50 protein-coding genes, 2 tRNA genes and 2 rRNA genes are annotated in these 57,187 nt (G+C 62.0%); 26 read left to right on the forward strand and 28 right to left on the reverse strand.

The genetic code is table 11. The annotated features are described in order from the left end of the window. Positions 1-19 precede the first annotated feature (19 nt). The 4 genes from rrf (BN1130_RS13120) (at position 20) to BN1130_RS13135 (ending at position 1,621) form a co-directional block, all read left to right on the forward strand. Positions 20-134, forward strand: a 5S ribosomal RNA gene (gene rrf, locus BN1130_RS13120). A gap of 105 nt (positions 135-239) precedes the next feature. Beyond that, a tRNA-Thr gene (locus BN1130_RS13125) sits at positions 240-315 on the forward strand. Positions 316-341: 26 nt separating this feature from the next. Continuing rightward, positions 342-456, forward strand: a 5S ribosomal RNA gene (gene rrf / locus BN1130_RS13130). A gap of 184 nt (positions 457-640) precedes the next feature. Continuing rightward, positions 641-1,621: a bile acid:sodium symporter family protein gene (locus tag BN1130_RS13135; RefSeq protein WP_042042516.1), complete on the forward strand. Its 981-nt coding sequence runs from the start codon at positions 641-643 to the stop codon at positions 1,619-1,621. Between the two features lie 61 nt (positions 1,622-1,682). Here the strand turns inward: BN1130_RS13135 and ovoA are convergent, their stop codons facing one another. Then, positions 1,683-3,830, reverse strand: a complete 2,148-nt coding sequence (ovoA, locus tag BN1130_RS13140; protein ID WP_042042517.1) for a 5-histidylcysteine sulfoxide synthase — start codon at positions 3,828-3,830, stop codon at positions 1,683-1,685. Between the two features lie 208 nt (positions 3,831-4,038). Then, positions 4,039-6,246 carry a primosomal protein N' gene (gene priA / locus BN1130_RS13145; RefSeq protein ID WP_042042664.1) on the reverse strand — a complete coding sequence of 736 codons (2,208 nt, stop codon included), beginning with the start codon at positions 6,244-6,246 and terminating at the stop codon, positions 4,039-4,041. A gap of 147 nt (positions 6,247-6,393) precedes the next feature. Between priA and rpmE the strand changes: the two genes are divergently transcribed. The 3 genes from rpmE (at position 6,394) to BN1130_RS13160 (ending at position 9,618) form a co-directional block, all read left to right on the forward strand. Next, positions 6,394-6,609: a 50S ribosomal protein L31 gene (gene rpmE / locus BN1130_RS13150; protein WP_042042518.1), complete on the forward strand. Its 216-nt coding sequence runs from the start codon at positions 6,394-6,396 to the stop codon at positions 6,607-6,609. 148 nt (positions 6,610-6,757) lie between these two features. After that, the gene (locus BN1130_RS13155; RefSeq protein ID WP_042042520.1) at positions 6,758-8,191 is read left to right on the forward strand and encodes a DUF2867 domain-containing protein; all 1,434 of its coding nucleotides are present in this window, start codon (positions 6,758-6,760) and stop codon (positions 8,189-8,191) included. 182 nt (positions 8,192-8,373) lie between these two features. Next, on the forward strand, positions 8,374-9,618 hold the full coding sequence (locus BN1130_RS13160) for a malic enzyme-like NAD(P)-binding protein (protein WP_042042521.1): 1,245 nt from the start codon (positions 8,374-8,376) through the stop codon (positions 9,616-9,618). An 83-nt stretch (positions 9,619-9,701) separates the two neighbouring features. On the opposite strand, the gene BN1130_RS13165 is transcribed toward BN1130_RS13160, so the two are convergent. The 4 genes from BN1130_RS13165 to trmA form a co-directional block, all read right to left on the reverse strand. Continuing rightward, positions 9,702-9,896: a hypothetical protein gene (locus BN1130_RS13165; protein ID WP_042042522.1), complete on the reverse strand. Its 195-nt coding sequence runs from the start codon at positions 9,894-9,896 to the stop codon at positions 9,702-9,704. A 55-nt stretch (positions 9,897-9,951) separates the two neighbouring features. Then, positions 9,952-11,277: a two-component system sensor histidine kinase RstB gene (gene rstB, locus BN1130_RS13170; RefSeq protein WP_042042523.1), complete on the reverse strand. Its 1,326-nt coding sequence runs from the start codon at positions 11,275-11,277 to the stop codon at positions 9,952-9,954. A gap of 63 nt (positions 11,278-11,340) precedes the next feature. Next, positions 11,341-12,048 (reverse strand): two-component system response regulator RstA, encoded by a 708-nt coding sequence (gene rstA, locus BN1130_RS13175; RefSeq protein WP_042042665.1) that lies wholly within the window; start codon positions 12,046-12,048, stop codon positions 11,341-11,343. Between the two features lie 152 nt (positions 12,049-12,200). Continuing rightward, the gene (gene trmA, locus BN1130_RS13180) at positions 12,201-13,307 is read right to left on the reverse strand and encodes a tRNA (uridine(54)-C5)-methyltransferase TrmA (protein ID WP_042042524.1); all 1,107 of its coding nucleotides are present in this window, start codon (positions 13,305-13,307) and stop codon (positions 12,201-12,203) included. A 314-nt stretch (positions 13,308-13,621) separates the two neighbouring features. Between trmA and BN1130_RS13185 the strand changes: the two genes are divergently transcribed. Then, positions 13,622-14,782, forward strand: coding sequence for a DUF5610 domain-containing protein (locus tag BN1130_RS13185; RefSeq protein ID WP_042042666.1), 1,161 nt, complete (start codon positions 13,622-13,624; stop codon positions 14,780-14,782). A gap of 258 nt (positions 14,783-15,040) precedes the next feature. Then, positions 15,041-15,670 carry a cobalamin adenosyltransferase family protein gene (locus tag BN1130_RS13190; RefSeq protein ID WP_232301984.1) on the forward strand — a complete coding sequence of 210 codons (630 nt, stop codon included), beginning with the start codon at positions 15,041-15,043 and terminating at the stop codon, positions 15,668-15,670. Between the two features lie 85 nt (positions 15,671-15,755). On the opposite strand, the gene malZ is transcribed toward BN1130_RS13190, so the two are convergent. The 9 genes from malZ to BN1130_RS13235 form a co-directional block, all read right to left on the reverse strand. Beyond that, positions 15,756-17,591 (reverse strand): maltodextrin glucosidase, encoded by a 1,836-nt coding sequence (gene malZ, locus BN1130_RS13195; protein ID WP_042042525.1) that lies wholly within the window; start codon positions 17,589-17,591, stop codon positions 15,756-15,758. Between the two features lie 4 nt (positions 17,592-17,595). Then, entirely contained in the window at positions 17,596-18,426 is an 831-nt protein-coding gene (locus tag BN1130_RS13200; RefSeq protein ID WP_042042526.1) for an HDOD domain-containing protein, read from the reverse strand. Positions 18,427-18,665: 239 nt separating this feature from the next. Beyond that, positions 18,666-19,085 (reverse strand): META domain-containing protein, encoded by a 420-nt coding sequence (locus tag BN1130_RS13205; RefSeq protein ID WP_042042527.1) that lies wholly within the window; start codon positions 19,083-19,085, stop codon positions 18,666-18,668. A 227-nt stretch (positions 19,086-19,312) separates the two neighbouring features. Continuing rightward, positions 19,313-20,674 carry a molecular chaperone gene (gene yegD, locus BN1130_RS13210; protein WP_042042528.1) on the reverse strand — a complete coding sequence of 454 codons (1,362 nt, stop codon included), beginning with the start codon at positions 20,672-20,674 and terminating at the stop codon, positions 19,313-19,315. 325 nt (positions 20,675-20,999) lie between these two features. Next, complete coding sequence (locus BN1130_RS13215; protein WP_042042529.1) at positions 21,000-21,992, reverse strand: 2-hydroxyacid dehydrogenase; 993 nt, start codon at positions 21,990-21,992, stop codon at positions 21,000-21,002. 165 nt (positions 21,993-22,157) lie between these two features. Continuing rightward, entirely contained in the window at positions 22,158-22,838 is a 681-nt protein-coding gene (locus tag BN1130_RS13220; RefSeq protein ID WP_042042530.1) for an SDR family oxidoreductase, read from the reverse strand. A gap of 65 nt (positions 22,839-22,903) precedes the next feature. Next, a complete protein-coding gene (locus BN1130_RS13225; RefSeq protein WP_198135284.1) occupies positions 22,904-23,365 on the reverse strand; it encodes a CreA family protein in 462 nt (153 codons plus the stop codon). 43 nt (positions 23,366-23,408) lie between these two features. Continuing rightward, positions 23,409-24,272, reverse strand: coding sequence for a hypothetical protein (locus BN1130_RS13230; RefSeq protein ID WP_042042532.1), 864 nt, complete (start codon positions 24,270-24,272; stop codon positions 23,409-23,411). Between the two features lie 162 nt (positions 24,273-24,434). After that, complete coding sequence (locus BN1130_RS13235; protein WP_005890616.1) at positions 24,435-24,821, reverse strand: TraR/DksA family transcriptional regulator; 387 nt, start codon at positions 24,819-24,821, stop codon at positions 24,435-24,437. 464 nt (positions 24,822-25,285) lie between these two features. On the opposite strand from BN1130_RS13235, the gene BN1130_RS13240 reads away from it, so the two are divergent. The 9 genes from BN1130_RS13240 to BN1130_RS13280 all read left to right on the forward strand — a co-directional run bounded on the left by BN1130_RS13240 (position 25,286) and on the right by BN1130_RS13280 (position 34,367). Further along, a complete protein-coding gene (locus BN1130_RS13240; protein WP_042042533.1) occupies positions 25,286-26,617 on the forward strand; it encodes a glutamine synthetase family protein in 1,332 nt (443 codons plus the stop codon). 64 nt (positions 26,618-26,681) lie between these two features. Further along, the gene (locus tag BN1130_RS13245; RefSeq protein WP_042042534.1) at positions 26,682-28,040 is read left to right on the forward strand and encodes an aspartate aminotransferase family protein; all 1,359 of its coding nucleotides are present in this window, start codon (positions 26,682-26,684) and stop codon (positions 28,038-28,040) included. 53 nt (positions 28,041-28,093) lie between these two features. Then, entirely contained in the window at positions 28,094-29,191 is a 1,098-nt protein-coding gene (locus tag BN1130_RS13250; RefSeq protein WP_084218214.1) for an extracellular solute-binding protein, read from the forward strand. 135 nt (positions 29,192-29,326) lie between these two features. Next, positions 29,327-30,388 carry a polyamine ABC transporter substrate-binding protein gene (locus BN1130_RS13255; RefSeq protein WP_232301987.1) on the forward strand — a complete coding sequence of 354 codons (1,062 nt, stop codon included), beginning with the start codon at positions 29,327-29,329 and terminating at the stop codon, positions 30,386-30,388. A gap of 78 nt (positions 30,389-30,466) precedes the next feature. Then, positions 30,467-31,621: a polyamine ABC transporter ATP-binding protein gene (gene potA / locus BN1130_RS13260; RefSeq protein WP_042042539.1), complete on the forward strand. Its 1,155-nt coding sequence runs from the start codon at positions 30,467-30,469 to the stop codon at positions 31,619-31,621. Further along, entirely contained in the window at positions 31,618-32,523 is a 906-nt protein-coding gene (locus tag BN1130_RS13265; RefSeq protein WP_042042541.1) for an ABC transporter permease subunit, read from the forward strand. The genes potA and BN1130_RS13265 overlap by 4 nt, the downstream gene beginning before the upstream one ends. Further along, a complete protein-coding gene (locus BN1130_RS13270) occupies positions 32,520-33,362 on the forward strand; it encodes an ABC transporter permease subunit (RefSeq protein WP_042042543.1) in 843 nt (280 codons plus the stop codon). The genes BN1130_RS13265 and BN1130_RS13270 overlap by 4 nt, the downstream gene beginning before the upstream one ends. A gap of 43 nt (positions 33,363-33,405) precedes the next feature. After that, complete coding sequence (locus BN1130_RS13275; protein ID WP_042042545.1) at positions 33,406-34,119, forward strand: MOSC domain-containing protein; 714 nt, start codon at positions 33,406-33,408, stop codon at positions 34,117-34,119. Between the two features lie 171 nt (positions 34,120-34,290). Then, positions 34,291-34,367, forward strand: a tRNA-Pro gene (locus BN1130_RS13280). A gap of 257 nt (positions 34,368-34,624) precedes the next feature. Here the strand turns inward: BN1130_RS13280 and BN1130_RS13285 are convergent. Beyond that, positions 34,625-35,152 (reverse strand): AbiTii domain-containing protein, encoded by a 528-nt coding sequence (locus BN1130_RS13285; RefSeq protein WP_042042546.1) that lies wholly within the window; start codon positions 35,150-35,152, stop codon positions 34,625-34,627. Between the two features lie 120 nt (positions 35,153-35,272). Further along, a complete protein-coding gene (locus tag BN1130_RS13290; RefSeq protein WP_042042547.1) occupies positions 35,273-35,737 on the reverse strand; it encodes a thioesterase family protein in 465 nt (154 codons plus the stop codon). Between the two features lie 124 nt (positions 35,738-35,861). Between BN1130_RS13290 and recQ the strand changes: the two genes are divergently transcribed. Beyond that, a complete protein-coding gene (gene recQ / locus BN1130_RS13295) occupies positions 35,862-37,697 on the forward strand; it encodes an ATP-dependent DNA helicase RecQ (RefSeq protein WP_042042548.1) in 1,836 nt (611 codons plus the stop codon). Positions 37,698-37,789: 92 nt separating this feature from the next. Here the strand turns inward: recQ and BN1130_RS13300 are convergent, their stop codons facing one another. Beyond that, positions 37,790-38,092, reverse strand: coding sequence for a c-type cytochrome (locus BN1130_RS13300; RefSeq protein WP_042042549.1), 303 nt, complete (start codon positions 38,090-38,092; stop codon positions 37,790-37,792). A gap of 105 nt (positions 38,093-38,197) precedes the next feature. Between BN1130_RS13300 and BN1130_RS13305 the strand changes: the two genes are divergently transcribed. The 3 genes from BN1130_RS13305 to BN1130_RS13315 all read left to right on the forward strand — a co-directional run bounded on the left by BN1130_RS13305 (position 38,198) and on the right by BN1130_RS13315 (position 40,753). Further along, entirely contained in the window at positions 38,198-39,625 is a 1,428-nt protein-coding gene (locus tag BN1130_RS13305) for a protein adenylyltransferase SelO (protein ID WP_042042551.1), read from the forward strand. A gap of 55 nt (positions 39,626-39,680) precedes the next feature. Next, positions 39,681-39,974, forward strand: coding sequence for a DUF3630 family protein (locus BN1130_RS13310; protein ID WP_232301985.1), 294 nt, complete (start codon positions 39,681-39,683; stop codon positions 39,972-39,974). A 104-nt stretch (positions 39,975-40,078) separates the two neighbouring features. Next, on the forward strand, positions 40,079-40,753 hold the full coding sequence (locus BN1130_RS13315) for a 7-cyano-7-deazaguanine/7-aminomethyl-7-deazaguanine transporter (RefSeq protein ID WP_042042552.1): 675 nt from the start codon (positions 40,079-40,081) through the stop codon (positions 40,751-40,753). A 335-nt stretch (positions 40,754-41,088) separates the two neighbouring features. Here the strand turns inward: BN1130_RS13315 and rraA are convergent, their stop codons facing one another. The 6 genes from rraA to BN1130_RS13345 all read right to left on the reverse strand — a co-directional run bounded on the left by rraA (position 41,089) and on the right by BN1130_RS13345 (position 48,317). Next, positions 41,089-41,574, reverse strand: a complete 486-nt coding sequence (gene rraA, locus BN1130_RS13320) for a ribonuclease E activity regulator RraA (RefSeq protein WP_042042553.1) — start codon at positions 41,572-41,574, stop codon at positions 41,089-41,091. 184 nt (positions 41,575-41,758) lie between these two features. Continuing rightward, on the reverse strand, positions 41,759-43,159 hold the full coding sequence (cysG, locus tag BN1130_RS13325; protein ID WP_042042554.1) for a siroheme synthase CysG: 1,401 nt from the start codon (positions 43,157-43,159) through the stop codon (positions 41,759-41,761). 12 nt (positions 43,160-43,171) lie between these two features. After that, positions 43,172-43,987, reverse strand: coding sequence for a nitrite transporter NirC (gene nirC, locus BN1130_RS13330; RefSeq protein ID WP_042042555.1), 816 nt, complete (start codon positions 43,985-43,987; stop codon positions 43,172-43,174). 136 nt (positions 43,988-44,123) lie between these two features. Continuing rightward, on the reverse strand, positions 44,124-44,441 hold the full coding sequence (gene nirD / locus BN1130_RS13335) for a nitrite reductase small subunit NirD (RefSeq protein WP_042042557.1): 318 nt from the start codon (positions 44,439-44,441) through the stop codon (positions 44,124-44,126). Positions 44,442-44,547: 106 nt separating this feature from the next. Next, positions 44,548-47,094, reverse strand: coding sequence for a nitrite reductase large subunit NirB (nirB, locus tag BN1130_RS13340; protein ID WP_042042558.1), 2,547 nt, complete (start codon positions 47,092-47,094; stop codon positions 44,548-44,550). A 302-nt stretch (positions 47,095-47,396) separates the two neighbouring features. Next, positions 47,397-48,317: a LysR family transcriptional regulator gene (locus BN1130_RS13345; protein ID WP_042042561.1), complete on the reverse strand. Its 921-nt coding sequence runs from the start codon at positions 48,315-48,317 to the stop codon at positions 47,397-47,399. Between the two features lie 183 nt (positions 48,318-48,500). Between BN1130_RS13345 and BN1130_RS13355 the strand changes: the two genes are divergently transcribed. Next, complete coding sequence (locus tag BN1130_RS13355; protein ID WP_370736613.1) at positions 48,501-49,913, forward strand: MFS transporter; 1,413 nt, start codon at positions 48,501-48,503, stop codon at positions 49,911-49,913. A 73-nt stretch (positions 49,914-49,986) separates the two neighbouring features. On the opposite strand, the gene hslU is transcribed toward BN1130_RS13355, so the two are convergent. The 4 genes from hslU to argS form a co-directional block, all read right to left on the reverse strand. Further along, entirely contained in the window at positions 49,987-51,315 is a 1,329-nt protein-coding gene (gene hslU, locus BN1130_RS13360; RefSeq protein WP_042042563.1) for an ATP-dependent protease ATPase subunit HslU, read from the reverse strand. Positions 51,316-51,396: 81 nt separating this feature from the next. Then, positions 51,397-51,930: an ATP-dependent protease subunit HslV gene (hslV, locus tag BN1130_RS13365; RefSeq protein WP_042042565.1), complete on the reverse strand. Its 534-nt coding sequence runs from the start codon at positions 51,928-51,930 to the stop codon at positions 51,397-51,399. A 224-nt stretch (positions 51,931-52,154) separates the two neighbouring features. Continuing rightward, positions 52,155-52,967, reverse strand: coding sequence for an SPOR domain-containing protein (locus BN1130_RS13370; RefSeq protein ID WP_042042566.1), 813 nt, complete (start codon positions 52,965-52,967; stop codon positions 52,155-52,157). A gap of 3 nt (positions 52,968-52,970) precedes the next feature. After that, positions 52,971-54,716 (reverse strand): arginine--tRNA ligase, encoded by a 1,746-nt coding sequence (gene argS, locus BN1130_RS13375; RefSeq protein WP_042042567.1) that lies wholly within the window; start codon positions 54,714-54,716, stop codon positions 52,971-52,973. Between the two features lie 312 nt (positions 54,717-55,028). Here argS and BN1130_RS13380 point away from each other — a divergent pair, with 312 nt between their 5' ends. The 3 genes from BN1130_RS13380 to BN1130_RS13390 all read left to right on the forward strand — a co-directional run bounded on the left by BN1130_RS13380 (position 55,029) and on the right by BN1130_RS13390 (position 57,112). Beyond that, a complete protein-coding gene (locus BN1130_RS13380; protein WP_042042569.1) occupies positions 55,029-55,595 on the forward strand; it encodes an LON peptidase substrate-binding domain-containing protein in 567 nt (188 codons plus the stop codon). Positions 55,596-55,796: 201 nt separating this feature from the next. Continuing rightward, positions 55,797-56,372 (forward strand): sigma-70 family RNA polymerase sigma factor, encoded by a 576-nt coding sequence (locus BN1130_RS13385; protein ID WP_042042570.1) that lies wholly within the window; start codon positions 55,797-55,799, stop codon positions 56,370-56,372. 86 nt (positions 56,373-56,458) lie between these two features. Next, the gene (locus BN1130_RS13390) at positions 56,459-57,112 is read left to right on the forward strand and encodes a ChrR family anti-sigma-E factor (RefSeq protein WP_042042572.1); all 654 of its coding nucleotides are present in this window, start codon (positions 56,459-56,461) and stop codon (positions 57,110-57,112) included. Positions 57,113-57,187 lie beyond the last annotated feature (75 nt).

Here is a 57,187-nt window from a genome sequence, read left to right on the forward strand (position 1 = left end):
TTTCCGGATGAAGTTTTTGCCTGGCGGCCATAGCGCCGTGGACCCACCTGATCCCATGCCGAACTCAGAAGTGAAACGCGGTAGCGCCGATGGTAGTGTGGCATTCGCCATGCGAGAGTAGGACACTGCCAGGCTCCTAATTACGGTCACAGCGATGTGACTGGTCGTGTAACAACGTCAGGTTGTTGCGGACAACAGATTGAGATAACGCACACAGTGTGTTCTTTACCGGTTAGTGTGCTGATATGGCTCAGTTGGTAGAGCGCATCCTTGGTAAGGATGAGGTCCCCAGTTCGACTCTGGGTATCAGCACCAGTTTTAAGTTAGTGATACAGCTTTTGCCTGACGGCAATAGCGCCGTGGACCCACCTGATCCCATGCCGAACTCAGAAGTGAAACGCGGTAGCGCCGATGGTAGTGTGGCATTCGCCATGCGAGAGTAGGACACTGTCAGGCACCTATTTAGAAGAGGCCTCCCATGCGGGAGGCCTTTTTGCTTTCTGCACATGAATCGCCTCACCTTGTTTCGTCTCTTTCTCATCCCCCTCCATCCGGTTAAGCTGATCCCCCTGTCACCGAGGCTCTGAGCCCCGGTTCTCTGACCTCATTTCGGATGAGGTGACTCTGATGGAGGTTGTCTGTGCGTCTGGATCCCTTTACCTGTCTGCTCATCCTGGTGGTGAGTCTGGCCTCTTTCTTCCCCTGTGAAGGTCAGCTGGCCCTCTGGTTTGCCACCCTCACCAAGCTGGCGGTGGCGTTGTTGTTCTTCATGCATGGCGCCAAGTTGTCACGGCAGAACCTCATCGCCGGGCTGGGTCACTGGCGGTTGCATCTGGTGGTGATGGCCAGTACCTTCCTGCTGTTTCCGCTACTGGGGCTGTTGCTTACCCCCCTGGTCCCCCAGTGGCTGAGCCCGGCCATCTACCTCGGTTTTCTTTATCTCTGTGCGCTGCCAGCAACGGTGCAATCGGCGATTGCCTTCACCTCAATGGCGGGGGGCAATGTCTCGGCCGCTGTGTGCAGTGCCTCGGCGTCCAGCATACTTGGCATCTTCCTCTCCCCAATTTTGGTGGGCCTGATGATCGATGTGCAAGGCGCGGAGGTGGACACCTGGCACTCCATCCAGTCCATCATGGTGCAGTTGATGTTACCGTTCGTGGTAGGTCATCTCTCTCGACCACTGATCGCTTCTTGGATCGACTCCCACCGACCACTGATCGGCAAGCTGGATCAAAGTTCCATCCTCCTGGTGGTCTATACGGCCTTCAGCGAGGCTGTGGTGCAGGGTATCTGGCATCAGGTAGGTTGGTATGACCTGGGCAGCATAGTGCTGCTGAGCTGCCTCTTGCTGGCCCTGATACTGGCCTGGAACGTCTGGATCAGTCGTCGGCTTGGTTTTTGCCGAGCAGATGAGATCACCATTGTGTTTTGCGGTTCCAAAAAGAGTCTGGCAAACGGCGTGCCCATGGCCAATGTGCTGTTCCCAGCCGCCAGTGTTGGAGTCATGGTGTTGCCACTGATGATCTTCCACCAGATCCAGCTGATGGTGTGCGCCGTGCTGGCGCGTCGCTACCGAGAGGGTAGTGGTGCTCATGCCGCACTGGCCGATGGCCGCGAGTGACTAGAAAGCAAGCCCCGCTCGAGCGGGGCTTTTTGTTATCCGGATGTGAGCGAAGGGGGGATCAGCGCTTGCGCCAGATGGTGAGCTGGGCAAGGGTGTGCTGATGTTTGCGGGCCGTCTCGCGAATGACGAAGGGAATATCGCGTGGTTCGCATAGCTCTTCAAACTCCGCGGCCAGCAAGCGTTGCAGTGCTTGATGGGTGCTGAGTGCTTCACCATTCTCACGCACACCACCTAGCCAGTTGGCCTTGGGGGTGTACTCCTCGAGCCAGGTGTAAGGGCTGGTGAGCATCAGCAGACCGCCGGAACGCAATCTGGGTGAGATGTCGCGCAGGAAGCGGGCAGGCTCACGCAGCCGATCGATAAGGTTGGAGGCGAGCACCAGATCGTAGTGATCGTATTTTGGTTTGAGGTTGCAGGCATCCCCCTGGCTGAAGTGGATGCGCGCGGCCTGTGCGGGGCCGAGATCATGTTCGGTGAGACGCGCCTCGCAATATTGCACCAGGTCTCCCTCCTGGGGCAGGGCGTAACGAAAGCTGTCCTGCTTGGCAAGGGAGAGGGCGACATCGATGAAGCGGGCCGAGTAATCCACTCCATCCACATGTTGGAAGTGGCGGGCCAGCTCGAAGCTGGCGCGGCCGGTGGCGCAGCCTATGTCGAGCGCCCTCTGGCGGTTGCTGCACAGTTCGCTGGCGATATCGGCCAGGGTCTTGGCGTAGTTGGCCACGCCAAAATGGCTGGGACCGTACTGGAAATCCAGATATTGGGCCACTAGGGCATCGGTTTCGTAAGGGTTCACTATGACGGGTTCCTGATAGCGGGAGACCAGATAGCGGAAACCCGCATGCTGGAAGAAGTGGCGGCGAAAGGCATAGCGAGCCGATTTGAGCGCCTCGTTGCCGGTGGAGATCCAGCTTCCCCCCTTGATCAGCGTGTGCTTGCCGTCGAAGGTGGGGGTGGAGAAATCATCGTAGAGAGGGTGAACCTGGAATCCCTCGAAGCCGTCGATGGCGGTGCCTGTCCACTGCCAGACGTTGCCGACCAGATCGCAGAACTCACCCTGGGGGAACATATCGACCGGACAGGGGGAGGCGAAACCGGCCAGATTGATATTGCCAGGGGCCCGATGCCAATCGGGTTGATCCCCAGCCAGTTGCTCCCGTAGCCGTGCCCACTGCGCCTCGCTCGGCAGCTGGATGGGCAGCCCGGTCTTGGCCGATTTCCAGCGACAGAAGGCGGCAGCCTCCAGCTGGTTGACCTCTACCGGCCAGTCCCAGGGCATGGCAACCACTTCGGTCATCAGCCGCAGTTGCAGCTGATCGGGGCTTGCCAGTTCGCCGAGCCAGAAGCTGGGCATCTGGGCCCCGGCGTATTGGCGCCAGCCCCAACCCTCCTGATCCCACCAGGTTTGCGTCTGATAACCGCCATCCTGCACGAAGGCAAGGTATTCGCCATTGCTCACCAGCAGGCGGCTGGCCTGGAAGGCCTCGATGTCAAGGCTGCGAGTGCCATATTCGTTGTCCCAGCCATAGGTATCATCGCGCTTGCCTAGCGTTATCTGGCCCCCGGTTATCGGTAACAAGCTGTTGCCTGGCACTTCGCTCAGGTGGTGGCGCGCCCGTTGGCAAGCGGGCCAATAGGGCTGGCTGCGCACCCAGTCCAGTGGCAGCTGGCGGATCAATACGCTCGAGGTTTCGAGGTGGATGCGCTCATGCTCTATGCCCATGAGGATCACCCAGGCCGGGCTCTGCCAGTCGATGGGCAGAGTGATGGGCATCTGATTGATGAAGTCGATGACCCGGGCGCGCACCTTGCCGCGATAGCTGCGCAGCGCCTCCACCCTGGGCCAGTCATAGTGAGTCTCGTCAAGATCGTCCCAGCTCATTTCGTCGACGCCGATGGCGACCATGGCCTCTATGTCGGCGTCGATACGCCTCTCGATGAGGCGGGCGGCCAGCAGCTTGTTGATGAAGAAGGCGGCCGTGTGGCCGTAATAGAAGATCAGCGGATGGCGCAGGGAGATGGCCTTGCTGAACCAGGCTCGGGGGTCGGCCAGGCAATCGAACAGGCTGTCATAGAGATCGAAGGTCTGACAAAAATAAGTGAGAATTTCACGGCGTTTGACCTCCGGATCCTGACCGGTCAGCAACAGGGTACGGGTCGGCTCGGGCAGCTCCGTGGTGGTCACGCTAAGAGTGGCTGGGATCACGCTCTGACTCCTTGTCTGAATTCTGGTTATCGAAAGAGAGCTATATACGCATCAGATGTCAGTTATGGGTCAATAGACCCGACTCACGGCGAAAAACGTGCATTTGGCCCTTGAGCATAGCCAATGACGAGGCGGGCTTGCTGCTTGGCAATATGGGATTGGGGCTGGTCCCAGCGACCCTTAACCCCTTGGGCCCGCTTAACTTAGCTCAATTGAGTTCGGTGGGATCTATGTCCAGGCTCCAGCGCACCTTCTTGGTTTCGGTCCAGCCATCCAGCTCCTTCACCGCCCAATCCAGCAGCTGGGCCAGGGGGGCCCGGTTCGGCCCCTGCACCAGCAGCTGCATCCGGAACTTGCCCGCCTTGCGCTCCATGAAGCCGCTGATGGGGCCCAGCACCTGCACATGGGGATAGCGGGCGCTGCGCAGGGTATCGGCGAGGCGGGTGAGGAACAGCTGCACCTCGTCCCGGCCGGTGGCCTCGGCCCGGAACAGTCCCTGATAGCTGAACGGCGGCAACCCCAGCAGGCGGCGCTCCTTGAGCGCCGTGTCGGCGAAGTGGCCGTAACCGTTCTGGGTCAAGTCCTGCAGCAGGGCGTGCTCGGGGTGGTGGCTCTGCAACACCACCAGCCCGGGCTTGCTGGCGCGACCGGCCCGGCCCGCCACCTGGGTGTAGAGCTGGGCCAGCTTCTCGGCGGCGCGAAAATCGGCGGAAAACAGGGCGCCATCCACATCCAGCAGACCCACCAGGGTTACGTCCGGGAAGTGGTGGCCCTTGGCCAGCATCTGGGTGCCGATCAGGATCTTGTACTTGCCCGCCTTGATGTCGCCGAGATGGGTCTCCAGCTCGCCTTTGCGGCGGGTGTTGTCCCTGTCGATGCGCACCACAGGGTAGTGGGGGAAAACGGTAGTGAGCAGCTGTTCAAGCTGTTCTGTGCCGACCCCTGAACCGATCAGCTCGTTGCTGCCACACTCCGGGCAGCTATGAGGCAGCGGGCGCACGCTGTCGCAGTGGTGGCAGTGCAGCCGCCGTCCGGCCTGATGCCAGGTGTACCAGGCATCGCAACGCTCGCAGGCGGCGCTCCAGCCGCACTGGTGGCAGATCAGCGACGGTGCATAGCCACGGCGGTTGAGAAACAGCATCACCTGGTTGCCGGCCGCCAGGTGCGACCCCATCAGCTGCTCCAGCTGGGGGGAGAGCCCGGCCTGCAGCCGCACGCTCTTGATGTCCAGGATCACCTGGCGGGCGGTCTGGGCGTTGCCGGCGCGCCGGGTCAGGCTGAGGTGGTGGTACTTGCCGGTGCGGGCATTGTGCAGCGTCTCCAGCGAGGGGGTGGCAGAGCCGAGCAGGATTGGGATACCGGCGCGATGGGCCCGCATCACCGCCAGATCCCGGGCGTGATAGCGAAAACCATCCTGCTGCTTGAAGGAACCGTCGTGTTCCTCGTCGATGATGATGATGCCGAGGTTCTTGAACGGGGTGAACACCGCGGAGCGGGTGCCGATCAGGATGGCGGCGCCGCCGTCGCGGCAGGCGAGCCAGGCGTCGAGCCGCTCCCTGTCGTTCATGGCTGAGTTCATCGCCACCACGGGCACCTGGAAGCGGCGCCGGAAGCGGTTGATGGTCTGGGGGGTGAGACCAATTTCGGGCACCATCACCAGCGCCTGTTTGCCCGCCTTGAGCAGGGGCTCGAGGATGCTCAGGTAAACCTCGGTCTTGCCCGAGCCAGTGATGCCATCGAGCAGGAAGGCGCCGAACTGATCGCTCTGACTGGTGATGGCGGAGACCGCCAGCGCCTGCTCGCCGTTGAGGCGCAGCCCCTCCCCCGCCTCGAAGCGACTCGCCCAGTCCCCCTCATGGCTCGGCTCCAGGCTGCGTCTCTCCAGCAACCCCTTCTTCTCCAGGGCGGTGAGCGCCGCACTCTGGATCTCTTCGAGCTTGAGGGCGGAGGGGGTCTGGGGTCCCTTGCGCAACAGGGCCAGGGCTTGCTGCTGCTTAGGCGCGCGCTTGAGCTCGTTGAGATCGACTGCCATCCCGGCTTCGGTGGCAAACCAGAACTCCAGCTCGCGGTAGGCGGTGGGTTCCCCCTTGCGCACCAGCGCCGGCAAGGCGTGGGGCAGCACCTCTCCCAGGGGATGCTGGTAGTAGTTGGCACTCCAGGCCATCAGCGCCAGTATGTCCGGGCCCAGCACCGGCTCGCTGTCCAGCACCCGTTTTATCGGTTTGAGCTTGGCGCGGGGCACCTGACTCTCGGCCGGGTGATCCACCACCAGGCCGACCAGGGTCTGGGGGCCAAAGGGGATCTCGACCCGGCAACCGGGCGCAGGCAGGGGCAGGGGGGAGAGATAGTCGAAATGACGGCGAAGAGGAACCGGCACTGCGACACGAACCAGATCAAGCGTTTGCGATGAATCCACCAAGGGTTGCCTATTTTTTCTGCGAAGCCACTTGCCTGCTATCAGGCATTTCCTATATTATTCGCAGCCTTTGAAACTGTGTTCAACAATCGTGTGGTGTCCGACAAGAGATCGGATGGCGACACGGCCTGATAATTGAGGTTGTCCATGAAAGCTAATATCCATCCTGAGTACGTCGCCATCACCTGCAAATGTTCTTGCGGTAACGTCATCAACACCTTCTCTACTCTGGGCAAAGATCTGAGCCTGGACGTATGCTCCGCCTGCCACCCGTTCTATACCGGCAAGCAGAAAGAAGTTTCTAGCGGCGGCCGCGTAGACAAGTTCAACAAGCGTTTCGGTGGTCTGACTGCCAAGAAGTAATCTTACTTCTGAAGAATCCTGAAAAGGGCGCCCATCGGGCGCCTTTTTTGTTGCCCGGCGTTCTGTATTGGTCCGGATTACCCTATGGTGAGGGGCGGATCATGGCAAGGGCCATGACGGGGTGGGTTGAGATCTAAGGAGCGTCGGGATGAGAAGTTGTCTGGTGATGGGGGCGGCCGGTTATATCGGATCTCATTTAGTGCCCTATTTGCAGGAGGCGGGGCACAGGGTGATCGCCGGGGCCCGTCGCCCCTGTCGCCTGCCTGCCGGGGTTGAGTTCCGCCTGGCCGATGTGCTCAAGCCCGATAGCCTGCCTGAAGCCCTGGCCGGGGTGGATACCGTCTTCTATCTGGTGCATGCCATGGGGGCCGGTGCCAACTTCCATCGCCTCGAGCAGCAGGGGGTGAAGAATTTTGCCGCCGCCGCCCATGCCGCCGGGGTGCGCCGCATCATCTATCTGGGCGCCATCCAGCCTGAACAGTGCAACAGTCGCCACCTCAACTCCCGCCGCCACTGCGGCGAGCTGTTTCGTGCCTCCGGGGTGCCGACGGTGGAGTTGCGTTCCGGCATCATCATAGGGCCCGGTTCGGCGGCGTTCGAGGTGATGCGGGATCTGGTGTTCAACCTGCCGCTCATGGTCACGCCGAAGTGGGTGCGCTCCCGCACGCCGCCCATCGCCCTCTCCAACCTGCTCCACTACCTCGGCGGTCTGGTGGAGGCCGAAGGGGTTGATGGCGAGGTGCTCAACGCCGTGGGCCCGGAGCTGCTCAGCTACCAGCAGCAGTTGCAGCGCTTCGCCGCCCATATCGGCAAACGCTGCCCCATCATTCCCATTCCCTTGCTGACCCCGCGGCTCTCCGCCTGGTGGCTGCAGTTTGCCACCTCGGTGCCCCAACCAGTGGCCAAGGCCCTGGTCGGTGGCCTAAAGCACGACATCCCGGCCGATGATGGCCCCCTGCGAGCCCTGCTGCCCCAGACCCTGCTCAGCTTCGACGAGGCGCTGACCGAGAGTCTGGCGCTGGAGCAGAGGCTGGGTGCCGAGCAACAAGGGGAAGAGACGCCCCTGGGACTGCGCTGGCGCCATCCCGAGTACGGCTTCTATGACAGGGTGGCCAGCGGCACCGCTCTCTCTCTGGCACCTCCTGAGGCGCTCTGGCAGGTGCTGCAAGGGCTGGGAGGAGAGCAGCGTTACTTCTACATGAATAGCCTCTGGGCCATTCGGGAGTGGATGGATGCGGCCATCGGCGGCCCGGCCCTGACCCGTGGGCGCACCAACCCGGACCGTTTCGTGAAGGGAGACATGCTCGACTCCTGGCAGATCATCGGCGTGGAAGAGGGGCGCAGGCTGGCGTTGCTGTTCAACATGAAAGCGCCCGGGGTGGGGCGGCTCGAATTTTCTATCACCCCCGAACCCTCCGGCTTGACCCGGCTGACGGTTGCGGCTCACTGGCACCCGCAGGGGGCATGGGGGCTGGCTTACTGGCTCGCCATGCTGCCCTTCCATCTGTTTATTTTCCAGGGGATGACGGAGGCGCTGGCGCGCCAGGCAGAAGAGTTGGTCGGCATTCCCGTGATGGACTGAAACCACATCTACGACTAAATGGGTAGTTATGGCCAGCATGGATTGCTGTTGAGTATGGGCTTAACAGCAATTTGGCGATATTTTCTGCTGGGAAAGCCCCGCTCTTTTCTTTATGATCCCAGCCCCTCGCCCAGGGCGAGTCACGCTTTCTCCCTTAATTCATCCATTGCCTCGGGGTTCCCATGTCCGATCTGCGTCAGCAAGCGCTCGATTATCACGCTCAACCAGTTCCCGGCAAGATTGCCATCGCCCTCACCAAACCGGCCGAGACGGCGCGGGATCTGGCGCTGGCCTACAGCCCTGGCGTGGCCGAGCCGGTGCGCGAGATAGCCGCGAATCCGGATGATGCCTATCGTTACACCGGCAAGGGCAACCTGGTTGCCGTCATCTCCAACGGCACCGCCATCCTGGGGTTGGGCAATCTGGGGCCGCTGGCTTCCAAGCCGGTGATGGAGGGCAAGGCCTTGCTGTTCAAGCGCTTCGCCGGCATCGACGCCATCGACATCGAGGTCAAGCACGAGACCAGCGCGCAGTTCATCGACACTGTGGCGGCCATCGCCGACACCTTCGGTGGCATCAATCTGGAAGACATCAAGGCGCCGGAGTGTTTCGAGATCGAGCAAGCGCTGATCGCCCGTTGCGACATTCCTGTGTTTCACGATGACCAGCATGGCACCGCCATCGTCACCGCTGCCGGCCTGCTCAACGCCCTGGACATTCAGGGCAAGAGCCTGCCTGAGAGCCGCATCGTCTGCATGGGTGCGGGCGCGGCAGCCACCGCCTGCATGGACTTGCTGATCACCTGCGGCGCCCAGCCACAGAACATCTTCATGCTCGACCGCCAGGGGGTGATCCACGCAGGTCGCACCGATCTCAACCAGTACAAGCAGCGCTTCGCCAACGACACGCCGCTGCGCACCCTGATGGAGGTGATCGAGGGGGCAGATGTGTTCGTCGGCGTCTCCGGCCCGGATGTGCTGCCGGCCGAGGCGGTTGCCCTGATGGCACCGCGCCCGGTGATCTTCGCCTGCTCCAACCCGGATCCCGAGATCAAGCCCGCCCTGGCCCACGGGGTGCGCGATGACCTCATCATGGGCACGGGCCGTTCCGACTATCCGAACCAGATCAACAATGTGCTCTGTTTCCCCTTCATCTTCCGCGGTGCCCTGGACGTGCGTGCCAGCCGCATCAACGATGCCATGAAGGTGGCTGCGGTAGAGGCGCTCCGCGCCCTGGCCAAGGAGCCTGTACCGGCCGAGGTGCTGACCGCCGCCGGGGTGAATGCGCTCAGCTTTGGCAAGGATTACGTCATTCCCAAGCCGATGGATGCCCGCCTGCTGCCCAAGGTGGCCCGTGCCGTGGCCCTGGCCGCGGTAGCCTCCGGGGTAGCCCGCATTGCGCTGCCGGTTGACTACATGCTGGATTGAGCCCAGGTTGTCAGGTTGGAAATAACAGAAGGGGCCCCGTGATGGGGCCCCTTCTCGCTTAAGGTGACGCCGAACCGTGGCGATCAGGCCTTGGGTGCCGCCGCAGCGGATTTGACCTTGGCAGGGGCGACGGCGGTGTGAGCCGCCTTGTGATGCTTTTTCACCACCTTGGTCTGGGTCGCGTGAGGGGCGGCGGCCTTGGTCGGGGTGGCCGCCATGGTGAAGCCGGAGGTCAGGGCGAAGAGAGCAGCCAGGCTCAGGGGGATCAGCTTTTTCATATTCCAGTTCCTCGTTCGGTTTGATGACATGGAGCGTTTCTCCATGGACGTCATCCTAAGGCTGCTCCCGATCCGTTTCAGTGAGTGGCTGGTGACGGTTTGTATCCAAATGTACCGGCAGCCTGAGGCAGAAGCGGGCCCCCGTCTCGGCGGGCAGCAACTGTACCTCGCCGCCATGGTGGCGGGCGATGCTGCGCACTATGGCGAGCCCTAAGCCCGCGCCGCCGGTGCGCCTGTCCCGGCTGCGATCCAGCCGCACGAAGGGCTCGAAGATCTGGGGCGCCAGGGCAGAGTCTATGCCGGGGCCGTCGTCGCTCACCTCCAGCAGATAGTGATCCTGCTGCCGACTCATGGTGAGGCTCACCCGGCTGGTGGCATGGCGCAGGGCGTTGCCGATGAGGTTCTCCAGCGCTCTGTCCAGCAGGCGGATGTCGCCGCGCCAGGGCAGGGGATGGGCGGGACGCTGGAGGGTGAGTCGTCTGTCCGGCCGCAGTGCCTGCCAGTCAACGAGGCGGCTCTGTGCCCAGTCGTCCAGCTCGACCTCGCTGCATTGCAGGGGCAGCTCGGGCCTATCGAGCCGCGCGTAGGTGAGCATCTCCTCGATGAGGGCATCCAGCGCGCCGAGGTCGCGCTCCAGCCCCTGCTGCTCTGCGTCATCCGGTTGTGGATCCAGCATGGCGAGCCGGTAACGGAGTCTGACCAGCGGGGTGCGCAGCTCATGGGCGATGGCATCGGTCAGCTGTTTGCGACTGGCCAGCATGGCTTGCAGCTGTTCGGCCATGTTATCGAAGGTCCGACCGACCTGGCCCAGACTGCTGCCGGGGGCCAAGCCGGTGCGGCTGGAGAGATCCCCGGCGCCCACCCGGCGTGCGCTCTCTTCCAGACGTTGCAGGCCGCGCCAGTGGGGACGCAGCCAGAGCAGGATCGGCAGGCCGAGGGAGAGGCCGATGAGCAGCAACAGGCCGATGTCGACCCAGTGCAGTTCGTGCAGGTAGGAGAGGTAGGGCACCGGGCCGACGATCAGAGCCTGGTCGGTACCGGGGATGCGTTGCAAGAAGGTGTCATCCTCCTCGACGATGACAATGTTGCCTGCTGCCAGGAAGGCTTGATCCTCGTTGGCGAGCGGCTGCCTGGTGAGGGCGCCTGTCTGCAACGGCAGGGCGAGCTGACGGCTCTGTTCCGTCATGCGGGCGGGCCAGTGCTCTGGAGGCAAGCGAGCCAGTTCACCGGTGAGCAGACCGAGGCTGCCTTGCATCATCCGCTCCAGATAGCGGTCACCGGCCCGCTCGGCACTGACCTGGTAGACCAGGCCGATCAGCAGGATGGCCAGGGTGAAACAGCCGATCAGCAGCAGGTAGAACTGGATAAACAGGCGGCGCATGGGCGTTCTTCCTCTGGGCAGAAGTGGGGGCTGGCCGTCGGCACTGGGCCGCCAGGCGCCCGATTAGTCCCAGGCCTGGGGGACCAGCAGGTAGCCCTTCTGGCGTACCGTCTTGATCCGGGTCGGATGGGTGGTGTCATCGCCGAGCTTGCGACGCAGGCGCGAGATGGCGACATCCATGCTGCGGTCCTGGCCGTCATAGTCGCGACTGCGCAGGTTGCGAAACAGCGCCTCCCGCCCCAGGATCTGGCCCGCATGGCAGGCCAGCTCCCACAAGAGATCGAAGTCGCTGGTGGAGAGCGGGATGCTGTTGCCATCGAGGCGCACGTCCCGCCCCGGGCCGTCGATGCGCAGGCGACCGAATTGCAGGCGCTGGGGCGGCGTGATGAGGGCGGCCGATTGCGGCACCTGCCCCTGCTGGCGGAACTGGACTCGCAGCCGGGCCAGCAGCACGGGGGGCGGCGTGGTCTTGAGGATGTAGTCGTTGGCCCCGAGCTCCAGACTGAGGATCTGGTTCATGTCGCTGTCCAGCGAAGTGAGCATGACGATGGGGCCGGCAAAACGTGGCCGCAGATCCCGGCACAGGGAGAGACCATCCAACCCTGGCAGCATGATGTCGAGCAGCACCAGATCCGGCCGCTCGGCCAGGGCTCTGGCCAGCGCCAGATCGCCCCGGGTTTCCAGCAGGACGTCGATATCGTGGCGGCCGAGCCAGCTGCTGATGAGCTGGCCTATCTCGGGATCATCTTCAACAAACAGAACGCGTGGCATGGCGGCGTGGTCCCCGGCGATGGCGCGAATGCGCTTGTCGCCAGCATAACGGCTGCGCCAGCGCTCTGCACCGGGATAACTAATCAAAACAGGGCCCGCGGGCCCTGTTGTCATTATGCCTGTCGAGGGGGATCGATGTGTCCCCTGTGGCATCAGCCCGCCTTGCGACGCAGGTAGATGCCCGCTTCCATATGATGGGTCCAGGGGAACTGATCAAACAGGGCGAGGCGGGCCACCTCGTGGGTCTCTCCCAGGGCCTGCATGTTGTCGATCAGGGTATCCGGATTGCACGAGATGTAGAGGATGTTGTCGTACTCCTGCACCAGCTTGACCGTGGCCTCATCCAGCCCGGCGCGGGGGGGATCGACGAAGATGGTGTTGCACTGGTAGGCGGCGAGATCTATGCCCTCCAGGCGATTGAACGTCCGTTCGCCACGCATCGCCATGGTGAACTCCTCGGCGGACATGCGCAGTATGATCAGGTTCTCCACGCAGTTGGCGGCGATATTGAACTGGGCAGAGGCCACGCTCGGTTTGGCGATCTCGGTGGCCAGCACCTTGCGGAAATTCTGGGCCAGGGCGATGGAGAAGTTGCCGTTGCCGCAATAGAGCTCCAGCAAGTCCCCCTCGCTGCCCCGGGTCACGTCCTGGGCCCAGCCCAGCATCAGCTGGTTAATCTCGGCGTTGGGCTGGGTGAAGCTGTTTTCCACCTGCTGGTAGATGAACTCCCGACCCTGCACCTTCAGGGTCTCGACCACGAACTCTTCCCCCAGGCAGATCTTCTGCTTGTGGGCCCGACCTATGATGCGCACGTCAAAACCCTGCTCCTGCAAGCTGGCACGCAGCACCTCGGCGGCAACCTGCCACTGGTCGTCGAGGCGACGATGATAGAGCAGGCTGATGCAGAGCTGGCCGGAGAGGGTGGAGAGGTAGTCTATCTGGAACAGCTTGAAGCGCAGCGCCTTGACCGGGCGCAGGCCCTCCAGCAGGGGCTGCATCACCTGGTTGATCAGGGCGCTGGCGGCCGGGAACTGATCGACCCGGATGCGCTCGCGACTCTCCTGATTGAACATCACATGGTAGAGGTCATCCTTTTCATGCCAGAGGCGAAACTCGGCTCGCATCCGATAGTGCTCGGCCGGGGAGGCGTAGACCTCGAGGGCAGGAGGATTGAAGCCGGCAAACAGGGCCTGCAGGCGCTGGGCCTTGGCCGCTAACTGGGCCTGATAAGCAGCCGGGGTTCGCTCGGATTGGGTCATGACATACCTCGAGATGCGGCCGATGGGGCCGGGCAGAAAGCGGTGGGCGGCACAGGGCCACCCAAAGGGGCATGATTTTAAAAGTCAGCCGCAGATTGTCCAGTTTTTTATGGTCAATAAGTAGCCGGTCAGTTTATTCCGCAGGATGAAGATGGGGAGCGCTGCGGGGAGTGCGACCTTATGGTCGCTAAATCCCCCCTTTGCCTGCTCGATGGCAGGAGGGATCCGCAGAGGAGGGCGAGATCATTTTTGTGGTCAAGAAGCGGTCGTCCTGGCCGATAAGCTGCTAACGGGGATTGTATGAGGAAGTCATGATGCAGATGGATGGCATGGGGGCGGGTCAGCCCAGACGGATGAGTGGCGAGGTACGCACCGATGAGGCGCGCCATGGCAAGGCCGGCGAGACACCGGGCAAGGCGTTGGCCAATGCTCCTGCGAGCGACGCCAGCAGCAGGCTCAGTGATGACGAGGTGATCCTGAACCGGGCACCGCGCTGGGCGCAGGGACTGGTGCAGCAGGCGTTGCAGTTCCATCTTCAGGTCAACGGCAAGGGCTATCAGGCACCCAGGGTCGAGCCGGTAAAAGAGATCACCCCGGAGACTCTGTTCGACTTCCAGGCGGTGGCCGACAACGTGCTGCAATTCGTGACCGGCCGACTCGGCGCGGCGCGGGCCGATGGCAAGTCCGACGAGGCCCTTGCGGACATGATGGCCCAGGCCCGCAAGGGGGTGAACATGGGCTTTGCCGATGCTCGCCAGCAGCTGGGTGACAAGGCGACCGACAACGAAGATATCAAGACCGGCATCGATCAGAGCTACAAGCTGATCCAGGACGGGCTGGATCAGTTCGAGCAAGCGTTCTTCGGGGAAGTGTCAAATGTGGATATGAAGGCGGCCGAGATGGCCGATCGCCAGCAGGGCACCCTGGAGATAGAGACCCGGGATGGGGACAGGGTGATGCTGCGCTTCAACGACAGCTGGCAGCTCAAGTCCCAGGAGCAGGGCAATGCCAGCCAGTTCAGCCTCAAGTTGAGTCAGAACTTCAGCTTCTCCCTCGAAGGGGATCTGGGGGATGCCGAGCTTGCCGCCATCGGCGATCTGGTCAAGGGACTCGACTCCCTGGCGGACCATTTCTTCAACGGCAAGCTGGGTCAGAGTCTGGATCCGGCCCAGCTGCCCGGGCTGGATGACGGCCAGCTGGTGGCCTACTCCCTGCGTCTCAAGCAGTCGAGCCGCCTCAGCCAGAGTTATCAGGGCAGCAGTGCCCTGCAGCAGAGTCTGGCTCCCCTGGCGGACTATCTGCCCAGGCTGGCGGGCTGGCAGCAACAGGCCGATGCCCTGTTGCCGGAGCGTCAGCAGCAGGCGCTGACGCCGACCGTGCTGGCGGCGCGCGGGGACGATGCCAGCCAGGAGGCCAGCTTCATCGACACCAACCAGCGTCTGCTCAACGCCTATCGACTATTGGGCACCACCTGAGGCTTTGATGAGGGCGTCAGGGGGCAGCTTCATGGCCGCTAATCAGCGTCTGCTCAGCGCCTATCGACTCTTAGGCACCGCCTGAGGCTTTGGTGAGGGAGTCTGGGGGGCCAGCTTCATGGCTGTTAATCAGCGTTTGCTCAACGCCTATCGACTATTGGGCACCACCTGAGGCTCTGATGAGAGAGCCGGGCGCGCCGGTTTGCCTGGGGCGCGCCGGGCTGGCACACTGCGACTTTTCCCGTGAGTGAGAATGTCATGGACCAGCAGTCAGAATCCAACCCGGCCCAGGATGAGCCGGGTGCGGCCCCTTCAGAGCGGCAACCTGTGCAGCAATCCGCGCGCCAACGCAGCCACAAGCGCCCGAAAGACATCCGCGAGCTCTGCTACCCCTTCATCTACGAGACCCAGTTCCAGTGCGACTACGAGATAGCGACCGATGAACTCTGCTGTCAGGTCGGGGGGGTCATGGCCATGCTGCCCGGGGAGCGCAACGAGGGAGAGGCCGCCGTGTTTGCGGATCTCGACCAGCTGCAGCGGCTTATCTACAACCTCAACGGCTCGGTACGCGGTCGGCTCGGCATCTTCGAGGAGGACATAGCCTGGCTCAAGGCGCGTTACGATTTCTACAACGAGGCCAGCCGTGGCCGGGTGACCGGCTTCGTGCTGCCCCGCGGCCCCCAGCCGATCCCGGCCCTGCATCTGTGCCGCTGTGCCAGCAAGAAGGTGGTGCGCCTGCTGGTGCGCCTCGAAGAGAGCGGTGTCTCGTACGATCCCATCTTGCCGCGCTTTGCCAACCTGCTCGCCAACTTCTTCTTCGTGCTGACCGTCTTCCTCAAGCAGGAGTGGCAGGTCCCCGAGGTGAGCTACGTCAGCATCAACTACTGAGCCCTGTGTCACCCCACAAAAAAAACCGGAGCCCAGGCTCCGGTTTTTTGATGGTCCATGTCCGGGTCTGGCCCCGCCGGACTGACTAGCTGGAGAGCAGCACCCGGGCAGAATTGGCCGGTATGGTCAGGTGCAGCTGGCCCTGTATCACCTCGAACTTGTCGCCGTTGAAGGCGTCGGTGAAGCGGCTGGCGGGGCTGGCTGTCTGCCACAGGGGCAGGCGGATGGTACGCGGCTCGCTCGGGTGGCGGTTGCAGGCCACCACCACCTGATCGCTTTGCAGGGTGCGGGCGAACACATAGCTGTGAGGGCCGGCGTAGAGGGTCTGGATGTCGCCCCGTCGCAGGGCGGGACGCTGGCGGCGCAGCTGGATCAGGCGGCGATAGTGATCGTGCAGCACATGATCCCAGTCCGTGCTGTCCCAGGGGAAGCAGCGGCGGCAGTCGGGGTCATTGCCGCCGGAGAGGCCCACTTCGTCGCCGTAGTAGATGCTGGGCGTGCCAATGTAGGTGAGCAGCAGGGTGGCGGCCAGCATCATCCGTGCTCTGTCTTCACCGAGCAGATGCAGGAAGCGCGCGGTGTCATGGCTGTCCAGCAGGTTGAACTGGGCGAGCTGGTTCTTGAAGGGGACATGGGCCCGGGCCAGTTTGAGCCAGGTGTCCAGCTCGGCGGCGCTGATCTTGATGGGGTGATAGGCGATATCCTGCCCGGCCAGGAAGGCGCGGATCGGGTGGGCGAAGCCGTAGTAGTTCATGGCGCCGTCCTCCTGATCCCCCTGCAGCCACTGGCTCGCCTCGAAGAAGTGCTCGCCAAGCACATAGGCGTCGGGATTCTCCTGCTTGAGGGTATGGCGGATGGCGCGGACATGGCCTGGATTGCCCTCGGCGGTGCCGCGCTCCCCCAGCATGTGGATGACGTCGAAGCGCCAGCCATCTATCTGGTAGGGCGGCCGCATCCAATGGCGCAAGATGGCGTCTTCGGCGCGATAGACGGCGTCCTGCACCTGCTCGCTGGCAAAATCCAGCTTGGGCAGGCTGCGGATCCCCTTCCAGCTCACATAGTCCCCCTCCTGATCGAAGGTATAGAACTTGCGAAACGCCGAGTCCGGATTACCCATGGCCCCCTGGGGCGGGCAGAACCAGGGGTGCTGGGTCGAGGTGTGGTTGACCACGGCGTCCAGGATGATGCGCATGCCGCGCTGGCGCAGGTTGCGGGTCAGTTCGGCCAACCGCTCGTTGCTGCCCAGATGGGGGTCGACGCTGTAGTAGTCCTGGGTGTCGTACTTGTGATTGCTCGGCGAGGCGAAAATGGGGTTGAGATAGAGCGCGGTCACCCCGAGGGAGTGCAGGTAGTGCAGCTTGGCGTCTATCCCCGCCAGGTCGCCGCCATAGAACTCGCAGCTGGCGGTGCCTTCACCCTGCTGGCTGACCGGCTCGCCCCAGGCCTTGCTGATCACCGCCTTGCCGCCGTACTCATACTCGTGATGACGCACGCTCAAGGCGGGATCGCCGTTGCAGAACCGGTCGGGGAAGATCTGGTAGAACACCTGATCCTGCACCCAGGTTGGCGGCTGGTGGCGGCTGTTGTAGCGAAAATGCTGCTCGCGGGGCGGCACCGAAGGGCTTGTCCCGGCGCCGTGCAGCCACCACTGGCCCTCGTCGGTCAGGCACTTGAAGCAGTAGAGCTGCAGATCCTGCCCCTGCGTCAGAGGCAGTCTGACCTGCCATATTTTCAACCTGTCCCGGCTCGCAACCTGAGCCATGGGCAGCAGATACTCCTCGTTATCCGGCTCGTGGCGCAGCCAGACCTCGCGAATGGGGGCGGTTTGCTCGCAGAACAGGGTCAGCAGCAGGGAATCGGGCCCTTCCTGAAACCAGGGGGCCGCCTGAGGGTGAAACAGAAACGGGATATCTTGGGTCATAGGCTCACTGGGTCAGGAGTTCGGCGAGGGCGTTGCCCTGCTCATGGAGCGTCTCAAGCTGCGCCGCCAACTGGCTGATATCCAGCCCCAGGGGCTTGGCCAGCGGGGTCGGGAAGCGGGCTATGATGGTCTGGGCCGGGACGCCGGCATGCCAGGCGAAGGAGACGAATACCGCCAGCCGGATCAGCAGGGCATCGCGGCTGACCGGTTGATGGGCAAGGGGGTCGAGTTGCTGGTCGATGGCGACCACGAAGGCGGGCGCCAGCTGCCAGCGCCGGGCCAGCTCGGCGCCGAGCTGGGCATAGTCGTAGCCGAGCATCTCGCGTTGGGCATCGACCCGGCTGCTGCCCTGCTGCACCGCCAGATGGATAAGCTCCGCCTCTTCGGGCAGGGCACTCTGGATCAGCAGCTCCCCAATGTTGTGGATGAGGGCGCAGGTGAAGGCGGTCTCGGGATCCATCTCCTTGGCTTGCTGGGCCAGGATGCGGGCTATGGTGGCGACCTGAAAGGTCTCGGTCCAGAAGCGGTGCTTGTCGAAGCTGGGGGGGGCCTTGAAGCTGCCAATGATGCTGGACGCCACGACCAGGGAGCGCAAGCGGTTGAAGCCGAGCCGGATCACGGCCTGCTCGATGGAGGTGACCTCTTTGCCCCGGCACAGGGCGGCGGAGTTGGCGAGGCGAAGTACCTTGACGCTGATCACCTGGTCCATGGCGATCTTGGCGGCTATCTTGTCGATCTGGGCATTTTCATCCCCGAAGCTCTGCATCAGTTCGTGAAGCAGCTGGGGTATGGTGGGCAGTTGTTTAATCTTGTCAAACAGGTGATCCATCGACATGGGGGCCGCCTCCGTTGCGTGCACTGCCCATATTGTGCCACATACTGTGGCCTTGTTCCTGATGCGCTGTCCATTATTGCGCGACAGAGCGGCCGTGGCCGTGCTCCTGTTTGTGGTGGCCTTGGGTCGAGGAGCCCGGGTTTAGTAGACCCAGTCGCGCAACGTGTATTCCAGACGATGTCGTTTTCCCTGCAGGATCAACCGCTGGGTGTCGCCCTCCAGCGTGGAGGAGCCCGGGTTTAGTAGACCCAGTCGCGCAACTTGTATTCCAGACGATGTCGTTTTCCCTGCAGGATCAGCCGCTGGGTGTCGCCCTCCAGGGTGGCGCCCTGTTGCAGGGTGTCGAGCACGGCCTGCTCTATGGTGTCGAGGGGGGCCAGGCAGGCCATGCTGGTGCTGCCGAGGTTGGTGACCTTCAGCCGATCGCCCTTGAGGCGACCCTGACCGAAGTAGCGGTTGCAACCGGCGATGCCGTTGACGGTGAAGTGTTCGCCTATCTCGAGATCCGGCCTGTTGCGAGCAGGCACTGTGATGGGTTGATCATCCAGCTTGTCCAGCACCCAGTGGTGGTGCATGAGGTCCTGGCGGCTCAGTTGGGGGGCCGAGCTGCAACCGCCGAGCAGGAGCAGGGCGAGCACCAGCAGCAAAAATCTGTACATGGGAGGGCTCCGCTAATAAGTGCCCTAAGGATAGCGTCAGGGAGAGGGTGGGGGCAGGGGCGCAGGGCGCTCCCCCGACCGCTTCTGTCGCCCCGAGACGACCTGGGAGCCTCTCATGACTGGATGGGTGCCGATAGCGGCCAAGCCAGACGCCACTGCCCGGAAATAGATGCGGCGACCCTGAGGTCGCCGCTTTTTTGCCGCTATGGGCCTGAACTCCAGCTGGGTCAAGAGCCAAACAGCCGCTCGGCGTAACGGGCCAGGCCGGAGGCGACCGAGCCGAAGTCGTCGCCGCCATCTACCGGGATAGCGGGCAGCTTGGCGTTGATGTAGGTCTTGATGAGGGGGGAGCGGGCGCTGCCGCCAGTGACGAAGACGCGATCCGGCATGACCCCGGCGGCGGCAATGGCTTCGTCCATCAACTCCCCGATCTTCTCCAGCAAGGGGGCGGCCGCCGCGGCCAGCTGATCCCGGGTCAGTTCGGCGTGCAAATCCCGCTCCAGCTCGGTGAGTGGCTGCTGGCAGTGTGTCTGATCCGAGAGGCTGATTTTGCCCTGCTCGGCGCGCCAGACCAGCTGGTGGCTGAGTTTGTGGGCCCGCAGTCGCGTGAGGCGTCCCAGCTTGCTATCCGGCTGGCTGTCGAGCTGCAGCTCTTGCAGGGAGCGCGCCGTCTCCAGGCTGTAGAAGCGGCTCTGGGCGCTGACGTCATTGATGGCGGCCGCATCCCAGAACAGCGGATGGGGCAGCGGCTTGCCGGTCTTGAGGGTCTCATGCATGCCGAGCAGGGGCATCATGCCCTCGACGGTGAGGCGGATATCGAAGTCGTTGCCGCCGATGCGCTGACCGCTGTGGCCGAGCAGATCGCTGCTGCGATCCAGCCTGTCTCGATAGCCGGGGCCCATGCGCAGCATGGAACAGTCGGTGGTACCACCGCCGATATCCACTACCAGCACCACGGCATCCTCGCTGAGGCGAGCCTCGAACTCGAAGCCGGCGGCCACGGGTTCGTAGAGGAATTCCACCTGCTCGAAGCCCGCCAGTCTGGCGGCCTCGCTGAGGATGGCGATGGCCTGGCGGTTGCTCTCCTCCCCTGCCAGTCCCTGGAAGTTGACCGGGCGACCGATCACGGCGCTGCGCACCGGCTGGCCGAGCTGCTGCTCCGCCTCTTGGCGCACGTGCAGCATCATGGCGCAGACGATGTCTTCAAACAGCGCTATCTGTGGCGGTTTGAGGCCGTAGGCACCGAGGAAGGACTTGGGCGACTTGATGTAGTAGCCCTCATCCGGGGCTTCCAGATAGCGCTCCAGGGCTGCGCCACCGAAGCTGAGTTCGTCGATCAGTCCCTCGTCCCGCATCTGGCGGCGTACCGACTGGGCACGCTGCACCACAGGGCCGCGCAGCTTGAGGTAGCTTTGTTGCTGCGTCGGAGAGAGCCCTTCGGCGAGCAGACCGGCGATGGCATCCCGGTGCGGAGCGTGCAGGGTAGAGGGCAGGTAGTGGGAGGCGCCGAGGGACAACAGTCTGGGGCTGCCTTGCTCCATCACGGCGACGGCGCAGTTGGATGTGCCGTAATCGAATCCGATAATCATGGGCGGCGGGCTCCTGTCTAAAAAGGGGCCGGACAGCCTAACGAATTGCGCCGACTCTCACAAGTCGGCGCTGGATATTAGAAAGAGTGGTGCTCGCCTGCCAGAGGCGAGCCGGGGCGGCCTGCCTCAGGACTCGACCTCGTTGTCGCTGCGTCCATCCTGACAGATAGCCTGGATGTTCCGAGGGTGGTGGCGGCCCTGAGGGACGTGCCGGGGCGGCTTGCCTCAGACATCAACCTCGTTGGGGCAGCTCCCGCTCTGTGCTATGGCCTGGATGTTGCCGAGAGTGGTGTCGACCCTGAGGGACGTGCCGGGGCGGCCTGCCTCAGGACTCGACCTCGTTGTCGCTGCGGCCCTGGCTCTCGATGGCCTGGATGTTGCCGAGGGTGGTGTCGGCGATGGCGTGCAGGGCTTCGCGGGTCAGGAAGGCCTGGTGGCCGGTGAACAGCACGTTGTGGCAGGCGGAGAGGCGGCGGAACACGTCATCGGTGATCACCTCGTTGGACTTGTCTTCGAAGAAGAGATCTTCCTCTTCCTCGTAGACGTCCAGCCCCAGGGCGCCGATGCGGGAGGTCTTGAGGGCCTCGATGGCGGCGTTGGAGTCGAGCAGGCCGCCCCGGCTGGTGTTGATGATCATCACCCCGTCCTTCATCTTGGCGAAGGCCTCCTTGTTCAGCAGGTGGTAGTTCTCCTTGAACAGGGGGCAGTGCAGGCTGATGACGTCGGACTGGCGCAGCAGGGTGTCGATGTCCACGTACTCGGCGCCCAGATCGATGGCCGCCTGGTTCGGGTAGGGATCGCTGACCAGCAGGCGCATGCCGAAGCCCTTGAGGATGCGCAGGGTGGCGATGCCGATCTTGCCGGTGCCTATGATGCCGGCGGTACGGCCGTGCATGTTGAAGCCGACCAGGCCTTCCAGAGAGAAGTTGGCGTCGCGGGTGCGCTGGTAGGCCTTATGGATGCGGCGGTTGAGGGTCATCATCAGGCCGACGGCGTGCTCGGCGACCGCCTCGGGGGAGTAGGCAGGCACCCGCACCACTTTCAGCCCCAGCTCCTTGGCGGCGGCCAGATCCACGTTGTTGTAACCGGCGCAGCGCAGGGCGATCACCTTAGTGCCGTTGGCGGCCAGCTCGGTCAGCACCTCCCGGTCGGCGTCATCGTTGACGAACAGGCAGACCACGGGGAAACCATGGGCAAGGCGCGCCGTCTTGGTTTCCAACCGCACATCGAAGAACTCCAGCTCGAAGCCATACTGGCTGTTGGCCTGGTGGAAGTGTTCCTTGTCGTAACTCTTGGTACTGAACAGGGCGACGCGCATCGTTGAATCTCCAACTTGGGTTATGTGGTTAATTTACAACAAGGAGGCGAGCACGGCACCTGAAACCGCTGCCGACTCACCATGGTGACGAGAGCTTGGGGTTGTTTTGATGAAAACCAACCAGACTGTTGGGGTTGCGCCGCCTCGGAAATCGGCCACGCTGATTTACTCCAGCTCCACCTGTGGGCGGAAGGTCATCTCGTGCATCACCACATCGTCTGGCAGTGAGAGCAGTTGCACCAGGGTGCGTGCCACACTGGCGGGCTGCATGTATTGCGGCCTGGCCTGGGCACGAAAGCTGGTATCTGTGCCCCCCGGGTAGAGGGTGGTGACCTTGATGCCATGGGGCTGGGCCTCCTTCATCATCACCTGACTCAAGCCAGCGAAACCTTGCTTCATGGCGGTGTAGACCCCCATGGTTTCACTGCTGCGCTTGGCGACCGTGCTCACCACGTTGATGAGATAACCCTGGCCGCGGGGCTGCATCGACTTGAGCGCCTCCCGTGCCAGCAGATACGGGGCGCGCAGGTTGATGGCGTATTGCTGGTCAAACTCCTCCAAGGTGGTGTCCACCAGGGGGGCCTTGCGGCTATTCATGCCGGCGTTGTTGATCAGCACGTCTATGGGGCCAAGGGCCTGCTCGGCGCTGGCGTAGAGGGCGAGCAGGGCGACCGGATCGGCGAGATCCGCCGTCTCCCCCAGGCAGCCGGTCTCCCGCTTGAGGCGGGTCAGGGCCTCCTGGTTGCGTCCGGTGGCAAAGACCCGGTAACCCTGCCGGGTCAACTCTTCCACCAGGGCATAGCCTATGCCGCTGGTGGCGCCTGTTACCAATACGGTCTGGTACATCTGCAACTCCACATTCTGTGCAACGATCGGGTTTGGCGCCCGGGGATCACCCGGGCAGCGGCACGCTATCCCCAGGGCATGATGGGCACGGCGCTGACCGCGCTCTTGTAGGAGCCGTCAATCAGCTTGGTGCTGTAGGTGAGATAGACCAGGCTGCCCCGCTTCTTGTCGAAGAAGCGCACCACTTTTTGCTCCTTGAACACCAGCGAGGTGTTGACGTCGAACACCTCCTCCCCCTGTTTCAGCTGGTCCGGTACGGCAATGGGGCCGGTCTGATGGCAAGAGAGGGAGGCGTGGGAGGGATCCTCGGCCAGACCCAGTCCGCCCTTGACGCCCCCCGTCTTGGGACGAGCCAGATAGCAGGTGACGCCGGCAATGTCCGGGTCATCGAAGGCCTCGATCACTATCTTGTAATTGGGTCCGAGCAGCTTGAAGGCGGTGCTCACCTCGCCGACCGTATCGGCCTTGCCATGGGCCAGGGCGGGGAGCAGCAGGACGGCGGTGAGCAGAGTGTTCAGGAAACGCATGGGTCTCTCCATATCGGCATCAATAACGGATGGGCAGCGGTCGTTACTGACCCTGGCTGGGGGGATAATCCCAATACTGGGCCGGAATAGTGCGCAGCAAGGGGGTCATGTCCGGGTTGGCCAGCTTGATGGTGGTGCGACCGGCCAGATTGGCGCTGGCCAGGGCGGTGCGAATGGCCGGGTTCTCCCGGAAAAAGCGCATGAAGCTGCCATCGGCGTAGGCGGACTCCAGCCCCTGGGTGAGGGCCTTGGCCAGTTTGGGGTATTGAGGACTGACGAAGAAGAACTCGGCGAAGGGGTAGCGGATCAGCAGGTGCTGCTCTACTACCAGATTCGGATATTGGCTCGCCAATTCCCGCTGTTCGGCGAAGATCTCCACAATATTGCGCGGGAAGAAGTCGAGTCGGCCGCCGTCATTCATCAGGCGGAATAGATTGGTGAAGCGGGTCATGTAGGTGGGGATGCCTGCCGCCTGATAGATCTTGTTGTCGGACCAGCCGATGCCTTGGGCGGCTCTCATCTTCTTGAGCTGCTCCAACGTCTCTATCTGGCTGAACTTCTCCTGATCCTTCTCATGGATGAAGGAGAGTCTCAGCCCCTCCAGGCCGCGAAACAGCGGCACAGGCACCGCCAACATGGCAGACTCCAGGGCGCTGGAGGTGCCCATCCAGAACAGATTGATGGTTTTGCCGGTTTTGAGCTGCTGTTGCAGGGTGAACTGGTTCAAGTCGACATCGACCTGCTCTATCTTGAATGCTTGCCCCGAGTGGCGCAGGGCCAGATCCAGCAGCTTGAGCTGATAGTCACTGTCTAGGTGGTTGACGGGACGCTTGGGGATCTTGACCACGAGATCTTGCGCCTGAGCCAGCAAGGGCAGGCACAGACACAGGGTGATGAGCCATTTCACTGTCTGCTCTCCTGAAGAGTCTGGGAAACTGTCCGGAGTCTAACAGAATAAAGTGCTATCGCCTCGTGTGGAGCGCTCGCTGGTTGGTGACGGGTGACGGGTGACGGATGGCAAGGAGAGAAAACAACCCGGCCCCGGTGCATGACCTGGGCCGGGCATATATCAAGCGACGCGGCGGAATACGTGAGTGTCGTTGAATTCCTTGGTGCTCTGGCATTCAACGCAGTAACGGGATTCCGGGCGGGCCTGCAGGCGCTTGAGAGAGATCTCGTCGCCGCAGGACTCGCAGTAGCCGAAGTCGCCCTCGTTGATGCGACGGATGGCTGCCCTCAGCTTGCGCAGGTGCAACTTGTCGTGCTCGATACGGTTGAGCTCCAGGCGGCGGGCCTCTTCGATGCTGGCCCGGTCAATTTCATCAGCCATCTCGTTGGTATCGGTGGCGATGGCCTGGCTGGCCTGGGAGTTGAGGCGCTCTTCGAGTTCTGCAATTTGCGCCTCCATCTGTCCCTTGTAGTAGGCCAGTTGGTCTTTTGTCATGAAATCACACATAAGGTTTACCAGTCAGTTACTAACCCAATTTTCCGTAGTTATGGGGGCGGTCTGCGCGCAGTCCAAGCCCTGTGTCCTCGATTTACCACTGATCCTGATGAAAAGCGTGCAAATCAGGGCGGGCCTTGTACCAAAAAAACGGCAGCAAGCAAAGCTCGGTGAGCGAAGAGTGTGCGCCTTTGCAAATAATCGGTGGGGAGAGGACGGGTTCTGACTGAGCACGAGTCGCTACGACGATCCTTGTCGGCACGGGGTGGCGCCTGAGGTTTGCTTCCTGTGAGTGTTTAGTATTTCGCATCGAACTGGTCATTATCCAGACGGTTATTTATTGTTTTTTAAACAGACCTGCTTGACAGACGCCATAACGGCGGGCTTTTATGGAGTCGGAGATTACATATCTGCAACAGGGGTGTTCCATATATTAGACACCCCTGCCAATGACAACCGTCAAGTCGGGGTTTAACATGGACAGTATCAAGGGTTGGATGGATGCCAACCGAATCACGGAAGTGGAATGCCTGATACCGGATTTCACCGGCAACGCCCGGGGAAAGATCATTCCGGCCAGCAAGTTTCTGCGTGAGGGTGGCATGCGCCTGCCCGAAGTTATTTTCATCCAGACAGTGACCGGGGATTACCCGGATGACGACAGCATGATAGACCCGCTGGAGCGGGACATGCACCTCTTCCCCGATCCCAACACCATACGTTTCGTGCCCTGGGCGCTGGAACCCACCGCCCAGGTGATCCACGACTGTTTCGACACCAGCGGCAACCTGATCGACATAGCGCCACGCTCCGTATTGCGCCGGGTGCTCTCCTGCTTCGACAAGCAGGGCTGGAAACCCGTGGTCGCGCCCGAACTGGAGTTCTATCTGGTCAAGCGCAACGAAGATCCTGACTACCCCCTGGTGCCGCCGGTGGGCCGCAATGGCCGCCCGGAGACGGCTCGCCAGTCATTCAGTATCGATGCGGTCAACGAGTTCGATCCCATCTTCGAGGACATGTACGACTACTGCGAGGCCCAGAATCTGGAGGTCGATACCCTGGTCCACGAGTCCGGTGCCGCCCAGATGGAGATCAACTTCCTCCATGGGGATGCCATCGAGTTGGCCGATCAGGTGTTCCTGTTCAAGCGCACCATGCGTGAGGCCGCGCACCGTCACGGCATCTACGCCACCTTCATGGCCAAGCCGATGAGCGACGAGCCGGGGTCGGCCATGCACATCCACCAGAGCCTGGTCGATAGCGAAGGGCGCAACCTGTTTGGCACTGAGAATGGCGGCAACACCGAATTGTTCCTGCACTTCATCGCCGGCTTGCAGAAATACACGCCTGCAGTGACGGCGTTGCTGGCACCGAACGTCAACTCCTACCGCCGTCTGACGTTCGGTGAGAGTGCGCCACGCAACGTGCAGTGGGGGGTGGAGAACCGCACCTGCGGCCTGCGCGTGCCTTATTCCGAGACCAGTGGCCGTCGGGTTGAGAACCGTTTCGCCGGCGCTGACGCCAACCCTTATCTGGCGCTGGCCGCGACCCTGGCCTGTGGCTATCTCGGCATGCAGGAGAAGCTCATGCCCCTGCCCGAGATGAAGAGCAGCGCCTACGACCTGCCCTATAGCCTGCCACGTACTCTGGAGGAGGCTCTGAGCCACCTGGAACAGTGTGAACCCATCAAGGAGATGCTGGGTGAGCGCTTTGTTGAGGCCTTCGTGGCGGTCAAGCGCAAGGAGTACGAGACCTACTTCGGGGTGATCAGTCGTTGGGAGCGTGAGTTCCTGCTGCTGAACGTCTAGCCCCACATCAGGGGAGGCCGACAGGGTCTCCCCCGCTCATATCGAAGGAACCGAGGAGCAATTCATGTCGAATACCAAAGCGTGGCAGCAACAAGACGCCAGCCACCATCTGCACCCCTTTACCCATTTCCAGGCCCTGAACCAGAAGGGCAGCCGCATCATCACCGGGGCGCAAGGGGTCTATCTCGAAGACTCAGAGGGGCACAAGATCCTCGATGGCATGGCGGGTCTCTGGTGCGTCAACATGGGCTATGGCCGTCAGGAGCTGGTGGACGCGGCCACCCGGCAGATGCAGCAGTTGCCTTATTACAACCTCTTCTTCCAGACCAGCCACCCGCCAGCGGTGCAGCTTGCCACCCTGTTGGCCGAGGTGACGCCGGCCCACCTCAATCGTGTCTTCTTCACCGGCTCAGGGTCTGAGTGCAACGACACCGTGCTGCGCATGGTGCGCCACTATTGGGCGAGCCTGGGGCAACCGGACAAGCAGGTGATCATCAGCCGTCATAACGCCTATCACGGCTCCACCGTGGCCGGTGCCAGCCTGGGGGGCATGTCGGGCATGCATGCCCAGGGCGGTTTGCCGATCCCGGGCATAGTGCATATCGATCAGCCCTATCACTTCGGTGAGGGTCAGGGCATGACGCCCCATGACTTCGGCCTGGCCCGGGCCCGTCAGCTGGAAGAGAAGATCCTGGCGCTGGGGGTGGAGAAGGTGGCGGCCTTCATCGGCGAACCCATTCAGGGTGCTGGTGGCGTCATCATTCCCCCTGACAGCTACTGGCCCGAGATCCAGCGCATCTGCGACAAGTACGGCATCTTGCTCATCGCCGACGAGGTGATCTGCGGCTTCGGTCGGACCGGACACTGGTTTGCCAGTGAGGACTTTGGCATCAAACCCGATCTCATGTGTCTGGCCAAGGGCATCACCTCCGGCTATCTGCCCATGGGGGCCGTCATGGTCGGCGACAGGGTCGCCAAGGTATTGATCGAGCAGGGCGGTGAGTTCAATCATGGCTTCACCTACTCGGGCCATCCGGTCGCCTGCGCCGTGGCCATTGCCAACATCCAGCTTATGCAAAGTGAAAGCATAGTTAAGCGGGTACATGATAATATCGGCCCCTATTTGCAGCGTCGCTGGCGCGAACTGGCCGATCATCCCATCGTCGGGGAAACCCGGGGCAAGGGCTTGGTGGCTGCGCTGGAAATAGTGCAGGACAAGGGGACAAATGCCCGCTTCCCGGCCTCGGCCAATGCGGGCATGACGTGCCGGGAGTTCTGCTTTAACAATGGCTTGGTGATGAGGGCTGTCGGCGATACCATGATCATATCGCCCCCCTTGGTGATCACCGAGGAACAGGTTGATGAATTGGTCAATTTGGCCAGGCGCAGTTTAGATCTGACGGCAGAGAGGCTGGCAGGTTAATCGAGCCCTGGCCCGATTGCCGTGCGCATACATTTGCTTAGGAGACAAGGATGATGTCTTTCAAAACAGGAATGCTGGCCGCCTCCATGGCGCTGGGTCTGTTCAGTGCCGGTGCCATGGCCGATGACAAGGTGCTGCATGTCTATAACTGGAGCGACTACATAGGGCCCACCACCCTGGAAGACTTCCAGAAAGAGACGGGCATCAAGGTCGTCTATGACGTGTTTGACAGTAATGAAGTGCTGGAAGCCAAGCTGCTGGCAGGGAGCTCCGGCTACGACGTGGTCGTGCCGTCCAACCCTTTCCTGGCCAAGCAGATCAAGGCGGGCGTATTCCAGAAGCTGGATAAGACCAAGTTGCCGAACTGGCAGAATCTGGACACCTCCTTGCTCAAGGCGCTGGAGCCGAGCGACCCGGGTAATCTGTACTCGATCCCCTATCTGTGGGGCACCATCGGCTACGCCTACAACATCGACAAGGTGAAGGCGGCCCTGGGGACGGATGCGCCAGTCGATTCCTGGGATCTGGTGTTCAAGCCAGAGAACATGGCCAAGCTGAAAGAGTGTGGTGTCTCCTTCCTGGATTCACCGACCGAGATGCTGCCGGCTGCCCTGAAATACCTGGGCTTCAAGCCAGACAGCCAGGATCCGAAAGAGCTGAAGAAGGCCGAGGAGCTGTTCCTCTCCATTCGCCCTTATACCGCCTATTTCCACTCCTCCAAGTACATCTCGGATCTGGCCAACGGCAATATCTGTGTGGCCGTCGGCTACTCGGGTGACCTGCAGCAATCCAAGTCCCGGGCGATCGAAGCCAAGAATGGCGTCAATCTGACCTATGTCATCCCGAAAGAGGGGGCAGGCAGCTTCTTTGACATGCTGGCCATCCCGGCCGATGCCAAGAACGTCGAGTCCGCCCATGTGTTCCTCAACTACCTGATGAAGCCCGAGGTGATCGCCAAGATCTCCGACGCGGTCAGCTATCCGAGCGGCAACAAGGCCTCAGTGCCACTGGTGTCCGCCGAGATCCGCAACGATCCGGGTATCTATCCGAGCGACGAGACCCTGGCGAAGATCTACACCTTCCCGGATCTTCCCGCCAAGGTGCAGCGTGTCATGACCCGCAGCTGGACCAAGATAAAGTCCGGCAAATAACCGCAATACCCCTCCCGGTCTGCCGTTTGGCCGGGAGGGTTCCCACGCAAGGTGGGCAGACGACCGTATGGATGCGGAACCTCTCTTCCAAGGACATAAAGGAGTTAAGACGTGCACATTTCCAAGATAATGACGATGACCCTGACACTGGGGTTGGCAAACGCAGCACTGGCCCAGCCGGTGGTGCATTTTTACAACTGGTCTGACTATATCGGTGAGACCACCCTCAGTGATTTCCAGAAGGCGACAGGCATCGAGACCGTCTATGACGTGTTTGATTCCAACGAAACCCTGGAAGGCAAACTGCTGACAGGGCGCACCGGTTACGATCTGGTGGTGCCGTCCAACAATTTCCTCGCCAAACAGATAAAGGCTGGTGCTTTCCAGAAACTGGACAAGTCCCTGCTGCCCAATATGGTCAATCTGGAACCGACTCTGATGCATCAGCTTGAGAAGGCGGATCCGGGTCACTTCTATGCGATCCCTTATCTGTGGGGCACCAATGGCATTGGTTATAACGTTGACAAGGTGAAGCAGGCGCTGGGGGTCGACAAGATAGACTCCTGGGGGATGCTCTTCGAGCCGGAAAACATCAAGAAGCTGACCCATTGCGGGGTGGCTTTCCTCGATTCTGCCGATGAGATGATCCCGGCCGTGCTCAATTACCTTGGCAAGGATCCCAACAGTCACGATCCCGCCGACATCAAGCTGGCGGAACAGAAGCTGCTGGCGGTACGCCCCTACGTCACCTACTTCCACTCTTCCAAGTACATCTCCGATCTCGCCAACGGCAACATCTGTGTCGCCGCCGGTTTCTCGGGGGATGTGTTGCAGGCGGCCGCGCGGGCCGAGGAAGCAGGCAAGGGCATCAATATCGCCTACAGCATTCCCAAGGAGGGCGGCAACCTCTGGTTCGACATGCTGGCGATCCCCACCGATGCCAGCAATGTGAAAGAGGCCCATGCCCTGATCAATTATCTGCTTACCCCGGAGGCGATAGCCAAGGTGAGCGATTATGTGGGCTACGCCAACCCCAATGCCAAGGCGGGACCCTTCATGGATGAGAGCGTCCGTGACAACCCGTCTGTGTACCCCCCCCAGGATGTGCTGAAGCGGCTCTATGTGCAGGAGGCACATCCCCGCACAGTACAGCGCCTGATGACCCGGAGTTGGACCAAAATCAAGTCCGGGACCTAACCTTGGCGCCCGCTTGGGCGCCAGTTGTTTTTATGGATTGACCCTCCGGTCACTATTTCAAGTCGGGAGTGAGTGGTAATGGCAATAGCCTCCAGCGCCTATAAGAAAGCCCTCGAGGGCAGCCAGCAACCCAAAGAGGTGCTGGTAAAAATAGACAGGATCAGCAAGCAGTTCGATGAGACCCTGGCGGTCGACAACGTCTCGCTGACCATCAACAAGGGCGAGATCTTTGCCCTGCTTGGCGGCTCCGGCTCGGGGAAATCCACCCTGTTGCGGATGCTGGCAGGCTTCGAGCGTCCGAGTGAGGGACGGCTCTTCCTCGATGGGGTCGACATCACCGACATGCCGCCCTATGAGCGTCCGATCAACATGATGTTCCAGTCCTACGCCCTGTTCCCGCACATGTCGGTGGCCCAGAACATCGCCTTCGGCCTCAAGCAGGACGGTCTGGCCAAGGCCGAGATCGACGCCCGGGTGGAGGAGATGCTCAAGCTGGTGCAGATGAGTCAGTATGCCAAGCGCAAACCCCATCAGCTCTCAGGTGGTCAGCGCCAGCGGGTTGCCCTGGCCCGTTCCCTGGCCAAGCGCCCCAAGCTGTTGCTGCTCGATGAGCCCATGGGGGCACTGGACAAGAAGTTGCGTTCGCAGATGCAGCTCGAGCTGGTGGAGATCATCGAGCGGGTCGGGGTGACCTGCGTCATGGTGACCCATGATCAGGAAGAGGCCATGACCATGGCCGAGCGTATCGCCATCATGCACCTGGGCTGCATCGAGCAGATTGGCAGCCCGAAAGATATCTACGAGACCCCGGTCAGTCGGCAGGTGTGCGAGTTCATCGGCAACGTCAATCTGTTCGATGGCTTGCTGGTGGCGGATGAGCAGGACCACGCCATCATCGCCTGTGCGGATCTGGAGCAGCCCATCTATGTGGGGCACGGCATCAGCTCCCGCGCCGAGAACAAGAAGGTCTCCTACGCCTTGCGTCCGGAGAAGCTGCTGATGAGCACTCAGAAACCGAGTGAGCTGGAGCATCCCGACTTCAACTGGACCACAGGACAGGTGTACGACATCGCCTATCTGGGCGGCCACTCCGTTTATCACATCCAGCTGCCCTCGGGCAAAATTGTGCAGGCCTTCATCGCCAATGCCGAACGTCACGGCAAGCGGCCGACCTGGGATGACCAGGTGTTCCTCTACTGGGAAGATGACAGCGGCGTGGTATTGCAATCATGACCCCACTGAGACGACTCAAGCGGTTGGGGGGCCGCCAGCTGGTGATCGGCATCCCCTTCTTCTGGCTGTTCCTCTTCTTCCTGCTGCCCTTCATCATAGTGGTGAAGATAAGCTTCGCCGAAGCGGACGTGGCCATTCCTCCTTACACAGACGTGGTGAGCTGGGCCGATGATCAGCTGACCATATTGCTGAATCTGGGCAACTATGTGCTGCTCGGCGATGATGATCTCTATCTGGCGGCCTATCTGGGCTCCCTCAAGATGGCGTTCTTCAGCACCCTGATCTGCCTGCTGATCGGTTATCCCATGGCCTATGCCATCGCCCGGGCCAGCAAGGAGAATCAGACGGTGCTGCTGCTGCTGATCATGATGCCGACCTGGACGGCCATCCTGATCCGGGTGTATGCCTGGATGGGCATTCTCAGCAACAATGGCCTGCTCAATGGCTTCTTGCTGAACATGGGGCTCATCAGTGAGCCGATCCAGATCCTCAATACCAACCTGGCGGTCTATATAGGCGTGGTTTACTCCTATCTGCCGTTCATGATTTTGCCGCTCTATGCCAACCTGGTGAAGCATGACATGAGCCTGCTGGAAGCCGCGGCCGATCTGGGGTCGAGCGACACCAACAGCTTCTGGAAGATCACGGTACCGCTCTCCAAGAACGGCATCATCGCTGGCTGCATGCTGGTGTTCATTCCGGTGGTGGGTGAGTTCGTCATCCCCGAACTGCTCGGCGGTCCCGAGACCCTGATGATAGGCAAGGTGATGTGGCAGGAGTTCTTCAACAACCGCGACTGGCCCGTCGCCTCGGCCCTGGCTGTGGTCATGCTGGTGGTGTTGATCATCCCCATCATTCTGTTCAACCGTAACCAGGCCAAAGAGCTGGAGGGCAAGGCATGAAGCGCATCAATTTTCCCAGCCTGATGCTGGTGCTCGGCTTGCTGTTTATCTACCTGCCCATGGTCATCATGGTGATCTACTCCTTCAACGCCTCCAAGTTGGTGACGGTCTGGGGGGGCTGGTCCCTGAAGTGGTATTTTGGGCTGCTCGAAAATACCCAGTTGATGACGGCCGTGATGCGTTCTCTCGAGATCGCCTTCTACACTGCCATCGCCGCGGTAGCATTGGGCACCCTGGCGGCCTTCGTGCTGACCCGGATCGCCAATTTCAAGGGACGCACCCTGTTTGGCGGCATGGTCACGGCACCCCTGGTCATGCCGGAGGTGATCACGGGCCTGTCATTGCTGTTGCTGTTCGTGGCCATGGCGCAGCTGGTGGGCTGGCCCGCCGAGCGGGGCATGGTGACTATCTGGATCGCCCACACCACCTTCTGTACCGCCTATGTGGCCGTGGTGGTGTCGGCACGGTTGAGAGAGCTGGATCTCTCCATCGAGGAGGCGGCCATGGATCTGGGGGCCAAGCCCTGGAAGGTGTTCTTCCTGATCACCATCCCCATGATTGCCCCCTCGCTGGCCGCCGGTGGCATGATGTCATTCGCCCTGTCGCTGGATGACCTGGTGCTCGCCAGCTTCGTCTCCGGACCTGGCTCTACCACCCTGCCGATGGAGGTATTCTCCGCGGTGCGTCTGGGGGTCAAGCCGGAGATCAACGCGGTGGCGAGCCTGATATTGCTCTCCGTCTCCATCTTCACCTTCGCCAGCTGGTTCCTGATGGCCCGTGCCGAGAAGCGGCGCCGGGCGGAAATCTCCCAGATGCTGCAGATGCAGTCGGTGACCTGAGTCTGATAACATCCGCATTCTCTCGTCAATCAGGAGGATGAGAATGCGGATTTCCCTCTTCACTGGATCTGGTGCCGAACTGGCCCCCGGTCTGGTCAGCGCCATTCACAAGTCAGTCGTCACTGATGCCATCTTCTGCTCCTTGCAGGGGCTGAGCGGAGACGAGCAGACCGAGACTCGCCATCATGGCGGCATAGAGCGCGCCCTGCACTACTACCCCGCGGAACATTATGCCTGGTGGCAGACCTGGCAACAGGCCATGGCACTGCCCGAGCCCGGCACTCCCTGGCAGCCAGCGGCCTTTGGTGAAAACCTCTCCGGGCTCGGCCTGACCGAAACCGCTGCTTGCATCGGTGATGTCTATCGGCTCGGTGAGGCACTCATCCAGATCAGCCAGCCGCGCTCCCCCTGCTTCAAGCTCAATCTGCGCTTTGGTTATGCCCAGGCCCAGGTCTCCCAGGTGATGCAGCTCAGTGGCCGCTGTGGCTGGCTGCTGCGGGTGTTGGAGGAGGGGGTGATAGCGCCGGATGCCGAGCTGATCCTGGTGGATAGCCCCTATCCTGCCTTAAGCGTGAAACGTTGTGCCGACATCCTCTTCAATCAGGTGCGCAATGAAGATGATCTGCTGCTGCTCACCGAGACCCCGGCCCTGTCGCCGGGTTGGCGGCAACATGCGGCGCACTGGTTGGAACACGGCACTGTCGCGGACTGGAGCCGTCGTCTGATGGGGCCGGCAGCTTTTCGCCCGGTGGTATGAAGATGGGCAAAGGCGATGGCTCAGGTGGCTGGGCTGTCCCGACTGGGCGGGATTTTCGACGCTTGGCGCCGATAGCCCAAGAGTTGAACTAACCACGGCTTTTTTAGGCGTTAACTGAAAAAAGACTTGTGCCTTGTGCGGGCATTAGGTAAATTCTCGCCCCGCAGACATCGGTGTGTAGCGCAGCTTGGTAGCGCACTTCGTTCGGGACGAAGGGGTCGGAGGTTCGAATCCTCTCACACCGACCATTTTTAGAAAAGGCCGCTCAATAGAGCGGCCTTTTCGCATTCTGACATCCAGCAGTTTTCCGTTCGGGTCATGGCATTGCGCCAGTTGCCCCACTGAGAGTGGTGCTGCATTCAGCCGTGGGTGGCGCGCACAAAAAGTCGGGCCACCGCTTGGTGGCCCTGGGTGAGACCTGTGGTAGATCCCGTGATCTTTCAGATTTTCACTAGTTCGCTATGGGTCTTGTCTATGGTGCCCTCCTTGCGCGCCAGGCGCTCACTCAGATATGCCAGTGGCTGTGCTGCAACGCCTTGAAGCTGTGTTGTGGTTGCAGAGCCGCGTGTTTGGGATACTCGCTGATGAAGTGTTCAATGCCTTCCATCAGCCTCATCCGCAACGAAGAAACGGGCTCGTGCCAGGCTTGCAGACAGAGGTGACCAGGGATCAGCAAGGCTTGGTATTGCTCCTTGAGATCGACGGGCCAAGGCTCTATACCGGAACTGGGATGCAGTAAATACTGAGCGGCAGGGGCGCGGGCATAAATGAACTGAACGTTGGCCAAATCGCGTTGGCAAAGCGTTTGACTGCCGATATGGCAAGTCAGATAGCGTCCTGTGTTCAGATCCAGAAAGTGACCACGTTGCCGACAGGGGACTATGCGGTACCAGGGCAGTTGAGCATCCGGGGCATAGCCCTGAAGCTCCTGTTCCAGCCAGTGGCGACACTCGGGTGTCTGCACCTCATTGCACATGGATTCAAGTTGCTGCAACAAGACACTGGGTGATGCAACTGCCAGACTCGCACTCATCTCCTTCTCCCTTCTGCATGACAATCCCGACTTCCAGTATGGACCCGATGACGATGAGGGGGAGGGGAATCTAATGATTAAAAATGGATTAACATCGCTGTTTTTATGCAATCGAGGCGTTTAACCAACCAGATAGGTACCGGTGCCGAAGGCGATATGAGTCCCCTCTTCGTTGTGCAGCTCCATGCGGGCAACCGCCACCTTGCTGCCGGATCGGATGATGTGGGCGGTGGCAATGAACTCGGTGCCCCGGCCAGGGCGCAGGTAGTCGACTCGCAGGTCTATGGTGCCGAGACGGGAGAAGCGCTCCTTGAGATAGCTGGGGGAGAAATCCTCCAGCTCGTCGAGGCAGGAGGCGGCCACTATCATGCCCCCCGCCACATCGAGCAGGCTGGCGGTGACACCCCCGTGCAATATGTTGTGGAAGGGGTTGCCGACCAGTTTCCCCTCCATGCCTATCCGCAGCTCGACCCGCTCGAAGTCATAGTGGGTCACCCGGATGCCCAGCAGCTGGTTGAATGGCATCTGCTCGGCGAACAGTGTGGCAATGCCACTTAGCGCCATCTTCTTCATCATCTCTTTCATCTATCCATCCCTGCACAAGCCGAGTAAAAACTCCAGCCAGTCTGCAACAAGACATTAACATCCGCAATGGCAGGTTTATTGTGGGGGCCCGCTGCTTTAGAATGGCGCCCCCAGAGGAGAGACCATGACCGCCATCGCCGATACCCTGCCCGATTCTCCGCCAGAGACTCCCCTCAGCCTGTTGCAGGCGGTATTCGGCTACCAGCAATTTCGGCCGGGCCAGCAGGAGATCATCGAACAGATCATCGCGGGGCGTGACGGTCTGGTGCTCAAGCCCACCGGCGGTGGAAAATCCCTCTGTTACCAGATCCCGGCGCTGCTGCGACCCGGGCTGGGGGTGGTCGTCTCTCCCCTCATCTCCCTGATGAAGGATCAGGTCGATAGCCTGAGAGCGAACGGGGTGGCGGCTGCCTACATCAACTCGGCGCTGAGCCGGGAAGAGCTGATCCAGCACTTTGCCGCCATGCGCCGGGGCGAGATCAAGATTGTCTATGTCTCCCCCGAGCGGTTGCTGCAGCACGAATTCATGGACCGTCTGGCCGAGCAACCCCTGGGCCTGTTCGCTATCGACGAGGCCCACTGCGTCTCCCAGTGGGGGCATGATTTTCGCCCGGAGTACGCAGCCCTTGGCCGACTCAAGCAGTGGTTCCCCCATGTCCCCGTTGTGGCGCTCACCGCCACCGCCGATGAGGCGACCCGGCGCGACATACTGCATCGCCTCGAGTTGCAGGATCCCTTCGTTCACACCGCCAGCTTTGACAGACCCAACATCCGCTACAGCCTGGTGGAGAAGTTCAAGGCGGCGGAGCAGCTACTGCGTTACGTCCAGGGCCAGAAGGGCAACTGCGGCATTGTGTACTGCTCCAGTCGCAACCGGGTGGAGGAGGTGGCCGAGCGCCTGGTGCGTCACGGCAGCAAGGCGGCCCCCTATCATGCCGGCCTGCCCCTGGAACAGCGCCAGCGCACCCAGGAAGACTTCCTCAAGGATGACGTCGAGATAGTGGTGGCGACGGTGGCATTCGGCATGGGTATCGACAAGCCCAATGTGCGTTTCGTGGTGCACTACGACGTGCCCAAGAACATCGAATCTTATTATCAGGAGACGGGCCGGGCCGGGCGCGATGGCACGCCAGCCGAGGCGCTGCTGCTCTATGATCCCGCCGACATTGGCCGGGTACGGCGCCTGCTCGACAACATCGAGAATCCCCAGCAGTTACAGGTGGAGCAATACAAGCTCAACGTGATGGCGGCCTTCGCCGAGGCCCAGACTTGCCGCCGTCAGGTGCTGCTCAACTATTTCAGCGAGTACAACGACAAGCCGTGTGGCAACTGCGACATCTGCCTGGATCCTCCCCAGAGCTACGATGGCAGCGAGGATGCCCAGAAGGCGCTCTCCTGCGTCTGGCGAGTGGGTCAGGCCTTCGGGGTAGGCTATGTGGTGGAGGTGCTCAGAGGGTCGCTCAACCAGCGCATCAAGGATCATGGTCATGACAAGCTGTCGACCTATGGCATCGGCAAGGATCAGAGCCACGAATACTGGATGAGCGTCATTCGCCAGCTGATCCACAAGGGGCTGCTGACTCAGAACATCACCCGCAACCTGGTGTTGCAGCTGACCGAGGCGGCTCGCCCCGTGCTGCGCGGCGAGGTGAGGCTGGCGCTGGCGGTGCCACGGCTGCAGCCGATCTCCAGCCGCAAGGAGAAGCGCAATGGCCTGCTCGACAGCGCTAACTACGACAAGCGGCTCTTCAAGGAGCTGCGCGGCCTGCGCAAGCAGATCGCCGAACAGGAGGAGGTGCCGCCCTACGTGGTGTTCAACGATGCCACCTTGGTAGAGATGGCCCAGCTCATGCCGATGACCGAGATGGAGCTACTGGCGGTCAATGGGGTCGGCCAGCGCAAGCTGGAGCGCTTCGGCGAGGCCTTCATGGATCTGATCATCGACTACTGCCGGCGCTAGGGTCGATTAGCGCAGCGTAATCGACCGCAAAAGTGCCGGGTCTGATTGATATAGCGGCAGGGATGAGGCGCCCGTCTACCGGGCGCACAAGGTCACTTCAAGCTGGCGTAGTAGGCGGCGAGGTTGTCGATATCCGCATCGCTGAGCATGGCCATGAAGGGTGCCATCAAGGGTTCCTTGCGATCGCCATCGCGAAACGCCTCCATCTGTTTGGCGAGATAAGCTGCGTTCTGACCCGCCAGATGCGGGTAGCTGGCGACACTGGCCTTGCCATCGATGCCATGGCAGGCAGCGCACACCACCGCCTTCGCCTTGCCCGCCTCGACATCGGCCGCCTTGGCCTGATGTCCCCATACCAGTGCCAGCAGGGGCAGGGCATATAGCCATTTGTGCATCTTCTTCTCCTTGAAATGAAATTGGACCATCGCCCGTTGGCCGGATTGGGCCGACGGCGGTATAACAGAGTGACACGAGCATACGCAGGGACGAATCGCACCACCATGAAGCTTATCAATACTTTTGCCACCGAATTGCCCTGGGCCTGCGAGCCGGTCACCCCCCAGCCCCTGGCCAATCCTCGCCTGCTGCACCTCAATCGCCCCCTGCTCGCCGAACTGGGGTTGGCGGGGGTGACGGATGCCGACTGGCTTGCCTGTTGCGGTCAGGCCAAGCCCTTGCCGGGCATGGAGCCGGTGGCCCAGGTCTATGCTGGCCATCAATTCGGCGGCTACAGTGCGCGCCTCGGTGATGGCCGCGCCCTGTTGCTCGGCCAGCAGCAGACCCCGGACGGTGAGCTTTGGGACCTGCATCTGAAGGGCGCTGGCAAGACCCCCTTCTCCCGCTTCGGAGACGGGCGCGCCGTATTGCGTTCCAGCATCCGCGAGTACCTGGCCTCCGAGGCGCTGCATGCCCTCGGCATCCCCACTACCCGCGCCCTGGTACTGGTCGGCAGTGACGAGCCCGTCTATCGCGAGACGGTGGAGACGGGGGCGACGGTACTGCGCACCGCTCCCTGCCATATCCGCTTCGGCCAGTTTGAATACTTCGCCTGGAGCGGCCAGGGGGAGAAGATCCCGGCTCTCATCGATTACCTGCTGCGCCACCATTTCCCTGAGCTTGAGAACGGCGCCGAGTTGTTCGCCGAGGTGGTGCGGCGTACCGCGCGGCTCATCGCCAAGTGGCAAGCCGTTGGCTTCACCCACGGGGTGATGAACACGGACAACATGTCTATCCTGGGGCTGACTCTGGATTACGGTCCCTACGGCTTCATCGATGGCTACGAGCCCGACTTTGTCTGCAATCACACCGACAGTGGCGGCCGTTATGCCCTGAGCCAGCAGCCTGCCGTGGGTTACTGGAACCTGCAGAAACTGGCCCAGGCCCTGGCGGATCATGTGGACGGCGAGGCCCTGGCCGCGGCACTGGGTCAGTATGAACATCATCTGATGCTGCACTACTCCGAGCTGATGCGCGGCAAGCTGGGGCTGACGCAGTGGGAGGAGGAGGATCCCGCCCTGTTCCGCCAGATGTTCCAGCAGCTGGCGGTGGACGGAGTTGATTACCACCTCTTCCTGCGCCGTCTGGCGCTCGTCGAGCCGAACGGCCCCTGGCCTGCGTCCCTGCTTGCCCTGCTGCCCGATGCCGCACTCTGGCAAGGTTGGCTGACAAGCTATCGTGAGCGTCTCGCCCGGGAGGGGGAGGAGAGCGGGTCGCGTCGCGCGCGCATGAACCAGCTCAATCCCAAGTACGTGCTGCGCAATGCCCTGGCCCAGCAGGTGATAGAGGCGGCAGAGCGGGGGGATATGACCCCCTTCGAGCGCCTTTATGCTGCGTTGCAGCATCCCTATGCCGAGCAGAGCGAATTCGAAGATCTCGCCACGCCGCACCCCAGCTGGTATCAGGGAGAGGCGCTCTCATGCAGCAGCTGAATCAGTGCTCAAGCCGACAACTCAACCGGGTAGGAGACCATGGATGGGGACGTCTATGTCATTGAGCTGGCAGTTGGTGGGCATGGATGAGGCGAGCGGCACCCTGCTGCTGACCCATCCTGATCTCGATTGGGACAACTTCCCGGCCCTGGCTGCCGGTCTGCTGGATGAGTGGGAATTGGAGCTGCTACAGCAAGATAGCGGCGCCGATCGCCACAGTTGGCAACTGACGTTTGAAGAGAGCCGCATCTGGCTGCACTTCGAGCATCATAGCGGCTGCTGGCTCAGCGCCGATGACGAGGAGGGGCGTGCAACGCTGCGCTGGCTGAGTCGACGGTACAAGGATTGAACTATGGCGCGGGGGGCGTATAATGCCGCCCCTCGATCACTGCCGTATTAGCGCCATGGTGGCGCTATGGGTTCCCTAACCCCATTAACCAAAAAGGTCACAATATGAATCTGACCCCTGCTCAGCACCAGACGGCGCTGACGCGACTCGCGTTGTTCCACATACTGATCATCGCCAGCAGCAACTACCTGGTGCAATTGCCGATCACCATTTTCGGCTTTCACACCACCTGGGGAGCTTTCAGCTTTCCGTTCATTTTCCTTGCCACTGACCTGACTGTCCGAGTCTTCGGCGCCGGTCTGGCGCGCAAGATCATCCAGCGAGTCATGCTGCCAGCCTTGCTGGTCTCCTATGTGCTGTCCGTGCTCTTCTTCGAGGGCAGTTATCAGGGCATCGCCAATCTGGCGACCTTCAATCTGTTCGTGGCCCGGATTGCCCTGGCCAGCTTCATGGCGTATCTGATCGGTCAGTTCATGGACGTGATAGTGTTCAACCGCCTGCGGCTGCTCAAGGCCTGGTGGGTGGCACCGGCGGCATCGACCCTGATCGGCAATCTGGTCGATACCCTTGCCTTCTTCAGCATCGCCTTCTGGCGCAGTGATGATCCCTTCATGGCGGAGCACTGGGTCGAGATAGCGACCGTGGACTATGTATTCAAGCTGCTGATAAGCCTGGGTTTGTTCGTGCCACTCTATGGCGTCTTGCTGCGCTACCTCAGCCGCAAGCTGGTGGGGGATCCCAATCCTGCTGCCCTGCAGGGCGAGGCGCGCAATGTCTGAGTTCCCGGCTTGTCAGCAGAGATGATCCAGTTGGCCACCCCAGGGTGGTCAATTTTTTGCACATTTTTTGAAATATCGGCAAATAACAGTTGCCAAGTTAAATGAGAATGATTATTGTTAACTTGCGTTCCGGGATAGGCCCCATCAGTTCCAACATGGTGACTTCTTGTGAAAGCACGACATTGCTCACATTGCTTCCAGTTATAGGGCCAGTTTTTCTGGCCCTCTTTTTTTGTCTTTTTTCCCCGATTTTCTAGCCATTTTCCCCGAATTTTCCCCGAATTTTCCCATAAAAAATGGGAGCCAAGGCCCCCATTCTGCAAACATGGATCAGCTTATTCGATATCCAGCGGATCCGGGGAGAGAATGACCCCGGTGGTATCGGCATAGAGGTGATCGTCCGGCAGGAAGGTGACTCCCCCGAAGTTGACCGGCAGATCCGTTTCTCCCACATCCTTGCTGTCGGCGCCGACTGGAATGGCGGCCAGGGCCTGAATACCGAGATCCAGATCCTCCAGCACATCGACCTCGCGCACGCAGCCGTAGCAGACGATCCCTTCCCACTCATTCTGGGCCGCCGTGGTGGCGATCTCGCCGTCGATCAACGCCCTGCGCATGGAGCCGCCGCCATCGACCAGCAATACCCGGCCTATGCCGTTCTCTTTGACGATTTCACGGATCAGACCGTTGGATTCGAAGCATTTGACAGTGGTAATGACACCACCGAAGGAGGCGCGTCCGCCGAAGGAGCAGAGCATGGGTTCGAGCACATCGACCATGTCCTGATAGATGTCGCACAGTTCTGAAGTATTGTATTCCATTGAGTCAGTCCACCGCTGGAAACAGGTGGATCCAGTATAGGGACTGGGCCCGGCATTTCAATGAATATTCCTTGAACAACAAGTGACTGGCGGCTTCCATCTCGCCATCTGCATCGCGATGTTCAGCATAGAACGCGGCCACGGGAGCCGCGCTTTTTATGACGGGAATCGAGGTGGCTAATCCTCAGGCCGAGGCCTTCTCCTCAGACGCCGACTGTCCGAACCAGGCGAGCTTGTCCGCCAGGGTGACGACAGAGCCGACCATGATGAGGGCCGGGCTCTCGACCCCCATGGCCAGCTCCGGCAACTGGTCCAGGGTGCCACGAATGACCCGCTGGCTCGGTTGGGTGCCGCGCTCGATCAGTGCCACCGGGGTGTCGCCCCCCTTGCCGTGGGCCAGCAACTGTTCGCGGATCACGGCGCAGGATGAAAGCCCCATGTAGAACACCAGGGTCTGCCGATCCCGGGCCAGCAGGGGCCAGTCGAGATCCCGGGCACCGCCCTTGCCGTGAGCGGTGACGAAGCGCACGCTCTGGGCGTGATCGCGGTGGGTGAGAGGGATGCCCGCGTAGGCGGCGCAGCCGCTCGCCGCCGTGATCCCCGGCACCACCTGAAAGCCCACGCCGCTGCCGACCAACGTCTCCAGCTCCTCGCCGCCCCGGCCGAAGATGAAGGGGTCGCCACCTTTCAGCCGCACCACCCGCAACCCCTTCCTGGCTTCCTCCAGTAAGAGTTGGTTGATGCCCTCCTGGGGCACGCAGTGGTTGCCCGCCTGCTTGCCGACGAAGATGCGTCTGGCATCGCGCCGCACCAGGGCCATCACCTCGTCCGACACCAGCCGGTCATAGACCACCACATCCGCCTGCTGCATCTGGCGCAGGGCGTGCAGGGTGAGCAGGCCGGGATCGCCGGGGCCGGCGCCCACCAGGATCACCTCGCCCTTGGCGGCGGCCTCCTCGGCAAAGAGCGCGTCGGCCAGCTGGTTGGCGGCAGCCTTGTCGCCGCGCGCCAGCGCCTGACCGAGCCGGTCGGCGCCGAGCAGCCGCTCCCAGAACTGGCGGCGCTCCCCCATGCTAGGGAAGCGGGCCTTGACCCTGTCTCTCAGGCCGCCGGCAAAGGCCGCCACAGAGCCGAGATGCTGGGGCAGCAGGGCCTCGAGTTTCTCGCGCAGCAAACGGGCCAGCACTGGGGCCTTGCCGCCGGAGGAGATGGCCACCATCAGCGGCGATCTGTCGATGATGGACGGCATGATGAAGCTGGAGCGTTTGGGGTCGTCCACCACGTTGGCAAAGATCCGCGCCTGATTGGCGCTCTGATAGACCAGCGCATTGACCTCGCGCCTGTCGGTGGCGGCCACCACCAACCACTTGCCCGCCAGCTGCGCTGGCTCGAATTCGGCGGCCAGCCAGTCGATCGCCCCGCTGGCGGCCAGCCCCGCCAGCTCGGGGTCGAGCGTGGGGGAGACCAGGGTCAGTCGGGCGCCGGCGTCCAGCAGCAGGCGCGCCTTGCGCTCCGCCACGTCACCGCCGCCAACCAGCAGCACGGGTTTGTTGTCGAGTCGGCAAAAGATGGGCAAGTAGTCCATGGGGCCTCCGGATCAGGCGGTTTGGGTCTGGCTGGCGGTGGCGGTGGCGGCGTCGGTCACGGGGACGGGACGCTCCGCCTTGGGGGTGGCATACCAGTAACCGAGACCCATGAAGATCGCGCCGGAGACGGTATTGCCGAGGGTGACCCATAGCAGGTTGTGGCCGATGCCACCGAGGGTGTAGGCGTCTGAGTGAGCGCCGAACCAGGAGAGGGCGAACAGGGTCATGTTGGCGATCGAGTGCTCATAACCGGAGGCGATGAAGGCCAGCAGGCACCACCAGATGGCGATGAACTTGGCCGCGCCCTCGGTGCGCAGCGCCATCCAGATGGCGAGGCAGACCAGCCAGTTGCACAGCACCCCCTTCATGAACAGGGTCAGGGCCGGGGCCTGGGTCTTGGCCAGCGCCACCTTGTGAGCCAGGCTGCCCGCGTCCGGCAGCAGGCTGCCGCCGTAGGAGTAGATCAGCGCCACCGCGATGGAGCCGAGCAGGTTGCCAGCCCAGGTCTGGGGCAGGATGCGCAGCAGATCGGCCATGGAGATCTTGCCCGTCTTCACCCCGAAGGTGAGGAACATGGTGTGGCCGGTGAACAGCTCGGAGCCGGCGATGACAACTAAGGTCAGGGCGATGCCGAAGGTGGCCCCCATCACCAGCGGACGGATGGCCGGATCCACCAGATTGCCCAGGGTGAAGATGAGGATGATGCCGAGGCCCACATAGGCCCCCGCCATGGCGGAGCTGAGCCAGAAGCCGAGTTTGTCGCTGCGCTCGAAGCGGTTGATGCGGGCCGCGTTGGCGGCGCACTTGTTGATGGTGTCTGTATACATGCTGGTTCTCTTTAAGCGGGCCGCCCGCAGGCAGCCCTGACAATGTGTTACCCCCTCCCTGCCTCCCCCTTGTCAAGGGGGAGGTGCTTTTTGCTCCCTCCCCTTGCGAAGGGCCGGGCCGGGGTGGGGTCTTATGTTAGACGGCGACCCAGACTTGCTGATCGCGCACTTCAACGGCATAGGCCGCAATCGACATGGCGGCATTTTCGAGGCAGTGGCCGTCGCTCAGGCGAAAGTGCTGCTTCTTGAGCGGGCTGGCGACCCAGAGCTCACCCTCGTGTTCACCTATGATGCCGCGCGACAGCACGTTGGCGGCGAAGAAGGGATCCCGGTTGTCGATGGCGAATACCTCGGCGGCCGCGCTCGGGCGGAACAGCGCGATCTGGCGACCTTCAATGAGTGCGCACACACCGGTTCCCGGCAGGATGTCGTTGAGTTGGCAGGCGAATTTCATGATTGAACCTCCACATCGAGCGAAACAGGCATATTCTGGCGACCTTCAATGAGTGCGCAGACGCCGGTCCCCGGCAGGATGTCATTCAGTTGGCAGGCTAATTTCATTACTTTGCCTCCATGTCGATCTGATAGACGGGGATGCGCTCGGCCGGGGTGGCGGGTCTGTGCTGGTCACGCTCGCTGACGAACTGCACGTCCGGGTCGCGCTTGTCGCTGTTGATGAAGTGGCTGAAGCGCTTGAGCGCTTCCTCCTCATTGAGGGTGCGGGACCATTCGCACTCGTAGCTGTCGATCAGGGTCTGGATATCGCGCTCCAGGGTCTCGTTCAACCCGAGCTTGTCGTCGACGATCACCTCGCGCAGGTAGTCGACGCCCCCTTCCAGGTTGCCGAGCCAGACCGAGGTGCGCTGTAGTTTGTCGGCGCTGGTGACGTAGAACATCATAAAGCGGTCGATCAGCTGGATGAGGCTCTCACGGTCCAGATCCGAGGCCAGCAGGTCGGCGTGGCGCGGCTTCATGCCGCCGTTGCCACCCACATAGAGGTTCCAGCCCGCGTCCGTGGCGATGATGCCGACGTCCTTGCCCTGGGCTTCCGCACATTCGCGGGTGCAACCGGAGACACCGAACTTCATCTTGTGGGGGGTGCGGATGCCCTTGTAGCGGTTCTCAAGGAAGACCCCGAGGCCAACGCTGTCCTGCACGCCGAAGCGGCACCAGGTGCTGCCGACGCAGGTCTTGGCCATGCGCAGCGCCTTGGCGTAGGCCTGACCGGTCTCGAAGCCGGCGGCCAGCAATTTGCGCCAGATGGCGGGCAGATCATCCTTCTGGGCCCCGAACAGGCCGATGCGCTGGGCGCCGGTGATCTTGGTGTAGAGCTTGTAGTCGCGGGCCACTTCGGCCACCGCCAGCAAGCCTTCCGGGGTCACTTCACCACCGGCCATGCGCGGGATGACGGAGTAGCTGCCGTCCTTTTGCATGTTGCCGAGGAAGATGTCGTTGGTGTCCTGCAGCTGGGTATTGAGCGGGCTCAGCACATAGCCGTTCCAGCAGGAGGCGAGGATGGAGCCGACAGTCGGTTTGCACACTTCGCAGCCATAACCGTGTCCGTGTCTGGCCAGCAGCTCGTCGAAGCTCTTGATCCCTTCCACCTTGACCAGGTGGAACAGCTCCTGGCGGGAGTGGGGGAAGTGAGCGCAGAGGTGGTTGTTGACCTCTATGCCCTGCTTCACCAGTTCGGCGTTGAGCACCTGGCTGATGAGCGGCACGCAGCCGCCACAGCCGGTACCGGCCTTGGTGTGCTGCTTGATGGCGGCGAGCGTGGTGTGACCCTCGGCCACCGCCTGGGCGATGTCGCCCTTGGAGACGTCGAAGCAGGAGCAGATCTGGGCGCTGGCCGGCAGGGCATCCACCCCCAGGGTCGGTTTGGCCCCGGCATAGGCTGGCAGGATCAGGGTGTCCGGGTGGCTCGGCAGCGGCAGGGCGTTGAGCATCAGCTGCAGCAGGTTGCCGTAATCTTCCACATCACCCACCAGCACGGCGCCGAGAAGGCGGCTGTTGTCTTCGCTCACCACTATCTTCTTGTAGACGCCGGCCTGGTCGTCCTGGAACACATAGCTGTGGCTGCCCGGGGTGCGGCCGTGGGCATCACCAATGGAGCCGACGGAGACGCCGAGCAGCTTGAGCTTGGCGCTCATGTCCGCCCCCTCGAAGCGGTTGTCGCCGCCGAGCAGATGGTCGACGGTGACCTGGGCCATCTTGTAGCCCGGTGCCACCAGGCCGAAGAAGCGACCCTGCCAGGCGGCGCACTCGCCGATGGCATAGATGTCGGGGTCTGAGGTGAGGCAGTGATCGTCGATCAGCACACCGCCGCGCTCGGCGATGGCCAGCTCAGAGTAACGGCCCAGGGTGTCCTGCGGGCGTATGCCGGTGGAGAAGACCACCACATCCACGTCAAGGGCGCTGCCGTCGGCGAAGGCGAGGCGGTGCTTGGCCTCCTTGCCGCCGTGCATCAGGATCTCGCTGGTGCTCTTGCTGGTGTGCACCTGCACCCCCATGGACTCGATCTTGCGGCGCAGCAGCTGGCCGCCCTGGCCGTCGAGCTGCTCCGCCATCAATACCGGGGCAAACTCCACCACATGGGTCTCGAGGCCCAGCGCCTTGAGGGCACCGGCCGCCTCCAGGCCAAGCAGGCCGCCCCCGATCACAACACCACTCTTGCCGCTCTTGGCGGCGCTGCGGATGGCTTTCAGATCTTCGATGGTGCGATAGACGAAGCACTCGTGGTGCTGACTGCCCTGGATGGGCGGCACCCAGGGGTAGGAGCCGGTGGCCAGCACCAGCTTGTCGTAGCCGACCACAGTGCCCTTGTTGGAGTGCACTTCGCGGGCCGCCCTGTCGATTTTTTTCACCGCCTCGCCGAGCAGCAGACGGATGCCGTGCTTCTGGTAGAAACCGGGTTTGACGAGGGAGAGATCTTCGCTGGTGTGGTGGGAGAAGTAGGAGGAGAGATGGACACGATCGTAGGCGGGACGCGGTTCTGCACCGAAGACGGTGATCTCGAACCGGTCCGGATCGGCCTGCTCGATCAACTCTTCGATGAAGCGGTGCCCCACCATGCCGTTGCCGATGACGGCCAGCCTGACTTTGCTCATGAGTGCCTCTGATTTGGAGTTATAAAACGTCATATCTGAGCCAAGGCTAACCAGTGAGCAGTGGTGGGCTATTGATGCAAATCAAGTGTCTATTTATATATCTCCTAAGGGGTAAGTTGGTGAAATAGAAAGCTATGCATAAATAGGTATACCAGTGGTGCATTCTGGACTTCGGCTGTCATGAGGCCAGGAGGTGCAAGAGGAGCTGGCCCGCCTGGTCAGGCATCATGAAAAAAACACCTCGGCAGAGGTGCTTTCACTGTGTGGCATCTGGTTGGTGCGCCTGGCTATGACGGCGCAGATCACTGCTCTTTCGGATTGGCCTGATAGGGGGCGCGGGCGCAGGTTTCGCGGATGAGGGTGCGCAGCCAGCGGTGGGCCGGATCGGCGTCCAGCCGAGGATGCCAGAGCAGGGCCAGGGTGATTTTGGGCAAGGGGAAGGGCAGGGGCAGGGTCACCAGATCGGCGTGCAGGGCGGCGCAGTGCAGGGCGGGCACCGTGGCCACCAGATCGCTGCCCCGCACCAGCGCCAGCGCAGTGGCAAATCCCGGCACCAGGGTGGTGATGGTGCGCTCCAGCTTGAAGACGGCGAGCGCCTCATCGACGGGGCCGTGCTCCTGAGCGCGCCGTGACACCATAATATGGCGGGCGTCGGCATAGCGGGCGGCGGTCAGTGGGCCTTCGCACAGGGGGTGACCGGGACGCACCACGGCGACGAAGCGATCCTGAAACAGCGCCTGGGTGTGCAGCTCGGGCGCCGTGTTGGCCCCGATCACCCCGGTCTCGAAATCCAGCTCACCGCCGCGCAGGGCGTGGCTCTCCTTGTCGGGCTTGGTCATGAAATGCAGCCGCACCCCGGGCGCCTCGGTGGCGAGCCGTGCCAGCAGGGCCGCCCCGACACTCTCCACGAAACCGTCGCTGGCCCTCAGCCGGAAGGTGCGCACCAGGCTGGCCGGATCCACCTCCTGCTGGGGGCGCAGCACGGCCTCGGCCTCCTGCACCAGCTGGCTGACCCGTTCGCGCAGGGCCAGGGCGCGGGGGGTGGGCACCAGCCCCCGGCCCGCGCGTACCAGCAGGGGATCCCCGGTGGTCGCGCGCAGCCGGGCCAGGGCCCGGCTCATGGCGGAGGGGCTGAGTTTCAGCCGCCTGGCCGCCCCGGCCACGCTGCCCTCATCGAGCAGCGCCTCCAGGGTTAGCAGCAGATTGAAATCGGGTGTGCTCATGATCTTGCCTCGCCTAGCCGTCAGGGTGACCGCCTCATGGTGGTGCCTCTCGCCTCATCATACGCGAGGATCCGGCTCTTCATATGGCGCGTCGTGCAGCTATAAGCTGCAAGCCGTGCGTCTTCCGCTGTTTTATCCCTCCGGCTAGCCTTGTCGATATCCTCAGCTGCCGAGACTCTGCCCATGCCCATGCCCATGCCCATGCCCATGCCCAACGCCATCGCTCCTCACTCATCCGCTACGCGCCGTGCAGGCTTGCTGGCACTCGGCCTCGCCACCCTGCTGCCCATGCTGGCGGGGAGCATGGCCAACATGGTACTGCCCGCCCTGGGGCAGGTGTTTGCCGTGCCCTTTGCCAGCGTGCAGTGGGTGCTGGTGGCCTACCTGCTGGGGATCACCTGCCTGACAGTGGTGGCCGGGCGGCTTGGGGACAGGTTTGGCCGGCGGCGTTTGCTGCTCTGGGGCATGGGACTGTTCGCATTGGCGTCCCTGCTGTGCGCCCTGGCACCCACCATAGGTTGGCTGATTGCGGCGCGGGCCCTGCAGGGGGCCGGGGCGGCCTGCATGCTGGTGCTCGCGCTGGCCATGGTGGGCCAGCTGGTGCCACCAGAGCGGCGTGGCTGGAGCATGGGACTGCTCGGTACCCTGTCGGCCTGCGGTACAGCCCTTGGCCCCTCGTTTGGCGGTCTGTTGATCGACGGGTTGGGCTGGCAGGCTCCCTTTCTGCTGCTGGTACCCCTCAGCCTGCTGGCGCTGGGCTGTGCCCGGCTCGGTCTGCCCCGGGACGGCTCCTCGCCACAGAAGGAGAGGATGAACCTCGCTAGCCTGTCACTGCTGGTGGCGGCCCTGCTCTGCTACGGCCTGGCATTGACCCTGGGGGGCTCCCTGGCCCTCTGGTGGGGGGCGGGGGCCTTGCTTGTCACTGCGCTGTTCATTCGCCGCGAGCGCCTCGACCCCTCTCCCCTGTTGCCACTGGTGCTGCTGGCCGCCCCCCGGCTCAGGGGGGGCTTGCTCGCCAGTGCGCTGGTGGCCAGTGTCATGGTGCTGACCCTGCTGATCGGCCCCTTCTACCTGCGGGGAGCGTTCGGCCTCGATATGGCGACGGTCGGGCTCATGATCTCGGGGGGGCCCCTGCTGGCCGCCTTGACGGGTATGCCCGCCGGCTGGCTGGTGGACAGGCTGGGTGCGCGGCGGGTGGTCCGGCTGGGGCTGGCAGTCATGGGGACTGCTGCCCTCGGCTTGGCCGGGGCGGCGGGGCAGTTCGGCCCGCTCGGCTATCTGCTGCCCATACTGCTGCTGACCGCCGGTTATGCATTGTTCCAGACCGCCAACAACAGTGCCGTGGTGGGGGAGGCGAGCGAGCAGACCCGGGGCGCCGTGGCCGGTCTGCTGACCCTGTCGCGCAATCTGGGCCAGTTGACCGGGGTGGCCGGGCTCGGCGGCCTGTTCGCCGCCCTGGTGGGAGATCAGGGCCTGAATATGGCCAGCGAGCTGGTGTTCGGCACCCAGGCCCTCTTTGCCCTGAGCGCCCTGCTGATTGCTCTGGCGTTCTGGCTGGTGGGGCGCAGCCGGGAGGAGGCGCTGGCGGTGGTGTGAGGATCATGAGACACAAAAAAGACGCCTCCATCGTGGAGGCGTCCAGGAAAGTCAGCGCTGTGCCGAGACTCGCTTACAGGATGTAGCGGCTCAGATCCTCATCTTCGATCAGGGCCCCGAGGTGAGCATTGACGTAGTCGGCATTGATGACGAAGGTCTCGCCGGACTTCTCGGAGGCATCATAGGAGATGTCTTCCATCAGACGCTCCATCACGGTATGCAGACGGCGGGCACCGATGTTCTCGGTGCGTTCATTGACCTGCCATGCCGCTTCGGCCAGACGGCGAATGCCATCCTGAGTGAACTCGATCTTGACCCCTTCGGTCGCCATCAGGGCTTGATATTGATCGGTCAGGGAGGCGTTCGGTTCGGTCAGGATGCGCTCGAAGTCACCCGTGGTCAGCGCGGTCAGCTCAACCCGGATCGGCAGACGGCCCTGCAGCTCGGGGATGAGATCGGAGGGGCGCGCCACCTGGAAGGCGCCGGAGGCGACAAACAGGATATGGTCAGTCTTCACCATGCCGTGCTTGGTGTTGACGGTGCAGCCCTCGACCAGGGGCAGCAGGTCCCGCTGTACCCCCTCGCGGGAGACGTCGGGGCCTGAGGATTCACCACGCTTGCAGATCTTGTCTATCTCGTCGAGGAAGACGATGCCGTTGTTCTCGACCGCATGGATCGCTTTTTGCTTCAGCTCTTCTGGGTTGACCAGACGAGCGGCCTCCTCTTCGATCAGGGCCTTCATGGCCTCCTTGACCTTGAGTTTGCGCTTCTTCTTCTGACCCTGGCCCAGGTTCTGGAACAGCCCCTGCAACTGGTTGGTCATCTCCTCCATGCCGGGAGGAGCCATGATCTCGACGCCCATCTGCTGGGCGGCCAAGTCCAGCTCTATCTCCTTGTCATCCAGCTGACCTTCCCGCAGTTTCTTGCGGAAGATCTGGCGGCTGTTGGAGTTGTCGGCCTTCTCCTCTTCACCCCAGCTGTTGCGGGGGTTGGGCAGCAGGGCGTCGAGGATGCGCTCTTCGGCGGCTTCCTCGGCGCGGTATTTGTTCTTCTCCATCTCGGATTCACGGATGAGCTTGATGGCCACATCGGTGAGATCGCGGATGATGCTGTCCACTTCCTTGCCGACATAGCCGACTTCGGTGAACTTGGTCGCTTCCACCTTGATGAAGGGGGCGTTGGCCAGCTTGGCGAGACGACGGGCGATTTCGGTCTTGCCGACCCCGGTCGGGCCTATCATCAGGATATTTTTCGGGGTCACTTCATGGCGCATCTCTTCGCTGAGCTGCATGCGGCGCCAGCGGTTGCGCAGGGCCACGGCCACCGCACGCTTGGCATCGGCCTGGCCGATGATGTGTCTGTCCAGCTCGTGGACGATTTCTCTCGGGGTCATCTCGGACATGATGAAATTCCTGTATCCGGGGCGGGCAGGGCCCACCCCGTGCAAAATGGGTCGCTTTACTCAGGCATGGCGAGTGGCGCGTTATTTAGCGGCATAGTCCAGCACTTCGATGGTGTGGTTGCCATTGGTAAAGACGCAGATGTCGCCCGCAATCTTGAGGGACTTCTCGACGATGGATTTGGCATCCAGCTCGGTATTTTCCAGCAGGGCGGTGGCCGCAGACTGGGCGAAGTTGCCGCCCGAGCCGATGGCGATCAGATCATGCTCCGGCTGTACCACGTCACCGTTGCCGGTGATGATGAAGGATTTGTGCTCGTCGGCGACCGCCAGCAGGGCCTCGAGGCGGCGTAGGGCACGGTCGGTACGCCAATCCTTGGCCAGGGCCACGGCGGCGCGCTCCAGATTGCCCTGATGAGCCTGCAGTTTGGCTTCGAAGCGCTCAAGCAGGGTAAAGGCGTCGGCGGTACCACCGGCGAAACCCGCCAGCACCTTGCCGTTATAGAGACGATGGACCTTGCGGGCGTTGCCCTTCATGACGGTGTTGCCCAGGGATACCTGGCCATCCCCTCCGATCACGACTTGGCCGTTGCGGCGGACTGAAACTATGGTCGTCACTTTACTTACCTCACTTGAGCCGGTTCACGGCCATGACTGTGCATGAAAATAGAGATGGGGTTGCCGATCCGGCTTTTCAACCCTCATTCCGTTTCGAGAGTGGGTCGACGTTTGGCAGGGGATTGGGCTGTCTGTGATGGAGGGCGGCCGTCAGGGCGGGTAAAAAACGGATAAAAAAACGCGGCGCCGTGTTGCCACGGCGCCGCGTTTTTTATGGTGGGTCGTCAGCCCTTCTTGGGGATGCAGCCGCTGATGCCGGCACCTTGCAGCTTGCGGTTGGCCGCATCGGCCGCCGCCTTGCCGTTGAAGGGGCCCACCATCACCTTGTAGATGGCGCCGTTGGCGGTATTGATGTTCTGCAAGCTGGCACTCAGGCCGGCGGAGAAGGCAATACGCGCCTTGAGAGACTCTGCGGAATCCTGCGAACGCAGAGCCGCACACTGCATCATGTAACGGCCGCCATCGGTCGAAGCCGTCTGGGCCGCTTTGGCTTTCTGGGCCTGATCCTGCGCCAGCTCGGCACGCAACTCACGCTCCATGCGCTCCCGTTCGGCCTTGCGGTCGATGGCCTGCTCCTGGGCGCTGGCCACAGGGGCGCCGACCGGCTTGGGCTGATAGGGCTGCACTTGGCCTATGGGGGTGCCAGGCTGGGGTATGCTGGTCTCCACCGGCTTGGCCAGCTTCTCGGGTTGCAGGGTCAGGGTCGCCGCTGGCGGCGGGGGCAGCACCCCGGGCTGGGGTGGCGGCTCCACTATGTCGACCTGCTTGTTCTCGAGTCGTTCGATATAGCTCCACTTCTCCTGGGGGAGAGCATGGCCATCGGACTTGGGTTTATTGGCGCGCACCTGCTCCTCGATGGTCGGGCCATCGGCGGCCTTGCCATTGATGAGGTAGAGGAAGGCACCAAAGCCGACCACCAGCGCCCCCGCCAGCAAGACGGGGATCAGTGGAAAGCGGCGGCGAGGTGGCGCCTTCTTGGTATTGCGACCACCGGCTCGTCTCCTTGAGCCACTCCCCACATAATCCCGTGTCGCCATGAATTACATGCGCTCCAGGGTGTGGATGCCCAGTACGCCCAGGCCCAGCTTGAGCACCTTGGCGGTGGCGGCACAGAGCAGCAGACGGCTCTGACGTGCCTCCGGCTCTACCCCGTCCTTGTTGATGGGGCAGGCTTCATAGAAGGTCATGAAGTTGCCGGACAACTCGTACAGGTAAGTACAGAGCAGGTGAGGCATGCCACGCTCGGCCACGCCATTGACCGCATCGGAGAACTGGATCAGCTTCTGGGCCAGGGTCAGCTCGGCATCCTCGTTGAGCGAGATGTTGCCGCTGAGGCTGCTCACATCGACACCGGCCTTGCGGAAGATGGACTGGATGCGGGTGTAGGCGTACTGCAAGTAAGGGGCGGTGTTGCCCTCAAACGACAGCATCAAGTCCCAGTCGAAGATGTAGTCTGTGGTGCGGTTCTTGGAGAGATCCGCATATTTGACCGCACCGATGGCGATGGCGTGCACCACCTCGGCTTTCTCTTCGGCGCTAAGGTCGCTGTTGCGGTTCTCCAGCAGGGCGGCAGCGCGCTCCTCGGCTTCGTTGAGCAGATCGACCAGCTTGACGGTGCCGCCGGAGCGGGTCTTGTAAGGGCGACCATCCTTGCCCAGCATCATGCCGAAGGCGTGGTGCTCGAGGGGCACGGATGCCGGCACATAACCCGCCTTGCGGGTGATGGTCCAGGCCTGCATCAGGTGCTGGTGTTGACGGGAGTCGATGAAGTACATCACCCGATCGGCCTTGAGGGTCTCGTAACGGTACTTGGCGCAGGCGATGTCGGTGGTGGTGTAGAGGAAGCCGCCATCGCTCTTCTGGATGATGACGCCCATGGGCTCGCCATCCTTGTTCTTGAACTCGTCGAGGAACACCACGGTGGCGCCTTCGCTCTCGACCGCCAGTCCCTGGGCTTTCAGGTCGGCCACTATGCCGGGCAGCATGTCGTTGTACATGGACTCGCCCATGATGTCCTTGTTGGTCAGCAAGACATTGAGGCGGTCGTAGTTGCGCTGGTTCTGGGCCATGGTCAGGTCGACCAGCTTCTTCCACATGGTGCGGCAGTACTCATCGCCCCCCTGCAGCTTGACCACATAGTTGCGGGCGCGCTCGGCGAAGGCCTGGTCTTCGTCATACAGGCGCTTGGCCTGGGTGTAGAAGGCTTCGAGATCCTTGAGCTCCATGTCGCTGGCGTGCTCGTTCTCCATCTTCTCCAGATAGGCGATCAGCATGCCGAACTGGGTGCCCCAGTCACCGATGTGGTTGGCGCGGATCACCTTGTGACCCAGGAATTCCAGGGCGCGGGCCGCCACGTCACCGAGTACGGTGGAGCGAATGTGGTGTACCGCCATCTCTTTGGCCACGTTGGGGGCAGAGTAATCCACCACCACAGTTTGCGGGGTCGGCAGCTTCACGTTGGCGTTGGCACAGGCCACCATGGCATCGACCTGCCCGGTCAGCCACTGCTGATTGAAGAAGAAGTTGATGAAGCCGGGACCGGCAATCTCGACCTTGGCGATCAGGTCAGAGGCGGGCAAGTGTTCTATGATGGCGGCGGCCAGCTCACGGGGGTTCTTGCCGGCCGGTTTGGCGAGCAGCATGGCCAGGTTGGTAGCCAGGTCACCATGAGCCTTATCCTTGCATCGATCTACCAGCACTCGGGCTTCCAGCTCCGCTGGCAGCAGGCCTGCGGATTTGAGGTTGGCTACCGTCTGTTCAAGTAGATGATGAATATGCTCTTTCATGACTGACCACCGAGGTTATGCGTCGAAATATGACTGATATATAAGGGCGTGAATTTTACCCGCATCGGGCCGAGAAAACTATAGGGATGACCCTCCACCCCTGAGGCGGCGGATATTTCACTGCTTGGTGCGCAGATTTGCAGGATATTGCGTTGTTGTCTGCGACTTATCCATTTCTACTGCATATTGAAGCAGCTTGTCCAGGCTATTTTCCCCTAATAGTGATAGGGGTTTTTATTCCTACTTGGTCTGAATGATCTGACCACTTTGGGGTGTCGTATCAGGAGAAGGCACACGAAATAGGATGCAAACATGAAACTGGCGCTCTTTCCCCTCTCCGTTCATTTGCTGCCCGGTGGCATCATGCCGCTGCGCATCTTCGAGCCCAGATATCAGCGGATGATCGCCGAGGCGGGGGATGCCGGCTTTGGGCTCTGCATGTGGGATAGCCGCCAGGGGGATGAGTTGCGCAACATGTACCCCATCGCCACCCGGGTGCGCATCATCGACTTTGACATGCTACCGGACGGCCTGCTGGGCATCACGGTGCAAGGGGTGGAGCGATTGCGTATCCAGCGTCTCTGGCAGGAGCCGGACGGCCTGCGGGTCGGTGAGGTGGAGCAGTTGCCGCTCTGGCAGTGTGGCCGTCTGCCACGGGATCAGCGCAACCTGGCCCAGGCCCTGCGCGAGGTGTTCAGTGACTACCCCGAATATGCCGCCCTCTATCGCGAACCTGACTGGGACGATGCCTGCTGGGTCGCCCAGCGCTGGATAGAGGTGCTGCCCATTCCCCCCGAACAGAAGCAGTGGCTGATGGCCTGCGAGGACTATCACCCCGCCCTCAGTTTGCTGAGCAACCTGCTGGTTGCCAGTCACTGATCGCGGCCTTTCCCATCACTTATCTCCCCCGTTGGTGCTTGCCCGATGCGAGGGCGCGTCCCCTCCTTGACCAAAAAGAGTAAGGCGTCGCTGATCCAGACGGAGTCTCTGGCCGTATTGATTGGCACGGTAGCAACCAGGGTAAGGGCTATGACATATACTGGCCAGTCACAACGGACTCACAGCAGGATCTCGCCCCAGATGGACACAGTCATAGGCGTTCCCGACCTGAAAACCCAGCTGATAAGGGTCGCCGAGTCTGCCGACAAGGTGGCCTTTGCCGCCCTGTTTCGTCACTTCGCGCCGCGTATTCGCAACTATGGTTTGCGCCATCTTGGCAGTGACGCCAATGCCATGGAACTGGTTCAGGAGACCATGCTGCTGGTCTGGCAGAAGGCACGGCTCTATCACCCTGAGAAAGGGGCGCCCAGCACCTGGATCTACACCGTCATGCGCAACCAATGCTTCGACATGTTGCGCCGCCGCCGTGCCAGTCGTGAAGACCTGTGCGCCGAAGAGATCTGGCCCCTGCTGGAGTTTGGGGCCGACTTGCCCCAGGGACCCGGTGGCGAGGATGCGGTGCTGACACGGCAGATGGCCCATTACGTCAGCGTGCTGCCTGAGCCGCAGCAGCAGGTAGTGCGTGGCATCTACCTGCAGGAACTCTCCCAGCAGGAGCTGGCCGAGCGACTCGGCGTACCGCTTGGCACCATCAAGTCCCGGCTGCGACTGGCCCTGCAGAAACTCAAAGAGCAGGTGGAACGTCATGATGAATAGCCTCGTCATGACCAGGAGCGACCCTGTGATGGGTGGTGCCCCGGGGTCAGGCTCATATCGATCGCACATATTTATGGAGCAGTATCATGATTAAATCCCATCCGACCGAGCAGATGCTGCGTGCCTTCGCGGCCAACGAGCTCCCCCTGCCCCTGGCGGTCGGGGTATCGGCCCATTGCGAGCTCTGCCCCGAATGTGCCGCCCGGGTGACGTTGTGGGAGGCGCAGCTGGCCGAGGCGCTCGAGGCCGCCCCCCTGCCGGTTCAGGTCGCCCCCGAGCTGGACGCCATGCTGGCCATGATAGTGCAGCAACCCCTGCCCGAACTCATCCCTGTGTCTCACACCGACACCCAGCTTGAGGTGGCGGGTCGGTGTTATCGGCTGCCGAGGGTGCTGGCCCGTTACCGCTCCCCCAAGTGGCGGCATTTTGGACCCGTTCGCCAACATAGCCTGCCCCTGGGAGAGTTGGGGGTGCGGGCCAGCCTGTTGCACATCGATGCGGGCGGTGCCATTCCCGAGCATACCCATCAGGGCTATGAACTGACCTTGCTGCTGGCGGGCAGCATGCAGGATGGCGATCAGCGCTACGGGGTCGGTGATTTCATCTGGCGAGATAGTCGCCATGCACACAGTCCGCACACGGTCGATGGCTGTCTCTGCTACACGGTGCAGGATGCCCCCATCCAGTTCACCAAGGGGTTGTCGCGCTTGCTCAATGGTATCTCTGGGCATCTCTATTGAGGCCAAGGGCTCGGCGGGGCAGCACCGCCATTGACGCATCAAGAAAGGGACCCTGGGGTCCCTTTTCACATTCAA

This window comes from Aeromonas rivuli (genome assembly GCF_000820045.1).
Lineage (GTDB): Bacteria > Pseudomonadota > Gammaproteobacteria > Enterobacterales > Aeromonadaceae > Aeromonas > Aeromonas rivuli.

Bases quoted from the DNA above. Each gene is read 5' to 3' on its own strand.
- rpmE (WP_042042518.1), top strand. From the start codon at position 6,394: ATGAAAGCTAATATCCATCCTGAGTACGTCGCCATCACCTGCAAATGT.
- BN1130_RS13155 (WP_042042520.1), top strand. From the start codon at position 6,758: ATGAGAAGTTGTCTGGTGATGGGGGCGGCCGGTTATATCGGATCTCAT.
- BN1130_RS13160 (WP_042042521.1), top strand. From the start codon at position 8,374: ATGTCCGATCTGCGTCAGCAAGCGCTCGATTATCACGCTCAACCAGTT.
- BN1130_RS13165 (WP_042042522.1), bottom strand. From the start codon at position 9,896: ATGAAAAAGCTGATCCCCCTGAGCCTGGCTGCTCTCTTCGCCCTGACC.
- rstB (WP_042042523.1), bottom strand. From the start codon at position 11,277: ATGCGCCGCCTGTTTATCCAGTTCTACCTGCTGCTGATCGGCTGTTTC.
- rstA (WP_042042665.1), bottom strand. From the start codon at position 12,048: ATGCCACGCGTTCTGTTTGTTGAAGATGATCCCGAGATAGGCCAGCTC.
- trmA (WP_042042524.1), bottom strand. From the start codon at position 13,307: ATGACCCAATCCGAGCGAACCCCGGCTGCTTATCAGGCCCAGTTAGCG.
- BN1130_RS13185 (WP_042042666.1), top strand. From the start codon at position 13,622: ATGCAGATGGATGGCATGGGGGCGGGTCAGCCCAGACGGATGAGTGGC.
- BN1130_RS13190 (WP_232301984.1), top strand. From the start codon at position 15,041: ATGGACCAGCAGTCAGAATCCAACCCGGCCCAGGATGAGCCGGGTGCG.
- malZ (WP_042042525.1), bottom strand. From the start codon at position 17,591: ATGACCCAAGATATCCCGTTTCTGTTTCACCCTCAGGCGGCCCCCTGG.
- BN1130_RS13200 (WP_042042526.1), bottom strand. From the start codon at position 18,426: ATGTCGATGGATCACCTGTTTGACAAGATTAAACAACTGCCCACCATA.
- BN1130_RS13205 (WP_042042527.1), bottom strand. From the start codon at position 19,085: ATGTACAGATTTTTGCTGCTGGTGCTCGCCCTGCTCCTGCTCGGCGGT.
- yegD (WP_042042528.1), bottom strand. From the start codon at position 20,674: ATGATTATCGGATTCGATTACGGCACATCCAACTGCGCCGTCGCCGTG.
- BN1130_RS13215 (WP_042042529.1), bottom strand. From the start codon at position 21,992: ATGCGCGTCGCCCTGTTCAGTACCAAGAGTTACGACAAGGAACACTTC.
- BN1130_RS13220 (WP_042042530.1), bottom strand. From the start codon at position 22,838: ATGTACCAGACCGTATTGGTAACAGGCGCCACCAGCGGCATAGGCTAT.
- BN1130_RS13225 (WP_198135284.1), bottom strand. From the start codon at position 23,365: ATGCGTTTCCTGAACACTCTGCTCACCGCCGTCCTGCTGCTCCCCGCC.
- BN1130_RS13235 (WP_005890616.1), bottom strand. From the start codon at position 24,821: ATGTGTGATTTCATGACAAAAGACCAACTGGCCTACTACAAGGGACAG.
- BN1130_RS13240 (WP_042042533.1), top strand. From the start codon at position 25,286: ATGGACAGTATCAAGGGTTGGATGGATGCCAACCGAATCACGGAAGTG.
- BN1130_RS13245 (WP_042042534.1), top strand. From the start codon at position 26,682: ATGTCGAATACCAAAGCGTGGCAGCAACAAGACGCCAGCCACCATCTG.
- BN1130_RS13250 (WP_084218214.1), top strand. From the start codon at position 28,094: ATGTCTTTCAAAACAGGAATGCTGGCCGCCTCCATGGCGCTGGGTCTG.
- BN1130_RS13255 (WP_232301987.1), top strand. From the start codon at position 29,327: ATGACCCTGACACTGGGGTTGGCAAACGCAGCACTGGCCCAGCCGGTG.
- potA (WP_042042539.1), top strand. From the start codon at position 30,467: ATGGCAATAGCCTCCAGCGCCTATAAGAAAGCCCTCGAGGGCAGCCAG.
- BN1130_RS13265 (WP_042042541.1), top strand. From the start codon at position 31,618: ATGACCCCACTGAGACGACTCAAGCGGTTGGGGGGCCGCCAGCTGGTG.
- BN1130_RS13270 (WP_042042543.1), top strand. From the start codon at position 32,520: ATGAAGCGCATCAATTTTCCCAGCCTGATGCTGGTGCTCGGCTTGCTG.
- BN1130_RS13275 (WP_042042545.1), top strand. From the start codon at position 33,406: ATGCGGATTTCCCTCTTCACTGGATCTGGTGCCGAACTGGCCCCCGGT.
- BN1130_RS13285 (WP_042042546.1), bottom strand. From the start codon at position 35,152: ATGAGTGCGAGTCTGGCAGTTGCATCACCCAGTGTCTTGTTGCAGCAA.
- BN1130_RS13290 (WP_042042547.1), bottom strand. From the start codon at position 35,737: ATGAAAGAGATGATGAAGAAGATGGCGCTAAGTGGCATTGCCACACTG.
- recQ (WP_042042548.1), top strand. From the start codon at position 35,862: ATGACCGCCATCGCCGATACCCTGCCCGATTCTCCGCCAGAGACTCCC.
- BN1130_RS13300 (WP_042042549.1), bottom strand. From the start codon at position 38,092: ATGCACAAATGGCTATATGCCCTGCCCCTGCTGGCACTGGTATGGGGA.
- BN1130_RS13305 (WP_042042551.1), top strand. From the start codon at position 38,198: ATGAAGCTTATCAATACTTTTGCCACCGAATTGCCCTGGGCCTGCGAG.
- BN1130_RS13310 (WP_232301985.1), top strand. From the start codon at position 39,681: ATGTCATTGAGCTGGCAGTTGGTGGGCATGGATGAGGCGAGCGGCACC.
- BN1130_RS13315 (WP_042042552.1), top strand. From the start codon at position 40,079: ATGAATCTGACCCCTGCTCAGCACCAGACGGCGCTGACGCGACTCGCG.
- rraA (WP_042042553.1), bottom strand. From the start codon at position 41,574: ATGGAATACAATACTTCAGAACTGTGCGACATCTATCAGGACATGGTC.
- cysG (WP_042042554.1), bottom strand. From the start codon at position 43,159: ATGGACTACTTGCCCATCTTTTGCCGACTCGACAACAAACCCGTGCTG.
- nirC (WP_042042555.1), bottom strand. From the start codon at position 43,987: ATGTATACAGACACCATCAACAAGTGCGCCGCCAACGCGGCCCGCATC.
- nirD (WP_042042557.1), bottom strand. From the start codon at position 44,441: ATGAAATTCGCCTGCCAACTCAACGACATCCTGCCGGGAACCGGTGTG.
- nirB (WP_042042558.1), bottom strand. From the start codon at position 47,094: ATGAGCAAAGTCAGGCTGGCCGTCATCGGCAACGGCATGGTGGGGCAC.
- BN1130_RS13345 (WP_042042561.1), bottom strand. From the start codon at position 48,317: ATGAGCACACCCGATTTCAATCTGCTGCTAACCCTGGAGGCGCTGCTC.
- BN1130_RS13355 (WP_370736613.1), top strand. From the start codon at position 48,501: ATGCCCATGCCCATGCCCATGCCCATGCCCAACGCCATCGCTCCTCAC.
- hslU (WP_042042563.1), bottom strand. From the start codon at position 51,315: ATGTCCGAGATGACCCCGAGAGAAATCGTCCACGAGCTGGACAGACAC.
- BN1130_RS13370 (WP_042042566.1), bottom strand. From the start codon at position 52,967: ATGGCGACACGGGATTATGTGGGGAGTGGCTCAAGGAGACGAGCCGGT.
- argS (WP_042042567.1), bottom strand. From the start codon at position 54,716: ATGAAAGAGCATATTCATCATCTACTTGAACAGACGGTAGCCAACCTC.
- BN1130_RS13380 (WP_042042569.1), top strand. From the start codon at position 55,029: ATGAAACTGGCGCTCTTTCCCCTCTCCGTTCATTTGCTGCCCGGTGGC.
- BN1130_RS13385 (WP_042042570.1), top strand. From the start codon at position 55,797: ATGGACACAGTCATAGGCGTTCCCGACCTGAAAACCCAGCTGATAAGG.
- BN1130_RS13390 (WP_042042572.1), top strand. From the start codon at position 56,459: ATGATTAAATCCCATCCGACCGAGCAGATGCTGCGTGCCTTCGCGGCC.